Origin of the sequence: Sphingobacterium sp. JB170 (assembly GCF_900163865.1) — a bacterium.
Taxonomy (GTDB): domain Bacteria; phylum Bacteroidota; class Bacteroidia; order Sphingobacteriales; family Sphingobacteriaceae; genus Sphingobacterium.
On sequence record NZ_FUKU01000030.1, the window covers coordinates 173,015 to 230,685 of the forward strand.

The window sequence follows — 57,671 nt, forward strand, 5'->3', positions numbered from 1 at the left end:
ATATGTCGGTGGACGAGAACGACTATATGCTGAAACTGAATGAGGATGGGTTAATGCTTAACTACGAAAATTGGCAGATCCCATCGGATAACGCGCTGAGTTTTGGTACAAATGGTATTAGCGCACAAAATTTCCGATTGTCGAAAGATGGTCAAGAACTATTATTGCAGTCGGCCGACTCGACATTGAACGCACCTTTGGACCTCACATTCACGAATTTCCGTATAGAGACGCTAACAGAAATTTTAAAATCCGAAATGCTTAACGTTGGTGGAGGTATTAATGGAACAGCAACTATATCGCGTATGGAAAGTAGCCCTGTTTTTGTTTCGGATGTAAATATCGAAAAATTCTATTTTGGTACCGATACCGTTGGAAATGTCCTTATCAAAGTAGACAATGTACGCGAAAACACGTTTGCCGCCGACGTGAAGATCGTGGAAAATGGCAACGATGTTCATCTATTGGGTGACTTTAATAGCCCTCCAAATGGGCCGGCGACCTTAAATGCTACGTTATCATTGAACCCCATGAAAATGACAACCATCCAAGCATTCAGTTTGGGGTACTTGGAGAAATCCGCTGGGGACTTAAAGGGTAATTTAACGATTACGGGAACGCTCGATCAGCCCCGTATAAACGGAGACTTAACGTTTGAGGATGCTAAAATAAATGTTGCAATGCTAAATGCCGACATGATGCTTAACAAGCAAGTGATTCATTTTAATAATCAAGGCATCCAGTTCCGCAAGTTCGAGATTAAAGATCTCAAAGGGAATACGGCAAAGCTCAACGGCAGTGTTCGCACGCAATCCTATACAGATTTCGACTTTAATCTAACGCTAAGTACAGACGATTTTGCGGCTGTAAATTCAACCCGCGAAGACAACGATTTATTTTTCGGGCAATTGTACATCACCTCCAACATACGGATAACTGGAAATCTCGACCATCCACGCATCGATGGAAGCATAAAAGCCAACGACAAAACAGACTTCGTACTTATTGTGCCTAATGATGATCCCGGGATTGCACAAAGGGATGGCGTTGTACAGTTTGTTGACCGTAGCGACACCGCCCGAACGAATGCATTTGCACGTCTTGACTCTTTAACAACAGCAACACAACTATCCGGCTACGACATCGCATTGAACCTGACAACAGATCGCGACGCCAAATTCAAAGTTATACTTGACGAAGGCACACAAGATGCATTGAATATTCAAGGGATTGCAGAGTTAAACGCGACGATCGATGCCAGCGACAAAATTACGATGTCAGGTACTTACACCGTAGAACGTGGCGACTACACCTTTTCGTTAGGCCCGATTTCGAAAAAATTTACGTTCCAAAAAGGAAGCACAATCACCTGGAATGGGGATCCCCTTGATGCCCGTTTGGGTATCACAGCTATTTACTCCAATCGATTCTCTACATTAGAGCTCGTTCAGTCACAAATTGGATCGGAAAGTCAAAACCTGTATAAACAGCGCGTACCTTTTGATGTGAAGCTTATACTAACAGGAGAGCTTTTCAAACCAATGATTAATTTTGATATTGATTTAGATGAGAACAACGCTATTGTCTCGCAAGATGTTGTAAGCAAAGTAAATATTGCACTTGCGAACATCCGAGGCGATCAAGCAGAGCTAAATAAACAGGTATTTTCTTTATTGACTTTAGGTCGATTTATGTCGTCCAACCCGTTTGAAAGTCTTGCCGGTGGTGGAGCCGAAGGATTTGCTCGTAGTACGGTAAGTTCCTTCCTGACGAACCAACTCAATAGCATGGCCTCGAACTTGATTCAAGGCGTAGAACTGGATTTCAACTTACAATCCGAAGAAGATTATTTGACCGGTAGCGCCGAAACGCGGACCGACCTTAATGTCGGCATTTCAAAAATGCTATTCGATGACCGCTTAAAAGTAACGATCGGATCAAACTTTGAAGTGGAGGGAAACAGCCGTCCAGGTGAAAATGCGGCAAATATAGCAAGTGATATCTCCTTGGAATATCAACTTTCCAAGGATGGCAGGTACTTCGCCCGCGTTTATAGAAAGAATCAATACCAAGCGACTCTACAAGGGCAGTTCGTAGAAACGGGAATTGGTTTTATTATCAACATGAGCTATGATAAATTCAAGGAGCTGTTCATGAATTCCAAAGCACTCGAACAATATTACGATGTCGATAGTCGTGGATTCCAAAGAAGATTTGATATAGATCGTATGAACGTCGATTCCACTTACCGCGATAGTGTTCGGATTGTGATACGCGATAGTTTGCTACAGAACAGCCCATCGTTCCGAAAACGTTGGGAGCAGCGTCAAAGGGAACGCGAAGAGTTGAAAAAAAATAACGATAGCAGCAGCCGAGGACAAGTGGATTCCACACAAGCAATCGTACCGAAAGAAGAGGAAATTCCGGACAACGAGGACGAGACGGAAAAAGAAAATGGGAATAAGGACTCCAAAGACAAAAGTATTGAACCAAAAAAGATAGAATCGGAAGATGAAAGGAGTAAGGATGAATTATAAGCGAAATAATAGCACGTTTCTTATAGGCTTTGTTCTTTTATTCGCGGTAGCATGTAACCCTACGAAACACCTTACCGAGGACCAAAAACTTTACATGGGAGGAAATGTATCGATTGAAAAAGACTCCATCAGTAAAGAAAATAAAGAACGTTTTGAAGAACACCTAGCATCGTTGTTAACCCCCAAACGAAATAAAAGGTTCCTAGGAATGCCTATTAAATTGGGTTTATACAATATGGGGGGCGGCCCTGACAGTAGCACAGGATGGTTCGACAACTGGTTGAAAAAGCAAGGAGAAAAACCAGTCATTTTGAGCGAGGTTAATCGTGAGTACAATGAAAACATCCTCCGAAATCGAATGGAAAACCTAGGTTTCTTCAATGCATACGTTATCTCTGACACCATCATTGATGGTAAACGTGCAGAAGTAAACTATCAAGCGTTCCCAGGTAGTATATATCGAATTGCGAATTTAAAATTCGAAGTAGACTCGAATAAACAACTTGGTAAAGATATTCTTAGATTCAAAGACAATTCCTTACTTAAAAAAGGAAGCAACTATAATCTCGACGTAATTCTTGATGAACGTGACCGAATCGATAATGATTTAAAAAACAATGGCTATTATTACTTTTCGCCAGACAACCTGTTGGTGGAGGTTGATAGCACGGTAGGAACCAATAAAGTGGACATGTATGTGACAGTAAAACCCGAAACACCCGAACAAGCACGTGAGCCACAGCGCATTGGCGACATATTCATTTACCCCAACTACACCCAAACAGAGCAGGGATTCCGTCGGACAAACCCTGCACGCATGAAACGTTTTCAAGATTATTTTATCATCGATAAAAACAATACATACCGCAAGAAAGTACTGGCGAACCATATTTTCTTTGAACGAGGAGAAATATACAACCGGCATGATCACAACATGACCATTAGCCACTTAGTCAACTTAGACGCATTTAAGTTTGTTAAAAACAACTTTGTTGACCGCAAAGACTCGAGCAACACGATGGACGTTTATTATTATTTAACACCAATGCAACGCAAATCGATCCGTTTTGAGGTCCTCGCAAAAACCGCATCGGTGTATAACGGTACCGAAGCAAACGTCAACTGGACGCTTCGAAATGCATTTAAAGGTTTCGAAACGTTAACGGCGACCGTATTTGGAGGCTATGAAACACAAACAGGTGGAAATGTGAATTTAAATTCAGCGTACATCCGCTACGGTGCAGAAGTGGGCGTGGTTTGGCCGCGGTTACTCTCGCCTTATAAATGGGCGCCATCTCGGCGATTTATTCCGAAAACCTACGCGAAAATAGGCTATGAATTTCTGAACCGACGTCAGGCCTATACACTAAACTCCCTAACATTGAACTACGGCTATAACTGGAAGGAGAACGATCAAAAACAACACGACTTAGCTGTAGCAGAAATCATATACGTGCAACCGCGGAATATTTCCGACGAATATCGTGCGCAGATGGATACCGTACCGACCTTGCGCCATATTGTTGACCCACAATTTTCATTTGGGCCCAATTATAACTATACCTTCACCAATGCCGCAGAACAAGATCGCAAAAACACCTTTTTTGTGAAGGCCGGACTGAACACCTCAGGAAATGTACTCGGGCTTATCCAAGGAGCGAACTATGCGGAAGGCAGTAGAAAGAAGCTTTTTGGAACAGAATATGCACAGTTTGTAAAGGCTGAACTGGACATTCGCCACTACCTGAAACTGTCCTCAAATTCAAGTCTCGCTTCTCGGATTATGTTCGGAGCTAGTCACTCATATGGGAATTCTATTTCACTCCCCTATCTAAAACAGTTCTATTCAGGAGGTCCTAATGGGCTTCGTTCGTTTAGAGCGCGCGCGGTTGGTCCAGGATCCGCTATTCCGGAAAACCTTGGCCGGGATAACTTCTTTGCTGATCAAACCGGCGATTTTAAATTGGAAATCAACACGGAGTATCGGTCCCAAATTACAGGTATGTTTCACTGGGCAGCGTTCATTGACGCGGGTAATATTTGGCTTCAACGAAGCGATCCCAACAAACCAGGTGGCTCGCTGTCCAAAGACTTCTATAAAGAACTCGCGGTCGGTGCTGGTTTAGGTCTACGCGTGGACTTAGATTTCCTTATTGTCCGCGTTGATATGGCGACTCCACTGCGGGTACCTTACCGCCCAGAAGGAGATCGATGGGTCTTCAAATATATTGATATTAGGGATTCTAAATGGCGAGGAGACAACCTCGTGTTTAACCTTGCTATTGGTTATCCATTCTAGATGATCTATCCCCTTCGGGAAAGGAAACTATTTTTGGGGAATTCGGGTAAACCCCTAGTTATTAAGGCTATTTTTTAGTAAATTTAGGCATACTTCAGTTCTTAACAACAAAAACCAATAAAACATGAAAATCACAGTCATAGGCGCTGGCGCCGTAGGTGCAACTACCGCCGATAATTTGGTGAGACGTAACATCGCAGAGGAAATTATTTTATTAGACATCAAAGAGGGTGTTGCCGAAGGGAAAGCACAAGACATGATGCAAACCGCAGCGCTATTAGGTTTTGATTCCAAAGTAAAGGGTGTAACTAATGACTACATTTCTACGGCTGGTTCCTCCGTTGCTGTTATTACCTCTGGTATACCGCGCAAGCCCGGTATGACGCGTGAAGAACTTATAGGAACTAATGCTGGAATTGTAAAATCTGTTGTTGAAAATCTCATTCAACATTCTCCCGATATAATCATTCTTATTGTTTCAAACCCGATGGACACCATGACCTATTTAGCTCTAAAAGCTAGTGGTCTGCCTAAGAATAGAATAATCGGTATGGGTGGCGCATTAGATTCCGCTCGCTTCAAGTATCAGATATCTCAAAAATTTAATGCATCCGCAAACGATCTCAATGCGATCGTAATCGGCGGCCATGGCGACACTACGATGATTCCATTGATCGAGCATGCCACGTGGAACAGTATTCCCGTGCGCGACTTTTTAACTGCAGAAGAAAAGGCGGAAATCGTCAATAAAACGATGGTTGGAGGTGCAACACTTACCGCATTAATCGGTACTTCTGCTTGGTACGCCCCAGGGGCAGCGACCGCAGCTATGGTCGAAAGCATCGTATGCAACCAAAATCGATTATTCACTGCGTCTGTCTTGCTGGAAGGTGAATTCGGCGAACAGGATATTACTATGGGTGTGCCGGTTATCATCAACAGCAAAGGGTGGGACCGTATTGTACCACTTGAACTATCCCAAGAGGAACAGGATTTGTTCAAAAAAAGCACTGAGGCTGTGCGCAAAATGAACGCCGTACTTACCGACAGCAATTTATTTTAGATAACCTTTTGCATGGGTTAAATTCTTATATTTAGCCCATGCAAATTATTCCATTTGAAATTGTCGAATTACAGGGGGACGGTTTCCACGTCTTAATCGACGTAGAACTTTTTGACAAACCGTCGAAAATGGTATTAGACACAGGAGCTTCGAAAACTGTATTTGATAAGCAAACTCTTCTCAATTTCGGAATTCCCGAGTCAACATTTCAAAATACTGACATCCTTTCAGCCGGTCTGGGGACAAATAAGATGCAGAGCTTCGTCCTCGAAATTCCGCACTTCAGAATTGGAAATTGGCAAGTCAAAAATTACGCAACAGCAGTTCTCGATCTAAGCACAATAAATTACGCGTATGAAAAAATGAATATCGCCCCTATTATTGGTGTCTTGGGCGGAGATATCTTACGATTATATAACGCGAAAATAGACTACAGAAAACAGTCCCTCACACTACGAGAACGTCCACTAAAACTTAAATAGCGGACGCTGTATATGCCGCCTAAGATATCCATAGAAAAAGATAGCTATTAAAATACCCGCCACTCCCATAAAATACAAAGTATTCTTGATGCCAAAATATTCGGCTGTCGCACCAACCAATAGTGCACCTATTGGCGCAATCCCTTGAAAGGCCATAACATAATAACCAATCACCCTTGCTCTATAGGCGGTAACAACGTGCGTTTGGATGTACGTATTGATCGATGAATTTTGCATCATCATCGCAAAGGAAACCATTGCCGTAAAAATTAATGCGGGAAAAAGCATGGGTGCAAAAGCGAGCAGCAACAGGCTCAATCCCATTAGAAGGGCTGAAAATAATACCCGATAACGCAAATTTTCTCCACTTTTGAGCCGCGCCATATTAATTGCACCGATCATGGCACCGAAACCAGCCGCGCTCTCGAACCAGGAAAATGTCGATTCATTACCGTTAAAAAGGTCCTTTGCAACTGCGGGTAGCAACGAGGTATAAGGGATTACCAAAAGACTCGAAAATCCCAACACAACGATAATGGACGTAATATGAGGGGATCGTCGCAAGTAGCTAAATCCCTCTTTGAGTGCCGTTATATTATCTTCCTTGGCTAGCTGTGCCTGATCTTCCACAACTTTCATCATCATTAAACAAATGATAACGGGAATAAAACTGATGAAGTTAATTCCGAAACAAACAAACTCTCCATAAGTAGATAGCAAAACACCACCTATTGCCGGTCCTACCATCCGCGCCAAATTAAAAACAGACGAGTTTAACGCAATCGCATTGGGAAGATCCTTTTTATTATCGATCAATGCAATCATGAGAGACTGGCGCCCCAATACATCGAACGCATTTATCACGCCCTGACAAAAACCTAATACCGAAAGTACAAATACCGTTTCCCATTTCATACCGACAACAAGCGTCAATAACCCCGCTTGGATCATCAACCCTATTTGTGTCAGAAATACGAGCTTGTATTTTTTGTGCTTATCGACAAAAGAACCGATAAAAGGCGACAGTATTAATGAGGGCACTAGCGAAACAAATTGTACAAACCCTAACCAAAATACGGACTGTGACATCTCATATACCAGCCAACTAATCGCGACCCGTTGCATCCAAGTCCCGAGAAGAGAAATCGCCTGTCCAATTACATGGAGTCTAAAATTGGGATAGGAAAGCGATCTGAGTATATCCATATAGAAGTCGAAAATGTTTTCTCTAAAACTACCACTTTGATAATAATATAACTATTTTTGTAACCAATATTAGCTTATAAAGTTTGAAAAACTAATTTAAAAACAATAAATCCCCATCAAACATGAAATTTTTTATCGATACCGCGAATTTAGCGCAAATTAAAGAAGCTCACGACTTAGGCGTGCTTGACGGCGTTACAACAAACCCGAGTTTAATGGCTAAAGAAGGAATCACCGGTGAAGCGAATGTAATCAATCATTACAAAGCTATATGCGATATCGTCGATGGCGATGTTAGTGCAGAAGTGATCGCAACTGACTACGAAAACATTATCAAAGAGGGTGAAGCGCTTGCAGCGTTAGATTCAAAGATCGTTGTTAAAGTACCAATGATCAAAGACGGTATTAAAGCGATCCGATACTTCAGTAACAAAGGTATCAAAACCAACTGTACATTAGTATTCTCTTCAGGGCAAGCGCTATTGGCTGCAAAAGCTGGAGCAACGTACGTATCTCCATTCATCGGCAGACTAGACGATATATCAGTAGATGGACTTGGATTGATCGAAGAAATTCGTTTAATATATGATAATTATGATTTCCCGACACAAATCTTAGCCGCGTCTGTTCGACATACAGCGCACCTTTTGGGATGTGCTGAAATAGGTGCAGACGTAATGACTGGACCATTATCCGTTATTTTAGCGCTTTTAAAACACCCATTAACAGATAGTGGACTGGCTCAATTCCTAGCAGATCACGCGAAAGCTGCAGGTAAATAATCGAAATATACATACGCGTACGCCTCTTCCAATCGGCTGGTCGAGGCGTTCTCTTTAAAAACCAATCCGCGCCCAAGATACGTGCCCCCTCCTACAAAGCCGTAACGGTTGATAACCAAGAGAAAATCGCCGCAAACAGAGTATCGGAAAAAATAGTACAATCCAGCTCATCCCGGGCGCTCATAAACCGCGAGTGTCCAGCAGAAAAGATCGGTAAGAAAAACCATAATCGTAGCGCCATGCCCCTCGATACTAAAGACGCCCCCCACCCCTGAAGTACCAAAAACCTCGCAGAACAATCACCCTAAAACTTACGGCTAAATCTGACAAGCGCCACGAAAAACACATAGAAAAACGTGAAAATTGAATCCCCTCGCCGTCGAAAAAGAGCGACTGGACGGCATATAACATCGGGGTAAAATATAAAAAAACTTCCGTAATCCACCTCCGCCAGAAATGCAACTCAAGGCTGCAAGGTCAAAAATAGCATATTTCAATTGCCCAAAAACTTATGTGTAAACCTGTCAAACTCTCCGAAAAACATCGACAAAAACATGAGAATATACATCCCCTTGGCATCGAAAAAGAACGAACGAACGGAAAAACATCGGGGCAATATCCAGAAAATTCCCGTGACTCACCTCTGCCAGAGACGTAACCCAGCACTAAAAAATAACCCTAAAATGCAAGCGGAAAATTCCCAGACATTCCGAAAAAAACACAAACAGCATCCCATGAAACAGAAAGCAAACATCCAAAAACACTACTAATAAAGCGCGCTAACATTGTCGTAAAACCGTACGCACGATAATCAAAAACATATCAGAAAACTAGAAAATCCGCCGGTACACATCGCTACGCTTCGCAATAATTTTTCCCAAAGACCTCGCGTAACAAGCCAAATTCTCACGATTTAGATAGCGAATTTCATCCCAATGAGCGCGAAATCTAGTGCAAAAACAACCACATGGTACGGAAATTCTGACCGCATCCACCCGTAAAACACAATAGAATTGAACGGGAAACACCGCTGAAATAGGCCGATCTACATGTGAAACAAATAAAAAAAACATTCCCACGACCCTCTATTAGTAGCCAAAAAAAGACGAATATACAGTCCCAAACATCCCAAAAAATTCAAAAATATCGGGGATAACCCCATATATTTTCCATATTTGAATGGAATTCAAAAATTATGACCAAAAACCGAAATAACAATAAACAGCTCATAAACAATGTATTACAATTAACTTTCCAAATTAAAATCAAAAATAACAGATTGCGCGATTTGCCCGTACGCATACCGAAGAAAGCGAAATGGATTAATATTTCATCTCTCGGGTAGCCCAATTACACGTACTACACGACCGCCTTCCAGGTAATCAATGTCGTTATCAGCTATATTTTTTGTAATTTTACATCTAACATGACAGAGCAAAAAAAGGAAAAAAGTAGGGATTTCAACCAATTACTTCGAGATAATGGTCTCAAAGTAACCCCGCATAGATTGCGTGTTTTAGACGAACTAACGCATAAAAACGCAGCAGTTTCACAACCAGATCTTGAAAAGACGATCGGTGCTGAGATTGATAGAGTGACCCTTTATCGTATACTTTCGAGCTTCGAAGATCAAGGAATTGTACACAAAATATTTGATTTACAAGGTACCGCTACCTACGCAATTTGCAATTCAGACTGTCGTAAAGATCACCACCAAGATCAACATGTCCACTTCATATGTTCGGTTTGCAACAGCGTATATTGCTTGGACGAAGTTCCATTTCCTTACATTCCACTCCCCAAAAATTTCACCTTACATGCACTCGCATTGAACGCAGTTGGTCTCTGCGAGAACTGCCAAAAAGAAGAGTAACCGACAGAAAATAGTAATTATTTTGAAAACACCTTGTCTCACGCGAAGGTGTTTTTTTTATGTAAAAAACACGCTAAATCTTTACATAAAATAGCATAAATATTTTATCAAAAAAATTTTATCACTTTACATAATAGACACTTAAGCAAACTAAATGATATGAATAGTTAACAATAATAATTTTAGCAAAAATTTAGAAAACGAACTTATTAAAGCAATAGCCACCTCCCATAACGGTAATACACACAATATAAATTTTTGTTTTAGCAATTTATTTTATTAACATCTAATAATCAGTACAATAAATATGCTAAACTAAATTTATAATAAACACACAATAAGAAGCACTATTTTTAAACAAATTCCCCTACTTTTTTTTGTATATTTAGATTATAAATTAACGGTAGCAATAAACAAAGCAGACGGCCACTAAGCGGCAACACCCTATCGTAACGAAACAGTAAAATCAAAGTTTCCAAAACTCCACAACTTGAGACACATGAAACAAAAAAAAGAAAATCAGTACAAGGAAATACTAAGCCAACTCATAGAAGACATATTTGAGCGATCAAACAACCACCCTTTAAACTACAAACAAATAGCAGCAAAACTAAATGTGCGAGACGACAACGCAAAAGAAGCAATAGGAGATATCTTATCCGACGAATCCAAATCCGGCAAATTCACGCAAGTAGACCGCGGAAAATATAAATTGCGCGCGCTCAACGTATACGTCGAAGGTAAGGTCGATATGACCGCTGACGGCTCGGCCTATATCGTCCCGCAAGACGAATTCGAAAACGACATCTACGTTGCTCCAAGAAAACTGAGGCACGCCCTACATAATGACATTGTAAAAGTTCATGTCTACCAACGAAAAAATGGACGCTCGCGAGAAGGGGAAGTGGTCGAAATTATTGAACGCGCAAAAATAAATTTCACCGGCACCATAAAAACCTCGAAAAGTTTCGCATTCTTTTTGGCCGACGATCGTAAAATGTTGCATGACATCTTCATCCCTTCAGAAGACCTCAATGGAGCTCAAGACGGAGAAAAAGTTGTAGTCACAATTACCGACTGGCCGAAAGATGCCAAGAACCCATATGGTAAAGTAAAAAATGTACTTGGTAAAAAAGGCGAGAACGAAACGGAGATGAATGCTATTCTTGCCGACTTTGGATTCCCCCTTAGCTTCCCAAAAGAGGTTGAGCAAGAAGCTAACGCAATCGATGAAAAAATACCAGAGGACGAAATTCAGAAACGTAAAGACTTTCGTCAGACGACCACGTTCACCATCGACCCTTTCGACGCTAAGGATTTTGACGACGCCATCTCGTATCGCGAACTAGAAAATGGAAATATCGAAATCGGCGTTCACATTGCAGACGTATCTTACTACGTTCTCCCCGACACCCAGCTTGACAAAGAAGCATATGACCGAGCGACATCGGTATACCTAGTTGACCGGGTAATACCCATGCTGCCCGAAAGACTATCAAACGGCGTATGCTCACTTCGACCAAACGAAGATAAACTTTGCTTTGCAGCGATCTTCGAAATGGACCATAAAGCGAACGTCGTCGACCAGTGGTTCGGAAGAACGATCATCAACTCGGACCGACGATTCAGCTACGAAGAAGCGCAAGAGATTATCGAAACGAAAACTGGAGACTTCGCTAACGAAATCAACAAACTAAATGAACTCGCTTACATCCTCCGTGAACGTAAATTCAAAAACGGCGCAATAAGCTTCGAGAGCGAAGAAGTGAAATTCCAACTCGATGCAGCAGGTAAACCAATCGGCGTTTACACGAAAATCCGAAAAGACGCGCACAAGCTCATCGAAGATTTCATGCTACTTGCCAACAAAAAAGTAGCGGAGTTTATAGCGAAAAAAGCTAAAGGAAAAAACAAACTAACATTCATCTATCGTTTCCACGACACCCCGAACCCAGAAACCTTAGCAACATTTTCACAATTCGCCTCGCGTTTTGGTCACCGACTTTCGGTAAAGACGGACAAAGAAACCGCCAAATCTTTAAATGCGCTGTTGACAAAAATAGAGGGAAGCCGAGAACAAAACCTACTAACATCTCTCGCGATTCGTTCGATGGCAAAAGCGGTTTACACCACGAAAAACACAAGCCATTACGGACTAGCTTTTGATCATTACACACATTTCACCTCCCCTATCCGTCGTTACCCTGACGTAATGGTACACCGCCTCCTTCAATACTACCTTAATGAAGGAGGAAAGGTCAACAATGAACATTATGAGACCATGGCTGAACACTGTTCCCAAATGGAGAAAAAAGCATCTGAAGCCGAAAGAGCCTCTATCAAGTACAAACAAGCGGAATTCCTCCAAAATCAGATCGGACAAAAATATACTGGGATCATTTCAGGCGTCACCGAATGGGGCATGTATGTAGAGATACAAGAAAACAAATGTGAAGGAATGGTTCGCTTAAGAGATATCACAGATGACTATTATACCTTAGACGAAAAGAACTACACCATCTTCGGCCAGCGCAGTGGTAAGAAATACCAACTAGGGGATGAAGTTGACATTATAGTCAAAAAAGTCGATCTCGAGAAAAGACAAATCGATTTTTCACTCGCTTAAATCATTTTGAATTGCAGGGCCACCAACCCGAAATAGAGCCAAGCACTGGACAACTTAAGATGTGGAAGAGCTTCAAATTCAAAAAATCAAATTGACATTAAAAAAAATAACACACAAGTCTTTATCATTTAATATTTTATACATATCTTTGCGGACTTAAAAATTAGTTATTTTTTACAAAATAAAAAACAAAAACAGGTAAATGCCTACTATTCAACAATTAGTTAGAAAAGGTAGAGTAGCTCTGGTTGACAAGAGTAAGTCACCAGCGTTGGACTCATGTCCACAGCGAAGAGGTGTGTGTACTCGTGTATACACTACTACCCCTAAAAAACCAAACTCAGCAATGCGTAAAGTGGCTCGTGTACGTTTAACAAACGGCAAAGAGGTTAACGCATACATTCCAGGTGAAGGTCACAACCTACAGGAACACTCAATTGTGTTAATCCGTGGTGGTCGTGTTAAAGATTTACCCGGTGTTCGTTACCACATTATTCGTGGTGCATTGGATACTTCTGGTGTTGCAGGTCGTAACCAACGTCGTTCTAAATACGGAACAAAACGTCCTAAACCAGGACAAGCTGCAGCTCCAGCAAAAGGTAAAAAGAAATAATTAAACGGAGGACTAGAAAATGAGAAAATCAAAACCAAAAAAGAGAATCATTTTACCTGACCCAAAGTTTAACGACACTCAGGTAACACGCTTTGTAAACAACATGATGGTAGATGGTAAAAAATCTACAGCATATTCAATTTTTTACGACGCAGTAGAATTAGTAGAGCAAAAAACACAAGAGAGCGGTCTTGATGCATGGAAAAAAGCATTAAACAACGTAATGCCAGCTGTAGAGGTTAAATCTCGCCGTGTAGGTGGTGCCAACTTCCAAGTTCCTATGGAGGTACGCCCAGATCGTAAAATTGCTTTAGGTATGAAGTGGTTAATTTCATTCGCACGCAAACGCGGAGAAAAAAACATGTTCGAGAAATTAGCAGGAGAAATCATTTCAGCTTCTAAAGGTGAGGGTGCTGCTGTTAAAAAGAAAGAAGATACGCATAAGATGGCTGAAGCCAACAAAGCGTTCTCGCATTTCAGATTCTAATCTTGAACTCAAAGAATCAAATATGAATACACCGACCTTAGATAATAGATTTTTCCATTATCATGGTCGGTGTATTTGATTTAAAACATTGCAATATCAATCAGCCAATAGGCAAACTGCAAAATAACATGGCAAAAGATTTAAATTTAGTTAGAAATATTGGTATCGCTGCTCACATCGATGCCGGTAAAACTACAACGACAGAACGTATTTTATTCTATTCTGGAGTAAACCACAAGCTAGGAGAAACGCACGAAGGGTCTGCTACGACGGATTGGATGGCTCAAGAGCAAGAACGTGGTATCACAATTACTTCTGCCGCTGTAACCGTATTCTGGAACTACCGTAACACGAAGTACCAAGTAAACGTTATCGATACGCCTGGTCACGTTGACTTTACCGTAGAGGTAAACCGTTCCCTTCGCGTATTAGACGGATTAGTGTTCTTATTTTCAGCTGTTGACGGTGTTGAACCGCAATCTGAAACAAACTGGCGTTTAGCAGATGGCTACAAAGTCCCTCGTATTGGGTTTGTAAACAAAATGGACCGTTCAGGTGCTGACTTCTTAAAAGTTGTAAAACAAGTAAAAGAAATGTTAGGATCTGACGCTGTTGCCCTTCAATTACCGATCGGTGCTGAAGACGATTTCAAAGGTGTTGTTGATTTAATTAACAACCGCGGTATCATTTGGAATGACGCTGATAAAGGCATGACCTTTACCGAAGTTCCAATTCCAGAGGATATGGCCGACGAAGTTGCTGAATATCGCGAAAAGCTTTTAGAGGCCGTCGCTGGTTATGACGAATCGTTGATGGAGAAATTCTTCGAGGATCCAAATTCATTAACGGAGCGCGAAATCTTAAATGCATTACGTGCAGCTGTTTTAGATAATGCGATCGTACCAATGGTATGTGGATCATCATTTAAAAATAAAGGTGTACAAACCATGCTTGACTTCGTTATGGAGTTACTACCTTCCCCATTAGACGTAGAAGCAGTAGACGGAACCGACCCACGTACAGGTGAACTAATTAAACGTAAGCCATCAGAGTCGGAACCATTCGCAGCATTAGGTTTCAAAATAGCAACCGATCCGTTCGTAGGTCGTTTATGTTTTGTCCGTGCATACTCGGGTGTATTACAAGCAGGTTCATATGTGTTAAATACGCGTTCAGGAAACAAAGAACGTATCTCCCGGATCTTCCAAATGCACGCCAACAAACAAAACCCGATTCCTCAAATCGGAGCAGGTGACATCGGAGCGGTAGTTGGTTTCAAAGATATCAAAACAGGTGATACACTTTGTGATGAAAAATCACCTATCATTCTTGAATCTATGGTTTTCCCTGAGCCTGTTATCGGTTTAGCAATCGAACCTAAAACACAAGCTGACGTTGATAAACTAGGTATTGGTTTAGGTAAACTTGCGGAAGAAGATCCTACATTCGTTGTAAAAACAGACGAAGAAACCGGTCAAACGGTAATTTCAGGTATGGGTGAGCTTCACTTAGACATCTTAATTGACCGTCTAAAACGTGAATTCAAAGTTGAAGTTAATCAAGGTGCTCCTCAGGTGTCGTACAAAGAATCTATCAATGGAACGACAGAACACCGTGAGGTTTACAAGAAACAATCAGGTGGTCGTGGTAAATTCGCAGATATTAAAGTTGTAATCTCTCCAATTGACGAAGATTTCGATACAACAAAATCACCACTACAGTTTGTTAATGAGATCGTCGGTGGTAAAATTCCAAAAGAATATATCCCTTCGGTACAAAAAGGATTTGAAGTATCGCTTAAAAATGGTGTATTAGCCGGATATCCACTTTCTGGAATGAAAGTTCGTTTGATCGATGGTTCATTCCACGCGGTCGATTCAGATTCGCTATCTTTCGAGTTAGCTGCGAAAATGGCATATCGTGAAGCATTACCGAAATGTTCACCAGTGTTGATGGAACCAATCATGAAAATTGAGGTTTTAACACCAGAGGAAAACATGGGTGACGTCATGGGGGATTTAAATCGTCGTCGTGGCCAAATGCAAGGTCTAGACTCTCGTGCGGGTGCGCAAGTTATCAAAGCATTAGTTCCACTTTCAGAAATGTTCGGTTACGTCACGCAATTACGTACTATTACATCAGGCCGTGCAAGTTCTACAATGGAATTTGATCACTTCGCAGAAGCACCACGTAACGTTGCGGAGGAAGTTATCGCCAAATCTAAAGGTAAAGTTAAAGGAATCGAAGAATAATCTTTGATCAAAAATAAACCAGCCTCCTGTTGTGAATAGCTCTAATAGGAGGCTACATAAAAACAAATAAAATGAGCCAAAGAATCAGAATTAAATTGAAATCTTACGATTACAACTTAGTTGACAAATCAGCTGAAAAGATCGTAAAAACGGTAAAACCTACAGGTGCAGTTGTTAGTGGTCCTATTCCATTACCTACTGAGAAAAAGATCTATACGGTATTGCGTTCACCACACGTTAACAAAAAAGCACGCGAGCAATTCCAATTGTGCGCGTACAAGAGATTGTTAGATATTTATTCTTCAAACTCTAAAACTGTTGACGCGTTAATGAAACTTGAATTGCCTTCAGGCGTAGAAGTTGAAATTAAAGTGTGATAGATTTCCTTTTAGAAACCAAGAAAGTCATCTTATTCGTAAGGTGACTTTCTTGTTTTTAACCCTCTTCATATTTTGACAAATCCCATACGCGCGGAATACAATTTATTAATTAATTTCGTCTATGGAAAATATAACAGGGAAATATGCTTTGGTAACTGGCGGAGGTCGTGGCCTAGGTAAAGCAACAGCGCTAGCGCTTGCCGCGGAAGGCGTCAACGTTGCCATAACAGGTCGAAACGTTGAAAACTTAAAAAGGACAGTAGAGGAAATTAAAGAGTTTGGCGTGAAATCCGCTTATAGCGTTTTCGATATAGGAAATTTCCAAGAGGTATCCCCCGCAATTGAAAAATTAAAAACAAGCTTAGGGGAAATTGATATTTTGATCAACAATGCCGGAATAGCTTCCTTTGGATCGGTGGAAGAAATGGATCCTGCAATTTGGACGCAAATCATCCGTACCAACATATTGGGTACTTATTATGTGACCAAAGCAGTCCTCCCCCAATTATTAAAAAAAAATCAAGGTGATATCATCAACGTATCCTCAACAGCCGGAATAAATGGTTCGGCGAGTTCCTCTGCATACAGTGCAAGCAAATTTGCCGTCATCGGATTTTCAGATTCGTTAATGCGAGAAGTACGTAAAAATAATATCCGTGTCTGCACACTTACCCCTAGTACCATTGCCTCTGATATGTCGAAAGATCTTCAGCTAACCGACGGTAATCCCGAAACAGTTTTACAACCCGAAGATTTTGCCGAACTTATTATAGCGAATTTAAAGCTCCCTCGTCGTGCGATGCTAAAATCGGCCTCATTATGGTCAACAAACCCATAATGTTAGCTTAATCCTCCTTGAAATGCGTAAGAGAATCAACTACACGTCCTTATTGCAAAAAAGGTGGCTGATCAATCCGATCAGCCACCTTTCGAAAACATGTCTTGATGCTTACGTCTAAAACTGGTATCCTACACCAAATGATAATACGCGATTCGAGAATTTGTTATCGCTACCATCAGCGGGAGAAAGGTTCGACAAACCTAATCCGTAGCCTGCATTAACGAGGAACCCGTTTGTCAATTTGTAGCCTGCCAAGAAATTTACACCAAAGTCAAATGGTTTCTGATCTTTATCATCTCCGGTAAAATCAAGATCGAATTCTGATTCACTAGAAGATTCCGAGAAACCACCTTTAACCTTTGACTTTCCGCTGATTGAATAGCCAACATACGGCCCAGCACCCAAAAATACCGATCCAGAATATCCCGTAGGGATGTAATACACGGCATTCACTGGAATCTCGATGGCCATTACATTTGTTGTCATCGAACCATCAAAATTATCGCTATCGGCCTTATACTTAGCTCCCTTACCTTGTAACGAAATACCCGGCTGGATGGAGAACTGTGGTGCAACAGGCAAATCCGCGTATCCGGTCACATAAAATGAAGTATTCATTTTTGAATAGTCATCCAAATTCGCCGGGACATTACTATATTTACCTAAATTCACACCAGCTTTCAAACCAAAGCTTGTTTGTGCTTGTGCACCCGCAGCTAGTAAAACTGCCGCACCTAAAGAAAGTAAAATCTTTTTCATATTTATCTATATTTTGTTTTACGTCCTCAGTAGTGCAAGTTTTGAACCAAAATGAAAATAAATTGACCGTAAAGATATTAATGTATTGATTATTAGATGATTAATTTTATAATTCAGCGACCAATAAGAACGAAAATAGCGGCGTAAAATCGGCGGCAGAAATAAAAGAGAATCTTTTTCAACGAAGCTTTGTATATATCAAAAGTAAAGTTTATTTTTGCATTCCCTTAAGGGGAAAAGGGTCGGATGGCCGAGTGGCTAGGCTGAGGTCTGCAAAACCTCCTACAGCGGTTCGAATCCGCTTCCGACCTCGTTTATTGACAATAAAAGATATCATAATGGGAGTTACACGTTTAAAAAGAAAAGATAGAAGAAATAAGACTGTTGCACGTGTTGAAGTACAGTTCTTAAAATTAGGCCGCAACATTGAACTAGGTTCAAAAAGCGAAATGCCGAAGCACAGTCAAATTACGTTGAACAACGAAATTTTGAATAAACTTGCTGCAGAAGCAAAATAAGTTTATACATTATAATACGACATAAAAAAAGAGAACCAATGGTTCTCTTTTTTTATCTATCCTCTTTTTTCAACCGCACGCACAGTGCTTCTACGGCCTTTTTACTAGTTTGAAGAACCGATTCGTCCATTCCCGAAATCATTTCGTTATGGAAGGTCATTTTCGAAGAGACAACTGTTTTCGCCGAGCTATGGATTGATTTTGCTTTCGTATATTCTATAATTGACCTTATATTCGTTTCATTAACGCCGGACCCCGGCATCACTTCAATTCGCTGGGCAGCCTTTTCTACTAATGATTTGATGAGCTCCTTTCCCTGCTCCGCGGTATCCCGTTGTCCGGAGGTAAGAATTCGATCAAACCCTAATGCTATTATATCTTCTAGCGCCCGTATCGGGTCGCTGCATCGATCGAAAGCACGGTGAAAAACGACTGTCATCGGCTTAGCCTGCTCAACCAAGATAGCATTTCGCGTCAGATCAATAGATCCATCGGCATTCAAAACACCAACAACAACACCATCGCAACCCTGCTGTTTACAAAACAAAACATCACTCAATATTTCTTGGAACTCCTCTTCGGTATATAGGAAATCACCTCCACGCGGACGCACCAATACATGCAAACCTATATGCAGCTCTTTACGTGTCAGCATAATTTGGGCGTACGAAGGAGTGGTCCCTCCATTTTCTAAATTCTGACATAGCTCCACTCTGCTTGCTCCCCCCTGTTGCGCCTGAAGAGCTGAGAATAGTGAATTAGCGCAAATTTCCAACTTGATTCCGTCGATACTTTTTTCTTCTATCATCCTATTTCAAATTTGAACATTTTTTTTTTGAATTAATACAATCTAATCTAATTTCGAGACATCTAACTTCATAGAACACATTAAATCAACACTTTATTTTGGTTTTATAAAACTTTTCATCGCATATAAATGTTAAATAATTTCAACACTATAAATGTTAGGATTTACTTTAAATTAATTCGTCATGAATATAGTATCAAAAGAAGTCGAAATTCAAGATAGAATATCAACCGTATACGAAAATCTTATCAGCGAACAAAAGTCAATCTACGTGGCGTTATCACAAAACAAAGGATACAATCAAATGAAAACAGATCTCCACGTTTTAGCGACCTTTTATTCCGATCAGGAATGGGAAACCATAGAAACCGTAGGTCAAGAAAAATTCGTTGAACACGATATTTACTGTTATTTAGTGGATATTATTGAGGATTACAGGGATATCGGCGGGGATTTCCCCGAATACTTAGATATGATTGCTCATCTGGAACAAGTAATGCTAAAGTTTGCCCTACAAGAAAACTATGAAGTCTCGGCCATCATCAAACGATGGCTACAGAAATTTATTGACACGCTTTAGGATCTGCAATGCGTTTTATAATGCGCAATGCTTTGCCATTTTTAAAAATGCATCCGCGCCAGTGGAGCAACATCCTGTTCGACAAAGTCTTTTCGTAAATACTTTTTATAACCGGCGATAGCGATCATCGCCGCATTATCAGTGCAGTATTCAAGCTTTGGAACAAATACGTCCCAGCCATTACGCAGCCCCAATTCTGTTAATTGCCTGCGTAAGCCAGAGTTCGCTGATACTCCTCCAGCAATTGCTATTTGCTTTACCCCCGTCTGCAGGGAGGCACTTGCCAGCTTGTTCAGCAGAATCGTCACTATCCGCTGTTGAACAGAAGCACAAACGTCAGCTAGTCTTTCATTCAGAAAATTAGGGTTTTTCCTTTCTTCAGCCTGAACCATATAAAGGATCGCCGTCTTGAGGCCAGAAAAACTAAAATCAAGACCCGGGATTTGAGGCTCCGGAAGCTTGAATGCAAAGGCATCACCCTGTTTTGCATATTGATCAACAAGCGGACCACCAGGATAAGGCAATTTTAAAATTTTAGCCGTTTTATCGAAAGCTTCCCCCGCCGCATCATCAAGCGTTTTCCCCAAAAGTTCCATCTCGAAAAAATCGTTAACCAAGACAATCTGCGTGTGGCCACCGGATACAGTCAAGCACAGAAAAGGAAATCTCGGTTTAGGCTCCTCAATAAAGTGGGCTAAAATATGTGCCTGCATATGATTAATCTCTATTAAGGGGATTTGACGCGCCAACGCAAAAGATTTTGCAAAGGACGTTCCAACAAGCAATGCACCTAAAAGTCCAGGTCCGCGAGTAAAAGCTACCGCATCAATATCATTTTTGTGTATTTTTGCTTGCTGAATTGCTTGATCGACCGTTGGTATGATATTTTGCAGATGTACGCGTGAGGCGAGCTCCGGAACGACGCCACCATATTTTGCATGAATAGCTTGACTGGCTATAATATTTGATTTAATTTCACCGTCTATACATATAGACGCCGAGGTTTCATCACAAGAAGATTCGATACCTAAGATTACAGCCATTGTGCAAGTTTTTTAATAGATTACAAAAATATCAAAAAAATACTTAAAATAACGTCCATTACACTGCTAAGCATTTTCCTGCTCAGTATTGGTATGGTGCTGGCTCTACGGTTCGCTTCGGTGCAAACCTATGTTTCTAAAAGAGTAGCGGATTATTTAAGTGCACAACTGGATACAGAGGTTACCGTTGAGCGTGTTTATTTAGAACCATTTCATTCGCTCGAACTGCAATCGTTATTAATAAATGATCAACGTGGTCAAAAACTACTTTATATCAAACAACTTTCGGCCAGTATTTCTCTCACAAAAATTCTTTCGAATAGGATCGTCATAAAAAAAATAGACGTTCAACAAGCTTATCTCAATTTTGAAATCTTTGAAGATAGCACGAACGTTGCATTCCTAATAGATTATTTTACAACCAAAGAAAAAAAAGACGAATCCTACTCTGCGAAATTAGCGCTTGAATTACAACAGGTCGAACTATTAAACAATGAAATACATTTTACCGATCATCGCCGAAAACCACGTGAAAATGTCGTTAACTTTAATGAGCTCGCACTAACCCAGATTAGTGGATCTTTCCGCGATATCGCTTATGATGAGCACCACCTAGAGGCAGATATCAAACAGCTAACGTTCAAAGACAAAAGTGGCCTATACCTAAAAGAGTTCACGGCACAGTCGTTCCTATCTAGCAGTATGATGGAATTTACAGGCCTAACCGTAGAAACTAACTACTCTAAAGTGGGCAACTACCTTATGATGCGCTATAACAGCTTTTCAGATTTTGAAAATTTCATTAAGGATGTTAAAGTGGAAGGCACCCTTAGTAACGCCTATATCGATTCTCGTGACATTGCTCTTTTTGCACCTGAAGTGGCTCAGATTAGATTTACTACAGCTATACAACAAGCAACCCTGCTAGGAACAGTCGAACACATTCAAGCAAATGATGTAATACTTCGAACAGGTAGCAGCACACGTTTTAAAGGTGACTTCACAGTCGACGGGTTACCCCGAATCGAAAACACGTTTTTCGACTTCAAGATTACTTCCCTTGAAACATCAGCTGAAGATTTAGAACAATTTATTCCTAAGCTGACGAACAATAAAAGCTTTAAACTCCCGCTGCAAGTTCACCAACTTGGAGACCTCAAGTATCAAGGGAGAGCGAACGGTCTTTACCATCAATTTGTAATTAGTGGAACGGCCGAAACAAAACTTGGAACGGTTGAAACCAAATCGACCATCGGGCTGAAGCCTGCGTTATCCTATGCGGGAACGGTCAAGAGTCAGTCATTCGCCGTTGGAACGATAATTAAAGCCAAGAACATAGATACCACGGGATTCGATATAGATTTTAGAGGTCAAGGTACGCACCGGCAATCATTAGAACTTTGGGCCGCAGGGGAACTTCAAAACATTAATTTCCGTGACTACGCCTACGAGAGTTTGATCTTTGAAGGTAAATTCGCTAACGACGTATTCGTGGTAAACGGTAATCTCGATGATCAATTCGCCGCATTAACATACGACGGGACGGTCGACCTTTCGGGCGCAACTCCTAAATATCTATTTTCCTCCAATATACAGACATTGGACCTCAAAAAACTAAAGTTGTTCGATAGGGACCCAATTCTTATTAGTAACTCAAACATTCAGGGCGAGCTGCACGGAAGCTCGCTAAACTCTTTAAACGGCACCATTAAATCCTCGCAACTACAATTCTCCTCCTCGCGGGGAGCTTTCAAAATGGAATCCTTAATCTTTTCATCAGAAGGCGACGAGCAAAATAAACGCCTTAAGATCGAGTCTGATGTTGTCGATGGCACGATACAGGGACAAATAGACCTTAACACAATTGTCCCGTATTTTCGTTCTTTAGCAATGCGTTATGCGCCAGCGATTAATATTGAATCTAAGCCCTACAATCCGCAAAACTTCGATTTGCAACTGGAGATAAAATCATTCGACCCAATTTCTGCACTGTTCGATCCGAACCTGAGGCTTGATGATGGGGCGAAGCTATCGGCGAATTTTTCTTCCGATAATTATACGGCAACATTTGATGCATTTACGCCAATTGTATCCTACAGAGGCATTGGCCTTAAAAACTTAAAACTTCTTGAGAATGCGGACGACACAAACTTTTCTTTAGATATATCTGCCGACCGGTTAAGCTTCACCGATTCAACCTATATCGATAATATAAAAATTGCCAACGTACTGGCGAACGATAGCCTCAATTTCGAGTTAATACTGTCGGAGGCTGACCGCGAGAACTATGTTAACTTGAATGGTAATATCCACTTTGCGCATAACAAACCTGCGTATATTCGTTTAAAACAATCGGATATCGTTCTAAACCAAGAACATTGGAATGTGAATCACGAGGCAGAGCTTCGAGTTTCAAAAGGTAAGATATACTTAAATAACCTGGTGTTCAAACATGAACGCCAAGAAATAAAAATGGATGGCGTACTATCCGATCAGGATGACGACCTAAATATTTCCTTTCAGGACTTCAACCTTACCTCACTATCAGGGATCACAAAACCCATTGGGATAGACCTGCTCGGTAATTTGAGTGGTGACGTACGTCTAAATTCTGTGTTCGATTCGCCCAACTTTTCTGCGCATATTACGACTACCCCTATCGTCTACAACAATATTCCAGTCGGCAACCTCATTATAAATGCTGACTACGACCCGACGTTCGGAATGATACGAATTGCCTCTGAATTGCGAGACGTGGATGGCGACGGGATAAATTTAACGGGAACGTATGATATCAATAACCAAAAAGACGCCTTAGCAATTCAAGCTAAAGCCCGCGACGTAGATTTAGGTATCGCACAACCATTTCTTCGTTATCTCGTTAGCGACCTTTATGGTACCCTAAGTGGAGAAGTTACCATTAAAGGCTCCCTAAAAAACCCTGTATTTAACGGGTTTTCTCATATCAAAGAAGGTTCTTTTCTAGTGAACTATTTGCAGTCTCGATATGAGATGATTGAACAGCATGCTATCTTAGAGAACAACACCATATATTTGAAAGATTACCAATTTAAAGATGAGCACGGGGCAATCGCGAACTCAAATGGATATATCAACCTAAACAAGTTGTCCGATCCTGAACTGAACATCAAAATTTCCGCAAATAACCTACAAATATTAAACACCAAGCGAAACGATAATGAGGTGTTCTATGGAACCGCATTTGCGAGTGGGAACTTTACCTTTTTAGGCCCTACATCGGCACTTGCAATCAGCATGAATGCGCAATCCGAACCTAACACAACGATAACACTACCATTTAATACTTCGCTTACCGTAAGCGACAGTGACTTTCTTTACTTTATGAATCCCGATTCAGCAGAATTGAGTGCGAAGGCTACTAAGCGTCTATTTAAAGGGCTCACAATGAATATGGACCTCGCCTTCACGCCAGATGCCGAAATAAATTTAGAGAACAACGTGGGCTCTCTTACCGGTGTAGGCAACGGTAACGTTTCGCTGCGCTTATCAAATTTAGGAGACTTGGAAATGTTTGGCGATTATCGGATTGTCAATGGGAAATTCCATTTTACAGCACAGGATTTCTTCAATAAATATTTTGATTTGAAGGAAGGGGGAACAGTACGTTGGGCAGGGAATCCCGCAGAGGCTATCGTCAACCTGAGTGCGAGCTACCAACAACGGACCTCGATTGCACCACTTTACAATGCAGCAGGGAGAACCGAAAATAATGACCGGATCTTAGCTCAGGCCGACATGTTATTAAAAGGTTCCTTATCACAGCCCGAGGTATCGTTTGAGTTGAATTTTCCACAGGATCCTTACGTGAAAGATGAACTTCAGGGATACCTGAGTGACATCAACAACGTAAACCAGCAGGCAATTAGTTTAATAGTACGTCGAAGCTTCACCCCAGCATCCACGCAGGAGTTCGGCCGTGAGGTAAATAACACTTTACTTTCCGCGGGAACCGAAATCGCCTTCAATCAATTAAACAGCATTATTTCGCAGTCTTTAAACATGAATTTTCTAGACTTGAATATTCGCTCTTTTAACGATGCATCCGCATCGCTGCGTTTCTTTGACGATCGGCTTATCTTTACCGGAGGAGTGACAGATCGGAGTAAAACTCAACTAAATGATCTCACTCTATTTTCCGATCAAATTGCGACCGATGCAGAGCTTACTTTCCGTCTTCGTGATGACGGTAACTTAGTTTTGCGAGCCTACAATAGACTTAACACAAGAAACTTTTTATTCACCCCATACAGCGACTACATTAGCGCAGTAGGTTTAGTCTACCGGCAAGAATTCAATTCGCTATCGGATTTCTGGCGAAATATTTGGATATCGAGACGGAAACAAATAGAAGTTGAAAAGGACGAGGCGAGTCCAAATGAACTACCGAAAGCTACGCCCAGCGACACCACACGCCAAGAGCTCGTACCCTTTCCTTGAGCATCTGTGATTAAAGGTATAGTTTTACCAAGTACAACCACTCATCTTTAAGTTCTCCGTGGAACTCTTTTGATTTTGCCTTGCCGTACCAGTATCGTGCATTCCAGACATCCCCTTCCACCCGGTGTAGGTACGCGTGCACCCGGGAGGACTTATCATCCTCCAGGTGATCTATTAAGGTGTGGGCAGCCTGCCAATCTCCCTTCGCGTCGTACCACAACGCTTTCAAGGCAGTGCTTAACGTATCTGCCGGCTTTTGATCTTGTTCTATAGAACGTAAAAACTCCTCGTATTGCATCCTAAGTTGAAATTAGTAAAAAATATGCAAAAGGCAATGGTTTAGGCCATTGCCTTTTTGATTATTTAAATTTACTTGCTAGAGCAGCAAGCTTCTTCGCCATATCGGTTTCTGGCGCTTTACTCCGACGTTCGTTTTTTGTTGCCGGGCGTTTCTCCTGTGTTTTCATGGAAAGACCAATGCGCTTTCTGCGCTCATCAATTTCCGTTACAGTAACGGTTACCTGCTGTTGCACTTTGACCACTTCATTAGGATCTGCTACAAAACGATTCGCTAACTGGCTTAGGTGTATCAGACCATCTTGATGCACCCCAATATCAACAAATGCGCCGAAGTTCGTAATATTCGTTACTATTCCCGGCAATTTCATGCCTACCTTAAGGTCTCCAATACTGTTCACACCGTCGGTAAAAGAAAATTCTTCAAACTGCTCCCGAGGGTCTCGTCCCGGTTTGGATAATTCGGAGAGGATGTCATTCAGCGTTGGAATACCAACATCATCCGTAACATAACGCTCAAGGTCAATTTGCGCACGTAGCTTCTCTTCACTCATTAAATCTTCCACTCTCGCATTTACTTCCCGCGCCATTTTTTCAACTAGAGCGTAACGTTCTGGATGTACCGCCGAGGCATCCAACGGTTGCTCTCCTGCACGTATCCGTAAAAACCCCGCCGCTTGCTCAAAGGCCTTCTCCCCTAGACGAGGCACTTTCTTAAGTTCCTTCCGTGTACGAAACGGCCCATTTGCGACACGGTAATTTACGATTTGTTGAGCCAGGGATGGACCTAAACCTGAAATATAAGAGAGAATTTGCTTGGAGGCAGTGTTTAATTCCACGCCCACAGCATTCACACAGGACACGACGGTGTCGTCCAAGGCTGTTTGTAGCTTGTTCTGATCGACATCGTGTTGGTATTGTCCTACTCCAATCGACTTTGGTTCAAGCTTCACGAGCTCTGCAAGTGGGTCCATCAGTCGCCGTCCAATAGACACGGCACCGCGAACCGTCACATCATAATCAGGAAATTCCTCACGCGCCACTTCGGACGCCGAATATATCGATGCACCCGACTCATTAACCATTACTACAGTAACCCCAAGCTGCATTTTACGCACAAAATCCTCGGTCTCCCGCCCCGCTGTACCGTTCCCTACGGCTATAGCTTCGATATTATATTTCTCAACCAGATGTTTCACCGTCCTTGCTGCTTGATCTGCATTGCCTGCACCCGTGTGTGGGAAAATAGCGGTATGCTCTAACAAGGTCCCTTGCGCATCCAGCACAACAGTTTTACACCCTGTACGAAATCCCGGATCAATCGCCAATAAGCGTTTTTGACCTAATGGCGCCCCCAAAAGAAGTTGACGTATGTTCTCAGCGAATACTTTTATTGCGTCTTGGTCTGCACGTTGTCTTGTGAACACGCGAATCTCAGTCTCCATGGATGGCTTGAGAAGACGTTTATAGCCGTCGTGTAATGCCAACTTCAGCTGATCCGTCGAAGCGTTATTCGCTCTGATATATTGCCGCTCGATTAGCGGAACGATTAACTGTTCATCTACGGTGATATCTAAATATAACAATTCCTCTTTCTCACCCCGTCGCATCGCGAGTACACGATGCGAGGGGGCATCTTTGAGCGACTCAGTCCACTCAAAATAATCAGTATACTTCACCGCTTGCTCTTCTTTTCCGGGGACGACCTTCGCCACAAATTGCCCTTTTTCCAAAAAAATCTTCCGTGCATTAGCACGCACCAGCGAGTCTTCTGCTATTTGCTCAGCAATAATATCTCGAGCGCCGGCGAATGCTTCTTCGACCGTATTAACACCTTTTTCATTATCAATAAAAGCTTCAGCGGCAGCGTCAATATCGCCCTGCTCTTGGTTAAGTAAGATTTCGGCGAGCCCTTGTAGACCCTTTTCGCGTGCTGACGATGCCCGCGTTTTGCGTTTCGGCTTATACGGCAAGTAGATATCCTCTAATAGAGCCATTGTTTCGGCTCCATGAACCTGAGTCTGAAGTTCGGGTGTTAATTTCCCTTGATCGTTAATGGATTTCAAGACAGCTTCCTTTCGTTTGCCAAGATCTCTTAGCTGTTGTACCCTGTCCCGTATACTGGTAACTTGTACCTCATCTAAACTTCCAGTCATCTCTTTACGATAGCGAGATATAAATGGAATTGTTGCTCCTTCGTCGAGCAGTCCAATCGTTGTTTTTACTTGCCGACTACTTACTCCTAATTCCTGCGAAATAATAATTTCGTATGCCATAAAAAATAATGAATATGAAAAAAGAAAGCCGTTGGACATAATGACCAACAGCCTTTTATTTTATAAGTTTAATACGTTTATGCGTTCTTTTTAGGCTCTTCGTCTGCTGGCTCTTGCTGGGCAACAGGTGTAGGTTCTGTGACCGTACTTTCCTCAGAGGAAAAATGGTCATTATACCCATAGGAATAATGCTCTCCACCGGATGAGGGCTGCTGTCCTGGGTTGTGTGTTAATGTATTTTCAGGAGTCGTGAACTGCGGGAGGGAATTCTTGTCCTCCGGCTTTTCTTCGACTTTTTCTGTGTTTTCTACTTCATCAACCGTCGAGGATACTTTATCTTCCGCTTCGGGCTCTACAGGCTTAGTCTCCTGTTTTGGTTCGTCAACGGTTACATCGAGATCCTTTTCAAAATTATTTATTTGATCTGAAATTTCCTGTTTTATCCCTTCAGAAGCATCTTTAAACTCGCGGATTCCACGTCCCAAACCACGCGCTAATTCAGGTAATTTCTTACCTCCAAAAAGCAATAAGATAACGATGACAATAAGCACCATTTCTTGTGTTCCAATATTCAAAAACCCTAATACCATCTCTTTTCTACTTTATTTTGTCTTTTAACGTGACTAAGGTAAGTTTAAATTTACTTTACCTCAAAATTTTTGTTGTAATTATTTAGTAACAAAGTGATCTGCACTGCCCTCAAAGGCGTACATAAAGTCGCACAACGTTTGGTGCCGGATTCACTAAAAGTGCCTTTTGATTTGTTACCTTTGCACGTTCACTATGTTACAAAGTTACTACAAAGAAAATAAGTATTTTTACCTCAGCACTATTGCGCTGGCAGGGCCCGTTATTATTTCGCAATTGGGACAAACCCTCGTGCAGACCGCAGACACCGTAATTGTCGGAAAATTTGTCGGAACCATACCTCTAGCGGCGGTCTCCTTGGTTCACTCGGTATTTCTTGTCGTAATGGTCATTGGGCTTGGTATCTCCTACGGCCTCACTCCTTTAATTGCTAAAGAAAATGGCAGAGGAAATAAAAAGGCCTGTGGAGAGCTACTTTCCAATAGTTTGTGGTTGAATATTTGCACCGCATTTGTACTTTTCGCGCTCGTAAACTACGGTTCAACGTATGCAATGGAACATTTGGACCAAGATCCACGCGTGGTAGAAACCGCTAAACCATACTTGCTGATACTTATGGTATCCATCATGCCTTTAATGATATTTAACACCTTTAAACAATTTGCAGAGGGGTTAGGTTTCACAAAACAGGCTATGAATATTACTATATGGGGGAACTTGCTAAATATTATCTTAGCGATACTTTTCGTAAAAGGCTTCTGGATCATTGAGCCAATGGGCATTATCGGCGTGGGTTATGCGACGTTAATCGATCGTGTGTTGATGATGATCGTCATGTCGGTCTATGTCCTTCGCTCAAAACATTTCGAAGAATACACCCGCGAGTTTAAATGGCTATATATCCGTAAAGTACAAACAATAAGCATCTTTAAAATAGGAGCCCCTGTTGCGATGCAATATGTATTTGAAATCGGCGCTTTTGCTGTTGCAGCAATTATGGCTGGCCAACTCGGCGCATTGGAACAGGCCAGTCATCAGGTAGCGATTACCCTAGCCTCGATGAGCTACATGATGGCTACCGGTATTGCTTCGGCCGCAACGATTAAAATCGGACACAGCTTCGGTAAGAAGAACATCCAACGCGTAGCTCGGTTCGCGAAGATATCCTATGCCCTTGTCTTGGCCTTTATGGTGGTGTGCGCTTTAATATTCATGATTTTTAATAAGCAGCTCCCTCTGCTGTTTAGCGATGATAACCATGTGATCGCTATTTCAGCACAACTACTAATTATTGCAGGATTATTTCAGCTATTCGATGGCACGCAAGTAGTCGGGCTGGGGGTTTTACGCGGGGTGGGGGACGTAAATGTGCCAACAATAATCACATTCATCGCTTACTGGATTATCGGAATCCCGATGGCATATATTATGGGAATTTACTTAGATATTGGCGTTACTGGTATATGGTATGGCCTCACACTGGGGCTATTGAGCTCGTCGTTACTTCTGTATTTGCGCTACCAAAAAATTATCGATAAGCATAAGTCAAAGAACAACATATCCACATAAAAAAAAGACACTAAACAAGATCAAAAACCTTTCTTTAGTGCCTTTACGTCAAATATTGGTTCGACTAAATGATACGGTTAGTATCCCAGTTTTCCAGATAATCTGCTACTCTTTTTAGAAATGTACCGCCCAACGCGCCGTCAATAATACGATGGTCATATGACATCGATAAGTACATCATATGCCGAATCGCAATAACATCACCGTGCTCGGTTTCTAAAACGGCAGGTCGTTTTTTTATCGTGCCCACGGCTAATATTGCCGCCTGGGGCTGATTGATAATCGGTACCCCCATTATATTGCCGAACGCACCGATATTCGTAAATGTAAAAGTTCCCCCTTGTGTGTCGTCAGGCTTCAACTTGTTTTCACGCGAGCGGCCTGCCAAATCGTTGACAGACTTACTCAATCCAACCAAACTCAACTGGTCGGCATTGCGAATCACCGGAACAATTAAATTTCCAGTGGGTAATGCCGCGGCCATACCGATATTAATATCCTTCTTTTTAATAATATAATTTTCATCTATAGACACGTTTATCATGGGAAAATCCTTCAGGGCCTTGCATATTGCTTCGATGAAGATGGGGGTGAAAGTAATATTTTCTCCCTCGCGTTTCTTATACCCTTCTTTCCATTTGTTACGCCAGTTGACAATATTAGTCACGTCGGCTTCAACAAAAGACGCCACATGAGGCGAAGTTTTCACGCTATGCACCATATGATTTGCGATCAGTTTTCGCATACGGTCCATTTCAATAATTTCATCGCCAGGAGCCCTGACAGTCGCCGCTCGTAGGATGTCCTGCCCGCCAGAATTCGCATCCGTAGCGTGCGCCTGTTCCGGTTCGTTTACGGCAGCATGTTGCTCCTCTGCTTCCCTTGCGGTAACTTGCGGATTGCCGGGCATTCTAGCAGGTGTCCTTGCCGCTAAGAAATCAAAAATATCTTGTTTGGTTACCCTGCCCTCGGTTCCTGTACCTGCAATACTATCAAGTTCCTTTTGTGTTAAACCTTCCTGTTGAGCAATATTACGAACTAGAGGGGAATAAAACCGAAGCCCATTGCTTGATGCATTTCCACCCTGCTCCTGCTCGGCGAGCAACTCGGTTCCCGGAATATCGAGGATCACATCTTGTTCATCTTTTTTCTCGCCGGGCTGCGCTATATTGAATTCTTGCGAAGACTCCCCGTCCTGCTCTGGCACATTATCCTTATTTTCAACATTCTGAACAGAATCTTCGCCATGTAGATCTTCACGGCTTGTTGGTTGCTCAGACGCAAGCCCTTGTTCAATTGCTCCTTCAATTTCGATCCACGCAATAACTTCTCCCACTTGAACAACTTGATTGGGCTCAAATAGAATTTTCGCTAATGTTCCAGACACTGGCGCAGGCACTTCAGAGTCAACTTTATCTGTCGCTACCTCGGCCACGGTGTCGTCTTCTTCAACACGCTCACCAATAGCTTTTACCCATTTGGTGATGGTTGCTTCCGACACACTCTCTCCCATTTTTGGTAATACCAATTTATATATTCCCATACACGTTATATTCGTTGAATAAATCACTAAATTAACATTTTATCTACATAATTTCGGTAAACAAAACATAATAATTAAATAAGCGTAAAGTACAAAATATTATTTCGTCACCTCAATTGTTCTGTCTGAAACAATCGCCACAGCATGGTAAGCCCGGCCATTCGAGTACGCTCGATATTTACCGCTCGATCATTCTTGAAATACAAGGTTTTCACGACTATTTCCCGGCACCCAGCTACGGCGATGCACACCATCCCGACTGGCTTATTTTTTGTACCACCTGTTGGTCCCGCTATGCCCGTTGTTGCTACGGCATAATCACTCTTGTATAATTTCTGGGCCCCCGTAGCCATCTCCACGGCCGTTTGCTCGCTAACTGCGCCGAACTGCTGCAACGTTCGTTCATCAACACTTAACACATCGATTTTCGCCGCATTTGAATACACGACAGCTCCACCATAAAACATCGTGCTAGCACCTGCGATCGCGGTTAGACTATTCGAAATTGCTCCCCCCGTGCAGCTTTCCGCTGTAGATAATGAGCAATTTGCCGCGGCAAACTGCTCGACGATCACCTGTTCGAAGGAATCATTTACCCGCGCGACAACATCCGCCCCCACTCGCCGCTCTATTTCGGTTGCAAAATTATTGGTCAATTGCTCGATTTCCTGTTCGTTATCCCCATGCGCGGTAAGACGTAACAAAACAGACCCTAAACGTGGTAAATAGGCTAGTTTAATATACGATGGAAGTCGCTCCTCAATATCAACGATGGACTTTGCTAAATGTGACTCACCGATCCCAACTGTTAGCAGATACGCATTATAAATGAAGCCATTTTTGGCATAATTTGCCAATATTGGTAATACCCTATTTTCCATCAAATATTTCATTTCAAAAGGGACGCCAGGCAAAAATATATAGTATTTACCGCCATCTTCAATCGCCATGCCAGGGGCAGTACCGACATCATTAAATAGAACCGTCGCTTTCGTAAGAACATCCGCCTGCTGCTTATTAATATCAGGCATATTTTCAAAGCCTAGTTTGGAAAACAGCGTATTGACATGCTCCAACACTTGCTGATCCCGTACGATATCCGACTGAAAATAAGATGCAATCGTACTTTTAGTAACATCATCTTTGGTTGGTCCTAATCCGCCCGTGACAAGAATAATATCCGCCCCTGATCGCGCTTGGTCAAGTCCCTGCCGTATAGCCTGGGGCGTATCGGCTATAGATACCACCTGAAATATCGATATATGCAATGCCGTAAGCTGGCTCGCGATCCAACTGGAATTTGTATCGACAATCTGACCATTAAGGATCTCGTCGCCTATGGTAATTATCGCTGCTTTCATGATGAAACTGGTTTATATTTAATACCTATAGTGGCTCTCTCGTTTCGAGAGTTTCAAATCTTGTAATATCGAGGCTTTCGCACGAATGGTAATGTTGTAACTTTTATATTGCCCAAATGGTGTCCAGCCTACCGAAAGGTCCCAACAATGTAGATCCCTGTAAATATTAAAGCGTGTCAATGACAATGCTTTCTGCCTAAAATCGTACCCGGTATTAAACTGCACTTTCCACTTAGGTGTTACATTAAAATCACCATTTAAATTTACCGTTGCGGTAATATTGTTTTGCATTTTACGGTCCGAACTGTTCCAGCTTTTATTGTAATTCATACTAAACGATCCGTTCAGATTCCAAGGTATTTCAAAATCGACGAAGGCATTAGGATCGGTACTTATCCGAGCAAGTGCTTCCGCCTGTTCTTGGCTCATATTGGGCATCTGATTGCGCAAGGAATCAATATTGTTATTTCTACTTTTATTCGCGTTTGGATTCAGGCTATAATCGAATGACATCCCGAAATTCGTCAATCGAGCCAGCTTACCTTCTTGAAGCGCGAATCGATCAATCCGAACACCATTTTCATTAACGACATACGGGTCAAACGTACCGTTGAAATTTAGATTAATCTTATCCTTAAAAAGCGATGTACGCCCCGAAAAGCTTATCGTGGAGAGCTTCAGTGAATCGGCCATAAAATTATAGTTACCGCTGAACGTCAAACCCTGTAGTATTTTAACCTTCCTGAAGCCTTTACCGGTTGTATCGTTGTCATCCCTAACCTTCGCTTCGATGTTGTTATCAATCGAAAAGCCGATACCCATGGATTTACCGGCCGAAGGCGAACCATAAATCCCTCCCTCGAAGATGGAATAGCGTTCCTGCATACCATTATCATTGACGTAATCGCGATAAAACCCATAACTTGGATCCGAGAAGTCCGGCCGGTAATTTAAGTTAATTGACGGCGTAACAACGTGGCGGATGGCTTCTATCTTCCCCATCTTTGGATACATACCGTATATTTTCGTAGATAGACCCGAAGAAACCGAATAATCGTACGCCCGGCGGAAACCCTGCACCGTATCGCGGACAGCAGTAAAACCATTAACCTCATTTTCCAGCTTTTTACGCACAGATTGTAAATACCACCGCTCGGTATAATTTACCGAGGTATTAAACTGAAAATATTTAAACGCGTTTAAGCTGAGTGAGACTGGTATATTGTGTTGAAATCCGTTCGTAAAATCTTTGAGCGATTCCTTCTTAAATAAAAGTGAATCCGCCGTTGTGATAGTATTTCGCCCTTGCAGACTATAACCAACAGTGATACGTTGGTACCACTTCTGCTCGCCCACGCGATCCTTGGAATCGAAGGGGTTGAATGACGCAACATTTAAACTAAACGAAGGCAGCTCCAAGTTCACCTGTCCGGTGGACATATCTTGACTATGCCCCAGGCGGGACGTGAAATTCACCTTCCCATCGGCAAACACTTTTCCATAAGCAATAGAAGAGGACATATTGTTACGCGTCACATCCTCCACGGAGTTTTGCTGATTAAAACCCGTATTGTTAAAATACGAACGCGTACCAAAATTAACCGATGCCGAGAACGATGTCCCTGGATTCGCTTCTTGTCGCTGAGTATGATTCCATGTGACATTAAAATCTTTGTTCGAACCGTAATTTTCGGTTCCTTCCACCCCTGCTTTGGTTGACGCATAGCGAATATTGAACCCTCCGCTATATTTATAATTTACCATATAATTGGTTCGTACACTGGCCTCCCACGATCCTTTGGAATAAAAGCTTCCTCGTAACTCCGAATCCCAATAATCGTTAAACGCCAGATACCAACCGAAGTCTCGAATAGCAAAACCACGTGTAGCGTCTTCTCCGAATGATGGAAATAGAAATCCTGAAGCGCGTTTATTCGTTTTGGGGAAAAACCCAAAAGGTACGGCAATAAATTTGATGGGTATATTCTCTACGACTAAATAGGAAGGCCCTACAATGACGTGATTTTTTGCCAATAAGCCTTTAGTAAATTGTATCCCGAAGTGGGTATGGGGATACGGAAGATTACAGGTACTGTACATTCCGGTGCGCAATGAAAGCTCGTCATACAAATTTTTGCGAACAACTTTCGCCTGTATATACGCACCGTCCTGCTCGGTCATGATGCCGTAGGTGTTCCCCTCCTTAGTTTTATAGTCGTAAAGGAGTGAATCGACCGATTTTGGTGTGTCACCCGGAAAAATTACAACGGGCCGGCCAACATAATCACCATTGTGGTCGACAACACCGCTCGCAAAAAGTTGATTCGTATTCCGATCTAATCGTATATAATCGGCCGAAAGTTCAAAATCCTGGTACTTTACTTTTGCTCCGCTATAAAGGTGTAAAACATTTTCGCTCACCTGATTCCAAGATGAATCGTTAGCCACAATCGTGACCATAGTTTCTAGACCATCCTGATCTTTCATCATCAAGGTGTCCTGTCCCTGGGTTTCTTTTAAATGGTTTTTTGTAGTATCGTTTCCAATTCGCGTGGTATCCACACTGTTACCTATATTCGTTTTAGTTGTATCTAAAACCTGCGCATTAGAAGCCACAACAGCCATGAATAAGAACAAAATGCTACAGAAAAAACAAGATAACGTCTTCAAAGTAAAATACGAATGTTATTTTTGTGTGAATTTAAACTTTCTAATGGCAAAAATAGTCAAAAAACAATTAGAAAGCGTGAACGTGAGGCACGAATAAAAAATAAATTTGACGGTTGTTTCACCAACTATTAAACGAAGTATTTCAACGGATATAACACTGATGGCAAAAAAAATAATTTTCAAAAAACTAAATTTGATTGCGGCGGCATTCTTCACCCTAACCCTTTCGACCGCTTATCAACCCATAACTCCTCCAAAGCAAGAAGGCAAGTCTTCACTTAACCAAGTCCGTACCATTGTGCTCGATGCCGGCCATGGAGGAAAAGATCCTGGTGCACGAGGAAGTAAAACAACTGAAAAAGTCATTGCTCTGCAGGTCGCATTAAAGCTTGGAGAAAAAATAAAAAAGGATCTACCAGGCGTTAAAGTGATTTACACACGTAGTTCGGACGTATTTATTGACTTATATAAAAGACCTGATATTGCTAATAAAGCAAAAGCAGACTTGTTTATATCCATTCACTGTAATTCCGCTAACGGCAGTAAACGTGTACGTGGGCGAAATGGGAAATACTATTCACAAACTGTGCGTCGCCCGACAGTGCGAGGGACCGAAACATTTGTTTTAGGTTTCAACCGTATGGGGAAGCAAGATGTTGCCATACGCGAGAATGCGGCGATATTGTTTGAAGAAAACTACGAAGAAAACTACGGCGGGTTTGACCCAAAAGATCCCTCGTCGATGATCGTATTCCAACTGCTTAAAACACAATATAGAAGAGAAAGCATTCGTTTAGGGTCGTACATGCAAGACGAGTATGTCCGTACTCAACGTAACAATCGTGGTGTACAAGAACTGTCGTTAGCCGTATTGAAAACAGCGGGGATGCCGGCCGTTTTGACCGAAATAGGCTTTATTAGTAGTCCACAAGAGGAAACGTACATGATGTCTAATGCGGGCCAGACTGAAATAGTAACAAGTTTATTTAATGCCATAAAAACATATAAAACTTCCGTGGAGCGGTAAACCCGCAAACTTTTAGTACTTTAGTTTTACACATTACTATTCAGGTCATATTTTGAAAATAACAAACGAAACAAAGGTCGGCATCATCACAATAGTCTCGCTAGCGCTATTATTCATTGGCTATAATTTCTTAAAAGGCAATGATGTATTCAGCAGCGATAACGAGTATTATACAGATTATGATAACGTCGACGGTTTAACAACATCGAAACCTGTTGTTGTAAACGGTTATCAAATTGGACGAGTATCCCGTATGAACTTGTTAAATAATGGTAAGATCCGTACACACTTTAAAATAAAGGACGATTACGAAATCCCCTCAAATACGGTTGCACGTATTGTCAGCGCGGACTTATTAGGAAGCAAAGCAATCGTATTTGAATTAGGTAATAGCACAACCCTTGCAAACGACGGTGACCCTTTACTATCGGATGTACAAGCAAACCTGCTGGAAAAAGTAGAACCACTACAAAAGAAAGTAGAAAATTTAGTTGTAAAGCTCGACTCGGTACTTTCGGCTGTAAACACAGCGCTTGACGACGAGTTTCAACGCGATTTCAAAAGCAGCTTACACAGCATCTCGATATCACTAAACAACATGGAACGCATAACCAGCGATGTGGAGGGGTTGATGGGGTCAGAAAAAATTCGCTTAGCTACAATTATGCAAAATTTAGAATCCATTACGAATAACTTCAAGAACAACAACGACAAGATCAACAATATACTAGCGAACTTAGATAACCTATCGGAAGATCTTTCACAAACGGAAATCAAAGCAACGATCGACAATGCAAATCGTGTCATGAAAGATGTGCAGGCGATTACCTCAAAAATCAACAACGGCGAAGGAAGCATCGGATTATTGCTCAACGACGACAAGCTTTACAACAACCTAAGCAGTGCGTCGGGTGAACTGGATACTTTAATAAATGACGTAAAGGAAAGACCAGGACATTATATCCGGCTGAGTATATTCGGCAAGAAAGACACCAAGTAGTCCTATATCGGATATCTAAAAACTAAAGGTCCCGTGCGTAGCATTAACTTCATACAGGACTTTCCCCCGAAGAACAGGTAGCGCGTACTCCAATAGGATCTCAAGTATGCAAAATTTGCTTATAGCCCTAACAAATACGCCCCGCGGGTAATCTCGCAAACCGCGGCAATGCCTTCCAACAAGAAACAGGGAGCTTTTGTATAGCCCCCTGTTAAATAAATAAAACATCAAATTCCCAGGGTTGGGTTACTTGTTTTGTAAGAGCACACCATTTGACAGCACAATCTGCTGCTCAGGAATATATTCGATGATATTTTCGCTAGAAGGCTCAATGGTCAAGAATGAATTCGCATTCGAAATATGGGTACCAGGGTATTGTCTGTCCAATGTTTTACCGTTTCTGAATAGATCAAATTTCCTATGTCCTTCCCACGCAAGTTCTAGTTGTCGTTCAGCCATAACTACATCTAAGGCGCTCTGCCCATTCAAATTCCCTGTTGTCCATAAGCCTGCGTTGGGAATACCGGCACGTTTACGAATCACATTCACGTCTGCAAGCGCGCCTTCAACATTACCCAACTTAGCATGTGCTTCTGCACGAATTAAATAGATTTCTGCTAAACGAGAGATGACAGGCGACCAAAGGTGAGGCTGCCCTTCTTGCCCGGAGCACTTGGTAATATAGTATTTCAGATACCCATTTCGGTTGTCCAACTTTGAATCAACAAGCACAGTTCGCGTTTTCCCGCCTTTATTAATAAAATATTCGAAGGATCCAGCACCATTTGATTCCTTTGCGAGTTTCTTGGTCGCTCCAGACTCTTGATAGGTATAATCTGTTCCCGACTTTTGAACAACAACACTTTGATATTTGTAATCGTCGTCCACGAAGTAGGCATGCAGCTCATTCGCGTTTGCAACAACCGGATCGATCATAGTGTAACGTACATCTTCGGGATATTTACGCACCGCTTCCAAATAGGATCGCGAAGCATACATCTCGCCCCATCCGGCCCCTTCGATACTAGCGTACATCGATCCTATTGTATACCATCCATCATCTGGATAATCGACATCTTTTACAAACTTGATTGCAAAAATACTCTCTGAATTACTTTCGGGGGTCCCTGTAGAGAGCTGGCTATAATTTGCTGTTGATAACAACAAGAATTTTCCGGAATTTAACACCTTATTGGCATACGCGATAGCCTTCTCATTATCTCCCTTATATAAATACAATCGCGCAAGCAGCGCCTGAGTGGCATATACGTTCCCATAAACATTACCTTTGAACGTATTAAAAAGGCTTTCGGCTTTCAAAAGATCTTGTTCCACCTGATCGTAAACTTCCTTAACAGTATTTCGGGGTAGCACTTCGAAAGGATCATCGGCTAAGTTTAGCGGTACAGCCAAGTTTACTTCTGCACCTTGATTATAAGGTTTGCCGAAAACATTAGTGAGGTAGAAATACATTAAACTTCTCAAGTATAAATTCTCAGCGATGATTTCATCACCCATCTCGCTCTCGCCTTCTACCACACGGTTAATTAAGTGATTGGTACCCGCAATAATTTTATAAGATGTCGACCAGAATGAATTTACCCTATCGTTACTTACAATACGTTGGTAGTTGTAGTTATAGAAAAAGTTATCCGTTGTCGTTCCAGAAAGCGTTACGTTATCGCTCGGATATTCCGTCACACGGTGCCAGTTTTCAACCCAGCTTTTAAGGTTGTGGTAGTTCCCGTTATTCAAGGCCACCAAAGCACCTGGAGTATTATCAATCGACTCATTAGTGAGTGAATCGTAAGGCTTTTTATCCAACGAACACGAGCTCGTTAGCATCGCAATTGCTGCCGAATATATAAAAATTTGTTTCATGTTTTCTATTCTTAAAATGTGAGGTTTAGTCCAAAAATAACACGTTTAGGTGCTGGGTATTGCGCAGTCGCGTCCCCTGTCGTCTTATCGACCGAGTTATCATTACCGACTATCGCACTCTCGGGGTCGAATCCGGAAAATTTCGTAGCGGTCCATAGGTTGTCCGCGGAAAGGAATACACCCAAACCTTTAACTTTTAGTTTTGAGGTAACCGCATCATTAAAGCTATAACCGAGCGTAACGTTCCTCAACCGAAAGAATGAAGCGTCCTCTAGATAGCGCGAAGAAATTTTATTGGAACCACTGTTATTGTTATAAGAGGCAATCGGATGTGATGCATCAGTGTTTTCAGGCGTCCAACGTGACCATCCTTCTTCTAGAACCATTTGGTTATACGACGGGTATGCGCCATCGGCATCGAAGTATTGACGAGCGGCATTAAATGTCGTCGCTCCGGTAATAAATGCAGCGGAGGCAGTCAAAGTGAACCCTTCGTAGGTCATCATGGACGATATTCCTCCTTGCAAGTTAGGCGTACTGTTCCCAACGAACTGCAATGTACCATCGTTGAAATTAGATGTGGTACTAACCTCTCCTGTTTGTGAATCAACAACCTCCCAAAGTGGAGCTCCATTTTCGGGATCCACACCGGCCCATTCGCGCATATACCAGGAATCAATATCCCTCCCTTCAGAGAACCTCCTTGTACCTCCTTTAGGAACATCGGCTCCATCTTTCAGCGAGATAATCTTATTTTTATTGTGAGCCAAATTCACGCCGAGATTCCATTGAAACTTATCATTTCGAATCACATCCCCGTTAAGAGCGAGCTCAAGCCCTCTATTTCGAATGGCACCAATATTGTCCCAATATCCGGTCCAACCTGCAGTGGAGGGAAATTCAACATAATAAAGCAGTCCGTTGGTGTTTTTATTGTACGCATCTATCGTCAAATTAATTCGGTCTAAAAATCTTAATTCGACACCAATGTTCGCATCATTGGAAGTTTCCCAACTTACGTTCGCGTTCTGATATTGACCTAAAATTGCCGCAGGCTCACCATTATATTGCGCATTCAAAGCGTATGTTGAAAATGAGGCATAATAATCATTAGGTACATTACCGATTGTACCATACGATGCGCGAATGCGGAATGTATTTATCACAGGAAAATCAAAAAATTCTTCTTTGTGAATATTCCAAGCTCCGCTTAATGAATAAAAACCACCATATTGCTTCGCAGTTCCGAACCGGGATGATCCGTCCACACGATAAGATACTTGTGCGTTATAACGGTCGTCGTAATTGTACATCGCTTGTACAATTCCAGATTGAATAGAGTAATCGTTTTTCGTACCCGATTTAGACAGTATGTCGGCTGCATTTCCAACAATAACGGAGCCCGGGGCGATCCCTTTCCCAGTCATCCCCATATCCTGATAGGTATAGTCATAGTACTCATAAGCCGCAAAACCAGAAAGGTTGTGCTTACCAAGAGATTGTTGATATTTCAACATCTGATTAAAGAACCGAACAATTCTCTTTGCCGAGCCATTATAAATTGTCCCGTTATTAGCCCGGCCTGAGTTCGACAGCGGATCAGCATATGACATGGACGTACTGTTATAATACGCCAAATTATTGGTGGATTCAAATGTGAAGCGGTCAGATATCTTATACGAAAAATCTAAGTTGGATTGTATATCAAAAGTACGATCTTCTCCATAATTATATTGCAGGTCGTACAAGTAATTCCGTGCATCACGCCCGTACCAGTTGTACAATTGAGAAGTACCTTCAATCGTTGGATTTCTTAGGCTGCCATCGTCATTATACGGCGTATCCCACGGCATGTTCAGCATCATATCATACAATGCGTGTTGTTTGGAATCAGTGGATGTATAAGTTGCATTAATTTTCGGTTTGAAAGTTATCCGATCAGTCAGTTTATGCTCCAAATTTATCCGTCCAGATAAACGATTATAATCATACCCTTTGATCGACCCTTCTTCGTCGTAGTAATTTAAACTCGTAAAAACAGATGTACGATCGGTTTTAGCCATATAACTTGCAGCGAAATCGTTCAACCAACCATGCTGCGTTCCATTGTCAAACCAGTCGTAATCCGTACCAAGTACATCCTCGGTAATCGCATCGGGTATGGTAGATTGGTTGTCAAAGGACTGGTATAAATCCCAAAGTTCGGCAGAGTTCATCAACTTAACATTCCCTCTATTGAACGTACTGGCACCTGAGGATAAATTCACAGAAAACAAACCCTGGCCAGAATCGGTTGCTGATTTAGTCGTTACCACCACAACACCGTTTGTCCCTCTAGACCCGTATTGTGTGGTAGCCGCCGCATCTTTCAATACCGAAATCGAGGCAATATCGTTCGGGTTTATATTTGGTGTTCCATGTGCAATAACGCCGTCGACAACCCATAAAGGTGATGTACCTGAGGATAGCGAATTTCGTCCACGAATACGAATATTCGCTGCAGCACCGGGCTGACCGGAACCCGCAGAAACATCTACGCCGGCAACCTTCCCTTGTAGTAGATTAGAAATGTTCGGTGATTTTTGATCTTTCAGTTGTTTTTGGTCGACGGTCGCAACAGAAGCCGTTACGTTTTCCTTCTTTTGGGAAGAATAACCCGTCACGACGACCTCATCTAACAATTGATCCATCGGTATAAGTGTGACATTTTCCGTACTGGAGGAAACAACAATTTCTTTCCTATCAAAGCCCACCGCACTAAAAACAAGCGTTTGGCCTATCAAAACGTCAATGCCATATATACCATTAGCATCAGTACTGGTCGATGACCCGGGGACTTCCTTTACGGAAACAGTGACTGCGGCTAGTGGCCCATCCGGAGACGTTACTTGACCTTTTATTTGCTGTTGCGTATAGCGCATAAAAATAGCATTTTCCGTTTCTGGTAAACGTGCCGCTGACGCGTAACCGTGAAGTAGGCTTAGTCCCAAAAGCAGATTAAATGAATATTTGAATCTGTTGAGATTTAGCACTGGGGGAGTAAATCTTTTAACAATAATTAATACATTATAAATTGTGAAGCTGTTCGCTCCGTGCAAGTTTAGGCGCCCAAGGTAAAGTATAACAACAATTTAAAAAAAGGAAAATCCTATGAAATCGATTGCGTAAATTGAGGCAAACGATTGCATAACTAACAAAATGTGATCACATGTATCACACTCAATAAATACAACATCAAGAAGGTTATATATAAAAAAAAGGAAACATAGTTGTATAAACAATATCGAAATGATATATTATTTCCGAACAAAAAAAAGCTGGGCAATTGCCCAGCTCAATGAATACTGCGATTCGAAAAATTCTTTACAATGTCTCTTTTAGCCATCCGAAGAATTCGCGTTGCCACACCTGCGCGTTATGCCCGGAAAGCACCCAGTGATTCTCTTCGGGCAAATAAACCAAGCGGCTTTTTATATTTTTGAGTTGCGCCGCTTGAAATGCCGATAGCCCCTGACCGACAGGGACTCTAAAATCTTTTCCTCCTTGGAAAATTAAGATAGGGGTATCCCATTTATCGACATATTTTATCGGGTTAAAGTCCGTATAATTTTTCGAATTATTTGAATCCCAATATGGTCCACCTAAATCATGATTCGCAAAAAACAGTTCTTCCGTAGTTCCGTACCAAGCGGTCATATCAAATAAACCACAGTGTGATATTAAAGTTTTGAATCGCCCCTGATGAACTCCCGCTAACATGAATACGGAATAACCCCCATAACTCGCGCCAACAGCGCCAATTCGATCACTGTCGATATAAGGTTCTTTCGACAGATCGTCGATCGCCGACAGGTAATCTTGTATCGCCTGGCCACCCCAGTCTCCACTAATATCTTCGTTCCATTTAACTCCCCACCCGGGCATGCCTCGGCGGTTCGGCATGATAACGATGTATCCCTGCGACGCCATTAATTGAAAATTCCACCGGTATGAATAACCCTGTGTTGTTGCCGCTTGCGGTCCACCTTGACAAAATAATAATGTGGGGTACTTCTTGTTTTTGTCAAAATCAGGTGGATAGATGACCCACGAAAACAGATCTTCCCCGTCGCTCGCTTTGGTAAACCTACCTTCAACTTTCGTTGGCGCAAGTTTGTTGAATATGTGATCATTTACGTGTGTAACCGGTACAAGGGTTTTCCGCTTGAAGTTAAATGAATAAACCTCAGTTGCGCGTGTCATAGTCGTTGAGGTGACAATTAATCCCCCATCGACTTCACCTACAATTCCTGTGATGTCAAAGTCACCCTCACTCATCTGCCTCACCTTAGCTCCCCGAATAGTAGCGTCAATCTGGAACAACTGAACAGTTCCTTTTGTCGGTGCAGTGAAGTATAATTTTCGACCATTTTTACTCCAGTAGAAGGCCTCCACTGTTCCATCCCACGTCTTGGTTAAATTCACCCGCTGAGTTGCTTTTTTATCAAGCAGGATGATATCATTTTTATCGGCTTCATAGCCTTCGGTCTTCATACTGAGCCAAGCGAGTTTCGTGCCATCCGGACTATATGCTGGGTTGGTATCGTAACCATTCATGCCGACGGTAATGTTGGTAGTATTTTGACTCAAAATATCGTAACGATAGATGTCCGTATTTGTGCTTTGTGCATACTCTTTGCCAAACTTTTTCTTTGACACATATAACACCGACCTACTATCCGGGGCCCAGGTATAATCTTCGGTACCACCAAAAGGAGCCTGCGGCGTATAATAAGGCTCCCCTTCCAATAAATCTTTAGCCTCACCTATTTCCCCATCCTCAAAGCTCGCTAAAAATAAGTGGTTAAATTCGCCTTTATTGAAAGTGTCCCAATGGCGGTAATCTAAGTCGTCATATATATATACATCCGACTTGGCTAAATCTTCATATTTATCTGCGCTATGGTATTTCTTAATGACTACAGCGCGACTAAACAGAATATGTTTACCATTGGGTGAAAATTTCACGTTCTCAAGTCCCCCTTCGAAATCTGTCAACTGAATCGACTCTTGACCATTGATCGGCTTTTTCCACAACTGACCCTCGTAAGTATAGATGACCTCATCCTTGTCAGTGATTTGCACCACTGACTCGCCCCCTTTATCTTTGGTAAATGGTTTGGCTTGCCCCCCTGCAACTGGAATGTGGAATAGGTTTTTCTCCGACGTGTTGTCTTGAATATTATAATTGGACACCCCAAATAGCAATGTCTTTCCATCCCGAGAGATTCCCTCTGCAGAAACGCGTCCTAAAGTCCAAAGTTTTTCGGGTGTCATAATCTCTTTGCCCATTGCATTCAATTTACTTGCTATTAATGATTTTTCGACAACCTTTTCCGGTGCACGCTGTGCAAACAGAGTCGTACTCGTCAAAAGTACACCGGTCAAAACCGATAATTTGTTCATATGTTCAAAATTTAAATCAGTGCAAGTTAAGGAATGTGTCACCGAAATTGAAACCCTTCATGACCAGAAAAACATAAAGCACACGACCTAAAGGGGTCCCACCCCGCACACTTCAACAACGACAAACACCGGTGCCCCGTTGAAATACACGTCTATCAATGCTGGTTCATGAATGCATCATAACAATCGCAATATTAACAAACCAATATATGCCGATACCAGCGTGCCGGTCCCCCGCCGGACACCAACATATCGAAACACTCAATACTCTCCGGCCACTGAAAAGCTCCGAACTAGCCATCTTATTCTGCGGAATTCCCTATCATCAATCGAACGCGCCCGGTCCGAAAAAAAAAAATTCTCCCTTGCTAAAAACCTTTTTCTTTCAAAATACATGAATATAAAACACTTAGGTAATACAAATTTTAGATTCTAATTTTTTTATAAAAAAATTAGAAAAAAGACTTGCGGAATATCAATTAGGTTTATATCTTTGTGCCACAAACAAAGTCCTAATAAACTGCGGAAGTGGCGTAATTGGTAGCCGCACCAGACTTAGGATCTGGCGCCGCGAGGCGTGGGGGTTCGAGTCCCTTCTTCCGCACTTGAAGTCCTCCCGAACTTAATCACTCGGGAGGATTTTTTTTTGTAAATTGCGTTAAAGCTAAACGAGAGTATGAATATTTCACACCAAAAAGTTGACGATGTCAACGCGAACATTAAGGTTGAACTAACACCAGAGGACTACAATCCTTCGGTTGACAAAGCCATTAAAGAACAAGCAAAAAAAGCTAAATTACCCGGCTTCCGTCCAGGCATGGTTCCACAAGGACATATCAGACGTACCTTTGGCAAATCTATTTTACTTGACGAAATCAACAAACTAGTTAACGATAAGATTGCTGAATACATTGGTGAGAACAAATTGGAAGTTTTAGGCCAACCACTTCCTACTGAAAGTGATGCCGACACAAACTACAACTGGGACTATAAAGATACCTTCGAATTCGACTACGAAATAGGGTTAGCACCCGAGTTTGACATTCCTTTTAACAAAGAGACGGCATTCACAGCGTATGACATAAAAGCAGACGATGTAACTTTAGAAGAACGCATCAAAAACTTACGTCGCAGCTACGGTAAAATGACCAACCCAGAAGTATCGCAGGAAGGTGACGTTCTATACGCGGAATTAAAACAAGAAAAAGAAGAAGGTATCGAAAAAACAGCGTCCGTACGTACGGACATCATCCAGGATGCTAAAACTAAAAAGGCGTTAACTGGACTTAAAATCGACGATGTTGCTAAAATCGATGTAAAGAAATCATTTAACGCTGATGATCTTGCTCGTTTGTTAGGTATAACAGAAGAAGAAGTTAATAATTTAGACGTGACCAAGTTTGAACTTACCGTTAAGAACATCAACCGTCTAGAAGAATCGGAACTTAATCAAGAATTTTTCGATAAATTATTCCCTGCAGGCGAAGTAACAAAAGAAGAAGAATTCAAAGCTAAAGTGAAAGAAGAAGTTGAAAACTTATTCAAACAAAATTCTGATCAAAAACTTCGTAACGATATATATGCTTATGGGATGGATAATGTGGATGCTAAGTTCCCGGAATCTTTCCTAAAAAAATGGTTGAAAGCAACAAACCCTAACATCTCCGCAGAAGAGTTAGAAGAAGGTTTTGCAGATTTCGTTAGCAATCTTAAATGGACAATTGTCGAGAATCGTATTGTTACCGCGAATGAGTTGGAAGTTAAGTATGATGAGGTGATTGAGCTTGCTAAGTCGCGTATCTATCAACAAATCAAAATGTACAACATCAATGAAGAGCCGACGGATGAACAATTGAATCAATTCGCTATTCAAATGTTACAAGATCGAGAACAAGCAAATCGTTTATTCGAAGAATCAAAAGCACTTAAGGTTTTCGATTATTTAAAGGAAAATATCACATTGAACCAACAAGAGATCAATTTCGATGAGTTCGAAAAGCTTGAAAAATAAGTTTTTCTTCAATATAGATGATTAGAGGCCGCCCTGTGCGGCCTCTAATTTTTACCAAAATTAAATCCTGACAACCTTTAAAAGCGCACGTTGTAGCCGATCGAAATCCTGCCCGAAGGAAATTGCCTATCGAAATCTTCATATTGCTCTTCGGCAAAATTACCTTGTAAGGCAAAGTAACCGGTAGACAGCTGTACAGAAAAGTTTTTAATAATGCGCAAGCTAGCCTCCATTGTAGCTGCATGGAGTAGATAATAGGAATCATTCCCACTAATTGTATAAAACACCCCCCCATTATATTCACCGGTAATCAACAAGCGATTCAATACGCTTAGTTCCCCTCGAAAACGATAACTCGCTCCTGAACCATAATTATAGTTTCGACTCGCTCCATATAACAAATAAGGGTCAGGAACCGCCGCTAGTAAAATTGCTCCGACACCCAAACTCAAATTTAACCGATTCCGCTTGCGATAGCGGAATTCTGAATTCCAGTTATAGTTCAAACTCTGTGCACCATAAAAGAAAGCATCGTTATTATAAAAATCATAATTAGCACTCAACACGCCGTAATGGCGGCCACGCTTATTTGATAAAAAACGATTTCCGTAGAGCAGTGCGTGGACATTTACCGCGTTGATAAAGCTGCTATCCCCTTTACCTAGCTCTAAGTTAACATAGAACTGATCGAATGGCTTCTGTTTATGTTCTAGCCCTGAACTATACCAAAGTCTCAGACGTCCATAAAATCCATTTTTCCCTTCATTGATAATATCTCCTTCTTTGGCATCAAATCGACGAACACCCATATTTACTTCCGCCCAGACGGTAGATGAATCTATCTTATTATATGCATCTACTTTACCCCATTTATTGTCCAATAATCGGTTTAATCCGTTTACTGGATTCACAAAAAAAGCACCTATCTCATTCGGGACGCGCTTGTTTGCCGAACGTGCACCCCGGCCAAGGATATGTCGCGCGAGTCGATGTGTCATCTCTCCCAACAAAATCCCGCCATACGTCGTATTTACAAGATCATTAATCGCAGGATGCTGTGTCTCACCTGCTGTTTCCCAAATATAACTACCAGCCAAAGTTGCAAGACTCGATTCATAAAAATTATATCCATTGCTTCGAAACGAATTAAAATAAATTTGTCCGTGATAGGGATGGTCAATTTGGTTGGTTGTAAATTGATTATCATCCCAATCCCATGCGGAAATTCGTTGATGATCAACGAAATTTCCAATCGAAATATAAGAATAAGGATCCTTGGTTATAAAACGATTAAAAAGAGCAGGAATGGCTTGGCCCAAAAACCATTCTGAGCTCGCCCTCCAAAATATTTTCTCACGAATGGGCTTATCTTTACTCCCCGTATAGGATACGGGAGGGCTAATCTTATCCCAACCACTCGAGGTTGTATCCAACAAGTTAAATGTTGTGTCAGTCTCATCTTCCAACAAAAAATGTTGCCCTTTGCTTTGAAAGTAAAGGGCCAAAATGACTAAAAGAACAAAAACTCTTCTCTCCATAAAAATAAGTACTTCCTTCTCGTCCCTGTTATTCTTATTCGACCGGTGTCATCGTAAACTACCGTAGATACTCATTTAAAAGAACCGGACTCGATAAATAATCGTAATAAAAAACACCTCCATTTTCACCCACCAAAGGATAATCTTTCCACGACTTGACTTCACCAACGCCCCCCCTCCCGAGTACGTTCGAAAATATTCAAAGCATTCGTCTGATGGTCGAGCCTAAGAAATTCTTTAACCGCGGCACTCTTCGCTAAACCGGCAATTATCGTTGTTAACATAATACAATGGCTAATATAGCGAGTCTTCGCTATTGTAACCAGAATAACTGTCCGATTTAGTTCGCGTACCGCAGGTAATTTCGTTATCTCTGTTTAGAGCAACGTTTAAAATACCGTCTTCTGTAGCCGATGTTATCGACCAATGTTCACCCCCAGATGCTGCTAACCGCTTAACACCAATGTGCGCGGTCGTAAACCCATTCTCTATTGGCGGTTAAGAAATCATAATCATCTGGAATACTTACTACCCCGTCTGGGCGTACGTAGCCGACCTCCTCGGATTTAACATTGACAAAGCTATATAGATCCACATGAACATCGTCGGGTCCGTTTTCAAACAGCAAAGAATGATACAATAATTTCCGTTTACGGTCGATTGCGGTGTGAGCGACTTGCGCTGCACATGAGGAATCATCACTTACGTGAATCCCCTTGGGCATACCAACCATTACCCATTTTTCTATTTCTTGTTTCTCCATTAATTCACCGAAATAATGGTATTCTGCAGCAATAATGGTTTCGTCACGCTCATTTCGAGCACTCTGGAATAAATGATCTTTTGTTACAATTAAATACAGCGCATTCTTTTGGGCTGAGCTCGAAAGAGATAGCGTGAACACAACGGTAGATAAGAAAACGTGTAACTTCATACGATTAGCTGAGATATTAAATCAATGTAAGTTAACTGTCTTTGTTGAGATAATCCAGTAAATGACTATTTTTAAGCGTAAACAAATACGTCGAATTATGAAAAAACTTATCTTATTGTCTATCTCTTGCTTGCTCATGCAATTCTCCTTAGGTCAATCCAGCATTCAAGGAGCATACCTGTGTAATGAAGGTGAGATCACACGACTATGGCTCTTTATCGATGGATATTGCTCGCTAACCGAGTACCAACAGGATAAATATATATCTACGAAAGGAGGACCGTTTACCTATTCGGATGGTAAGCTTGATCTCCAAATAGAATACAGTGATCTCAGCAGTAATTTAGTCGGCACAGCAGTCCATATCCCCTTGAAGGTGGTAAATGGAGATTTAGTAGATGAGTCAGGAATTGTATGGAAAGCAGCGGATGGTAAATCGCAAAAGCTAGAGGGTAGTTGGCGTATCACTGGGAGACAGGACCAGGGCAAGATGTCCGAAATCCCTCGCGGCAATCGGAAGACCATTAAGCTGTTAGTTGGAGGTTACTTTCAATGGATAGCCATCAATCCTTTAGAAAAAGGTTTCTACGGTACCGGTGGAGGAAATTATGTGTTCGAAGATGGAAAATACACCGAACATATTTTATTTTTCTCACGCGATAATTCCCGCGTCGGAGCGGAACTAAATTTCAATGGTGAAATAAAAAATGGAAAATGGAACCATAGTGGACTAAGTTCCAAAGGAGATCCGATATCTGAAATATGGACCCGAGAAAAGTAAAAATAACCAAAAACAAAAGAATCCTATGGGTAAATTTTACTGCGAAGACAATTGACCATTTGCAACGAACCATGCCGCGCATCTTCGCTAGAATAAAAATTAATTGCAACTAGCATATCACAATTATTGGGGTATCCAAACTTTTTTTAATGGATACCCTTTCTCTCGAGGGTTGTTATCTATGATTCGGCAAATAAGTCAGAACTTAAGTACCGGTCACCACGATCGCAAACGATAAATACAATTACACCTTCCTGAATCTCACTAGCTACTTTTAGTGCAGCGTGAAATGCGCCGCCGGTGCTCATTCCCGCAAAAACGCCCTCTTTACGCACCAATTCCCGTGTCCGTCGAACAGCATCGAACTGGTCAATATCAATCACCCTATCTACCCGTGAATCGTCATAAATTTTCGGAAGATATTCTTTCGGCCATCGTCGTATACCCGGAATTGAGGAATCTTCGGTCGGCTGACATCCCACAATTTGAATTTGCGCATTTTGCTCTTTTAGAAAAATAGAACAACCCATTATCGTACCCGTTGTTCCCATGGCGCTTACGAAATGCGTAATTTTACCGTCAGTCCCTTTCCAAATCTCTGGACCCGTGGTTTGGATATGTGCCCGGTAATTATCAGGGTTAGAAAACTGGTTTAAAATATAATATTCGCCAGTTTCTGCTTTCTCTTCGGCATAATCGCGACAAATTTCCATTGTGTCAAGAAGCGTTACTTTGGCACCGAATGCTTGCATGGTGAGCATCCGTTCACGTGTCGATGTAGAGGGCATCACTAGCTCCAAACTGAGACCGTAAAGACTCGCAATCATCGCTAGGGCAATCCCGGTATTACCCGAGGTCGCTTCAATAAGTTTCGTACTTTTATTTATATCACCGCGTTCTAATGCCGCACGTATCATATTCAATGCAGCTCGATCCTTGACAGAGCCAGCCGGGTTGTTTCCCTCTAATTTTGCATATATTTTTACATTCGGGTTGTCGTGAAAGCTCTTTATTTCCACGAGGGGAGTATTCCCGATCGTACTCATTAAATCACTCATTGTTCAGTAGGTTTAGTATCGATAAATTTTGAGTTCGGCTGGTGATAAACGGTGGTATAGGGATCAATACTTGACGTTAGCCAAACATTACCACCAACGACTGAATGATGCCCGACAACAGTCTGGCCACCTAAGATCGTTGCGCCCGCATAAATGATCACATGATCTTCAATGATTGGGTGGCGTTGTGTGTTTGCTAAGTTTTTCTCAACACTCAATGCTCCTAGCGTCACACCCTGATAAAGCTTCACGTGTTCACCAATGATACAGGTCTCCCCTATGACGATACCCGTACCGTGATCAATATGTAGATAATTTCCAATTTTCGCACCGGGATGAATGTCAATACCAGTTTTAGAATGCGCATGTTCAGTCAAAATCCGCGGAATTAAGGGGACGCCCGAGGTCCAAAGAACATTAGCTACACGATAAACACAAATAGCCATAAAACCGGGATAGGTACGAATAACCTCGCGCATACTTTGTGCCGCTGGATCCCCGTCCATAATCGCTTGCGCATCGCTTAACATTACTTGATAGACGGTGGGTAAAGTCTGAAAAAAACAGGTTGCGATCCGCTTATTGTCGCAATGAGAGCACGCTTTTGTGTTTTGAAGAAGCTCCACAAGCTCCTCTTCCGACTCTTCAAAAGCCTTTTGGACGTCAGCTACGTCTTGAAAACCAGCGGACGCTCGCTCGGGAAATAACAAATGAAGGACATGGGTCGCCCACTCGGCTATTCTCGTATTGCTTGGCATATTCTGCGCTTGCTGCTGTTGCTGAAATATATGCCTGTAAAAATTCTCCATTATTTGTAATTGTCGTATCTGTCCAAATTTAAGATTCATTTATTATAATCTATATTTTCTATAGAACTAATTTATCAAATAGTTCAGACAACGTATCTTCTGCCGAAATACACATGCCAGGGTGCGTGACTGAACATTGAATTATCGTGCTTCGGTTTGCAGTAAGCCAACGAAAACGCTCCGCTTGCTCTAACTGCGCCAACTTCCCAGCCCGTTTATCTCCATTACAAATTAGAGCGAACGAGTGGAGATGGCTCTCAATTAATTTTAAATCGACTTCTGGGTCTAGTGCTCTACATTTATCAGCATCCACAAAAATCCTTACGGCAGAAAAACGTTGCCTTCGACAATACAATGCGACCCCTACATTCACAAATTCTTCTCTTTCTACCCGCGGAACCACACGAACTACCGCATATTCATATACTGTTCTTTCGCTCATTTAAAATTTGTTCTATAAAATTTTTTGAATTGGCGACTCTTCCTTTAAGAAATGTAACATATACTTCTCTCGCCTGATCGGCCGTTAAATCTCGCTCGTCATCCACGAGCCATTCATCCGGAATTATACTTAATACATTTTCTAAATTTTTGTCATTAAAAAAATCGCGAAACTCAGCATCTACCTGTTCCACGAGCGATGCATTCTTTAAAAGCACGTGATCTTTAATCTGCGGAAAAGGTTTCATCATTTGCTCTTCCCAGTTATCCCAAGAATGATGAAAATAAAGTGATGCGCCATGATCAATGAGCCAAAGTTCTTTGTGCCACATCAGCATGTTGGTATTACGCACTGTACGATCCACATTCATTAGTAGCGCATCGAGCCATACAATCTTTGAGGCTTCAAGCTCCCCGATCGTATCTACATTGGCATCGAAAGTAATAGCTCCGCGTAAAAAATGAACACCGAGGTTTTTTCCTACAGAAAACCGCAATAAATCTTGAATCTCCTCGTCGGGCTCCATTCGTGCGAATGATTCATCCAGATCCGCAAAAACCATTTCAGGCATTCGCAATCCTAAAAAACGAGCCAACTCTCCCCCAATAATTTCCGCTACAAGCGCCTTTCTTCCCTGACCGGCACCACGAAATTTTATGACGTAGTCAAACCCATCGTCCGCATCAACTAATGCCGGAAGTGAGCCTCCTTCTCGAAAGGGTTGTACGTATCGAATGATCTGCACCTCACGTATTTCTGGTTTTTCAATTTTCATGTACTATTTTATAAATTATGGTCGAAAAATCGCTTCAATCGTCCGTTTTTCCGTCTAAAAGTAGAGATTTTAGTAAAAATTTAGCTCCTCTAAATGTCAGAAAACAACATTGACCTTTTTATAACCGGCACGATCATTTAGCAGAATCAGGCTTTTTGCTCTGTACACTTAACCTCCGACTCAAAATTAAACAATAATTTTACAGAAGTTAACTTTCCAACAACGCCCATGCCTAGCCAAGTAACATATTCTGTTTATATTTGTTGGAAACGAAATACACGACACCACAATATATGGATACAACAGCCCAATACAATACCGTCATTAGTTACTGCAAAGATCTTTTTTTAAAGAAGGCAAAAGATTATGGTACGGCCTGGCGAATAATGCGTGTATCCTCCATCACCGATCAACTGTACATCAAAGCACAGCGCATCCGTACCTTAGAAGAAAAAAAAGTATCTAAAGTCGGGGAAGGGATTTTAGATGAGTATGTGGCGATAGTCAATTATAGTATAATGGCTATGATACAACTTGAACTTCCTGAAGATAGTCCGGAAAACCTTCCTTATCATACTGTTGAAAACTTATATGATCAAATGGTGAACGAAACACGCGACTTAATGTTTGCAAAAAACCACGACTATGGAGAAGCATGGCGTGAAATGCGTATTTCCTCATTAACAGACTTAATATTAATGAAACTCCATCGTGTCAAACAAATTGAAGATAATAATGGACAGACATTGGTTTCCGAAGGCTTGAAGGCGAATTATCAAGACATGTTAAATTACGCGGTATTCGCGCTTATAAAATTAGATGTAGCTGAAAAAGATTAACAACATGGAAACAAATTTCAACCCAACACAAAAAAGAAAATTAAACACCATTGATCTCATTTTAGGTTTCAGTCGATTGTTTGTGGGATTTCTTTTTATTTTTTCGGGCTTTATAAAAGCAAACGATCCAACCGGTTTTGGTTATAAATTGGAAGAATATTTTTTGGTATTCAATTTAGACAGTCTCAACAATTACAGCACTTGGATCGCTATCGTAATTTGTGGATTAGAAATTATATTAGGGGCATTTTTACTCTTAGGAGTATACAAGCGTAAGGTCGCACTTGGCTTGCTGGTACTAATTATATTTTTCACGTTCTTAACCTTCTATTCTGCCTTTTTCGAGGTTGTATCTTCCTGCGGCTGTTTTGGTGATGCCATTCCACTTACACCATGGCAATCATTTATAAAAGATCTGATACTCTTAGCTTTTATTCTTGTCATTTTTAAATACAAAAACAGGATACAGCCCATTATCCCACAAGGTACCACACGAAAATTAGTGGTACTCCTTCTCGTCATCGTTTCATTCGGAACGGGGATTTACACGGTAAATTTCCTGCCATTTATCGATTTCCTACCTTACAAAGAAGGAAGTAGTATTCCAGAACAAATGATATTACCAGAGGGCGAACAAGGTGATGTATTTGAATACATCTATAAATTAAAAAACAAGAAGACTGGTGAAGTGAAAAAGGTCACCGATAAAGAGTATATGAATGGGCTTTGGGAAGACGATAATTTGGAGGTTGTAGGCGAACCAGAATCTAAATTGGTAAAGAAAGGGTATGAAATACCGATTCCCGATCTTTATATCTCCGACGCTGACGGTAACGAAGTAACTGACGAAATCGTTAGCAATCCGTATTATAATTTCATCGTAGTGAGCACCTACATCAACAAACTCTCACTTACCGATATAATTGCACTAGACCGGATAAACACAACCGTTCGCGATCTGTCGACGGACAACAATTTAAGAGCGATACTTTTAACGGCGAGTTCGGCACAAATAGCAAACGGATTAAATGAAGAAATGGACCTAGTATTGGAGATTTTCTATGCCGATGCGATTCCTTTGAAAAGTATGGTGCGTTCAAACCCGGGTGTGCTACTACTTCGAAACGGTGTGGTGATAAAAAAATGGTCAAAGCTAAGCTTTCCTTCGAAAGCAGAAATTGAAAAATATATCGTAAAATAATGGACAAACCAATATTTCTGATTGGATTTATGGGTAGCGGTAAAACCACATTAGGTAAAAAACTCGCTAGACAACTTCATAAAAGATTTATCGATCTAGACGAAAAGATTGTGCAGGTCATCGGCATGTCGATTCCCGAGTATTTCAACACATTCGGGGAAAACGAATTTCGATTATTGGAAAGTAGAATACTAAAGGAACAAAACGAAAGCGACACGGTGATCTCAACAGGTGGAGGTAGCCCGTGTTATTTCGATAATATGGCATGGATACGAAACAACGGAGTTGCATTGTACCTCCATTTAACTCCCAAGGCACTATATGCCAGGCTACAGCAATCAAATATAGAAAGTCGTCCGGCATTAGGCGGACTAAAAGGAAAAGAACTTTTAGCGTTTATCGAAAATAAGCTAAACGAACGTGCGCCCTACTATCAACAGGCGCATATCCATATTGATCAAATTAATACGCCGATCGAAATCGTATGCCAATCGATAGAAAGCTATGAAGCGAACATTTAGCCTTCTGATAGTCATATTTGCAATTACGACAGTGACTGCAACAAGTTGCTTCAAGATCAAATCAACGGGCGAACAACCAAGTTCGAATAATACGGAAGAAGGCCGTTTTAATCTGTCAAGTACGGATGATCTATACAAGTTTTTAACCTACTCGGAACGGCGCGTACCGTTGATTAGCGCACATCGAGGCGGCCCCACGGAAAGCTACCCTGAAAACGCGATTGAAACATTTCAACATATCGCAACAAAAATGCCTGTCATCATCGAGTGCGATATTGCTTTAACCAGAGATTCAGCATTGGTATTAATGCATGATGAAACACTTGAAAGGACAACCACGGGGAAAGGAAAAGTTAACGAGCACTCACTGGCAGAAATTAAAAAACTACACCTTGAGGACAATGACGGCACTCTTACACCATTCCGGGTCCCAACTCTTGAAGAAGCTTTAGACTGGGGGGTAGGGAAAGTGATTTTCACGCTCGACGTCAAAAAAAATGTTCCTTATAACTTAGTGATTAATGAAGTGAGAAACGCTGGTGCCGAAGCACACGCAATCATCATCACCTACAGTACCGGGCAAGCTGCAATTGTACACAACTTAGCTCCTGAACTTATGATTTCCGCCTCAATAAAAACCGTGGAAGACTTGGTTCGTTTAAGTGATCGCAAAATCCCTGACACGCGCATCGTAGCGTTTATCGGTACACGTAAACCTAATAAAAAATTGACATCCTTTCTGCATGAACATGGCATCCTTTGTATATTGGGAACAATTGGAAACTTAGACCGCTTAGCGACGCATAGAGGAGATCAAGTCTACGCCGATTATCTAGAAAGTGGAGCCGATATACTTAGCACCAATCGCCCTATACAAGCGGCGAAAGTACTAAATTATTATATCGGAAAACGAAATCTTTCCTCCCCGTATATCAATTAACTCTTCAGCAATACAGGTAAATACTTTCCTCGCAAATACCGAAGTCCCGACGTGGGTTTCACCTCATGACAAATAGTTTCGACTTTACCATATTATTCTACGTACGCATATTCAAGATGTATAATAAAATTATACGCCTTTCATATTTTTAGTAGCTAAAGAGCCACAAATATAGCTCGTAAATCAAACTTTTTTCAAACGTTGTTGTTCTTTCTATAATCAATAAAGAAAAATCATGAAGAAATTTACAATTTTATTAGCACTAATTTTAGGCTATACCTTCAGTAGTCAGGCACAACGTATCGAAACTACACCCCAAACCTCTGCAAATGTCGGTTTAGAACCTATTAAAAGGGGAAATTGGATGATTGGTGGATCGTTGGGTAATATTGGCTACAGTTTTGAAGGAGAAGCTTTTAACATCCAAATACAACCTCGGGCGGGATATTTCGTTAGTGACGGGCTAGCAATTGGCGCTCAAGCTAATTTAGGGTTCACCGCTGTAAAAGACATGGACAACGAATGGGGATATGGGAT

The 57,671-nt window shown here is 41.6% G+C and carries 44 protein-coding genes and 2 tRNA genes (2 of these 46 running past the window's edge); 27 read left to right on the forward strand and 19 right to left on the reverse strand.

The genetic code is table 11. The annotated features are described in order from the left end of the window. From FM107_RS09840 to FM107_RS09855, 4 genes are all read left to right on the forward strand, one after another. Nucleotides 1–2,537: the end of a translocation/assembly module TamB domain-containing protein gene (locus FM107_RS09840; RefSeq protein WP_256959456.1), read on the forward strand. Its footprint begins 2,704 nt before the window's first position; 2,537 of the gene's 5,241 nt are visible here — the last part of the coding sequence; its start codon lies beyond the left edge, outside the window; it ends in the stop codon at nucleotides 2,535–2,537. Next, a complete protein-coding gene (locus FM107_RS09845) occupies nucleotides 2,512–4,836 on the forward strand; it encodes a BamA/TamA family outer membrane protein (RefSeq protein ID WP_086948332.1) in 2,325 nt (774 codons plus the stop codon). The genes FM107_RS09840 and FM107_RS09845 overlap by 26 nt, the downstream gene beginning before the upstream one ends. Before the next feature lie 124 nt (nucleotides 4,837–4,960). Further along, nucleotides 4,961–5,899, forward strand: coding sequence for a malate dehydrogenase (locus FM107_RS09850; RefSeq protein ID WP_086948333.1), 939 nt, complete (start codon nucleotides 4,961–4,963; stop codon nucleotides 5,897–5,899). A 38-nt stretch (nucleotides 5,900–5,937) separates the two neighbouring features. Continuing rightward, entirely contained in the window at nucleotides 5,938–6,381 is a 444-nt protein-coding gene (locus FM107_RS09855; RefSeq protein WP_086948334.1) for a retropepsin-like aspartic protease, read from the forward strand. Here FM107_RS09855 and FM107_RS09860 read toward each other — a convergent pair. Continuing rightward, entirely contained in the window at nucleotides 6,367–7,587 is a 1,221-nt protein-coding gene (locus FM107_RS09860; protein WP_086948335.1) for an MFS transporter, read from the reverse strand. The genes FM107_RS09855 and FM107_RS09860 overlap by 15 nt on opposite strands. Before the next feature lie 122 nt (nucleotides 7,588–7,709). On the opposite strand from FM107_RS09860, the gene fsa reads away from it, so the two are divergent. The 8 genes from fsa to FM107_RS09900 all read left to right on the forward strand — a co-directional run bounded on the left by fsa (nucleotide 7,710) and on the right by FM107_RS09900 (nucleotide 17,438). Further along, nucleotides 7,710–8,369, forward strand: a complete 660-nt coding sequence (gene fsa, locus FM107_RS09865; RefSeq protein WP_086948336.1) for a fructose-6-phosphate aldolase — start codon at nucleotides 7,710–7,712, stop codon at nucleotides 8,367–8,369. Between the two features lie 1,426 nt (nucleotides 8,370–9,795). Continuing rightward, complete coding sequence (locus FM107_RS09870) at nucleotides 9,796–10,242, forward strand: Fur family transcriptional regulator (RefSeq protein ID WP_086948337.1); 447 nt, start codon at nucleotides 9,796–9,798, stop codon at nucleotides 10,240–10,242. Nucleotides 10,243–10,741: 499 nt separating this feature from the next. After that, the gene (gene rnr / locus FM107_RS09875) at nucleotides 10,742–12,868 is read left to right on the forward strand and encodes a ribonuclease R (RefSeq protein WP_086948338.1); all 2,127 of its coding nucleotides are present in this window, start codon (nucleotides 10,742–10,744) and stop codon (nucleotides 12,866–12,868) included. Between the two features lie 202 nt (nucleotides 12,869–13,070). Further along, nucleotides 13,071–13,481: a 30S ribosomal protein S12 gene (gene rpsL / locus FM107_RS09880; protein ID WP_086948339.1), complete on the forward strand. Its 411-nt coding sequence runs from the start codon at nucleotides 13,071–13,073 to the stop codon at nucleotides 13,479–13,481. Between the two features lie 19 nt (nucleotides 13,482–13,500). Next, nucleotides 13,501–13,968 (forward strand): 30S ribosomal protein S7, encoded by a 468-nt coding sequence (rpsG, locus tag FM107_RS09885; RefSeq protein WP_086948340.1) that lies wholly within the window; start codon nucleotides 13,501–13,503, stop codon nucleotides 13,966–13,968. Between the two features lie 128 nt (nucleotides 13,969–14,096). Next, on the forward strand, nucleotides 14,097–16,220 hold the full coding sequence (gene fusA, locus FM107_RS09890) for an elongation factor G (protein WP_086948396.1): 2,124 nt from the start codon (nucleotides 14,097–14,099) through the stop codon (nucleotides 16,218–16,220). A gap of 71 nt (nucleotides 16,221–16,291) precedes the next feature. Further along, nucleotides 16,292–16,597 (forward strand): 30S ribosomal protein S10, encoded by a 306-nt coding sequence (gene rpsJ, locus FM107_RS09895; RefSeq protein WP_002993539.1) that lies wholly within the window; start codon nucleotides 16,292–16,294, stop codon nucleotides 16,595–16,597. 124 nt (nucleotides 16,598–16,721) lie between these two features. Further along, entirely contained in the window at nucleotides 16,722–17,438 is a 717-nt protein-coding gene (locus tag FM107_RS09900) for a 3-ketoacyl-ACP reductase (RefSeq protein ID WP_086948341.1), read from the forward strand. Between the two features lie 117 nt (nucleotides 17,439–17,555). Here FM107_RS09900 and FM107_RS09905 read toward each other — a convergent pair whose 3' ends face one another. Continuing rightward, nucleotides 17,556–18,200 carry a porin family protein gene (locus tag FM107_RS09905; protein ID WP_086948342.1) on the reverse strand — a complete coding sequence of 215 codons (645 nt, stop codon included), beginning with the start codon at nucleotides 18,198–18,200 and terminating at the stop codon, nucleotides 17,556–17,558. Nucleotides 18,201–18,440: 240 nt separating this feature from the next. Here FM107_RS09905 and FM107_RS09910 point away from each other — a divergent pair. Together FM107_RS09910 and FM107_RS09915 are read left to right on the forward strand one after the other, a co-directional pair. Then, nucleotides 18,441–18,511, forward strand: a tRNA-Cys gene (locus FM107_RS09910). 27 nt (nucleotides 18,512–18,538) lie between these two features. Then, on the forward strand, nucleotides 18,539–18,718 hold the full coding sequence (locus FM107_RS09915) for a spore protein (RefSeq protein WP_086948343.1): 180 nt from the start codon (nucleotides 18,539–18,541) through the stop codon (nucleotides 18,716–18,718). Nucleotides 18,719–18,770: 52 nt separating this feature from the next. On the opposite strand, the gene FM107_RS09920 is transcribed toward FM107_RS09915, so the two are convergent. Continuing rightward, nucleotides 18,771–19,526, reverse strand: coding sequence for a copper homeostasis protein CutC (locus FM107_RS09920; RefSeq protein ID WP_086948344.1), 756 nt, complete (start codon nucleotides 19,524–19,526; stop codon nucleotides 18,771–18,773). A gap of 184 nt (nucleotides 19,527–19,710) precedes the next feature. Here FM107_RS09920 and FM107_RS09925 point away from each other — a divergent pair, with 184 nt between their 5' ends. Continuing rightward, complete coding sequence (locus FM107_RS09925; RefSeq protein ID WP_086948345.1) at nucleotides 19,711–20,106, forward strand: hypothetical protein; 396 nt, start codon at nucleotides 19,711–19,713, stop codon at nucleotides 20,104–20,106. A gap of 41 nt (nucleotides 20,107–20,147) precedes the next feature. Here FM107_RS09925 and tsaD read toward each other — a convergent pair whose 3' ends face one another. Further along, a complete protein-coding gene (gene tsaD / locus FM107_RS09930) occupies nucleotides 20,148–21,149 on the reverse strand; it encodes a tRNA (adenosine(37)-N6)-threonylcarbamoyltransferase complex transferase subunit TsaD (protein ID WP_086948346.1) in 1,002 nt (333 codons plus the stop codon). Nucleotides 21,150–21,242: 93 nt separating this feature from the next. On the opposite strand from tsaD, the gene FM107_RS09935 reads away from it, so the two are divergent. Then, a complete protein-coding gene (locus FM107_RS09935; protein ID WP_086948347.1) occupies nucleotides 21,243–25,628 on the forward strand; it encodes a translocation/assembly module TamB domain-containing protein in 4,386 nt (1,461 codons plus the stop codon). 10 nt (nucleotides 25,629–25,638) lie between these two features. Here FM107_RS09935 and FM107_RS09940 read toward each other — a convergent pair whose 3' ends face one another. From FM107_RS09940 to FM107_RS20100, 3 genes are all read right to left on the reverse strand, one after another. Next, entirely contained in the window at nucleotides 25,639–25,926 is a 288-nt protein-coding gene (locus tag FM107_RS09940) for a hypothetical protein (protein ID WP_086948348.1), read from the reverse strand. A 61-nt stretch (nucleotides 25,927–25,987) separates the two neighbouring features. Continuing rightward, entirely contained in the window at nucleotides 25,988–28,201 is a 2,214-nt protein-coding gene (locus FM107_RS09945; protein ID WP_086948349.1) for a Tex family protein, read from the reverse strand. A 77-nt stretch (nucleotides 28,202–28,278) separates the two neighbouring features. Further along, nucleotides 28,279–28,791: a twin-arginine translocase TatA/TatE family subunit gene (locus tag FM107_RS20100; protein WP_086948350.1), complete on the reverse strand. Its 513-nt coding sequence runs from the start codon at nucleotides 28,789–28,791 to the stop codon at nucleotides 28,279–28,281. 193 nt (nucleotides 28,792–28,984) lie between these two features. Here FM107_RS20100 and FM107_RS09955 point away from each other — a divergent pair, with 193 nt between their 5' ends. Continuing rightward, nucleotides 28,985–30,358 (forward strand): MATE family efflux transporter, encoded by a 1,374-nt coding sequence (locus FM107_RS09955; RefSeq protein ID WP_086948351.1) that lies wholly within the window; start codon nucleotides 28,985–28,987, stop codon nucleotides 30,356–30,358. A 64-nt stretch (nucleotides 30,359–30,422) separates the two neighbouring features. Here FM107_RS09955 and FM107_RS09960 read toward each other — a convergent pair whose 3' ends face one another. The 3 genes from FM107_RS09960 to FM107_RS09970 all read right to left on the reverse strand — a co-directional run bounded on the left by FM107_RS09960 (nucleotide 30,423) and on the right by FM107_RS09970 (nucleotide 35,887). Next, nucleotides 30,423–31,901 (reverse strand): dihydrolipoamide acetyltransferase family protein, encoded by a 1,479-nt coding sequence (locus FM107_RS09960; RefSeq protein ID WP_086948352.1) that lies wholly within the window; start codon nucleotides 31,899–31,901, stop codon nucleotides 30,423–30,425. 107 nt (nucleotides 31,902–32,008) lie between these two features. Beyond that, the gene (locus tag FM107_RS09965) at nucleotides 32,009–33,262 is read right to left on the reverse strand and encodes a competence/damage-inducible protein A (RefSeq protein ID WP_086948353.1); all 1,254 of its coding nucleotides are present in this window, start codon (nucleotides 33,260–33,262) and stop codon (nucleotides 32,009–32,011) included. Between the two features lie 18 nt (nucleotides 33,263–33,280). Further along, a complete protein-coding gene (locus tag FM107_RS09970; RefSeq protein ID WP_256959458.1) occupies nucleotides 33,281–35,887 on the reverse strand; it encodes a putative LPS assembly protein LptD in 2,607 nt (868 codons plus the stop codon). 205 nt (nucleotides 35,888–36,092) lie between these two features. Between FM107_RS09970 and FM107_RS09975 the strand changes: the two genes are divergently transcribed. Together FM107_RS09975 and FM107_RS09980 are read left to right on the forward strand one after the other, a co-directional pair. Then, nucleotides 36,093–36,959: an N-acetylmuramoyl-L-alanine amidase gene (locus FM107_RS09975; RefSeq protein WP_086948354.1), complete on the forward strand. Its 867-nt coding sequence runs from the start codon at nucleotides 36,093–36,095 to the stop codon at nucleotides 36,957–36,959. A gap of 52 nt (nucleotides 36,960–37,011) precedes the next feature. Next, nucleotides 37,012–37,959: an MlaD family protein gene (locus FM107_RS09980; protein ID WP_086948355.1), complete on the forward strand. Its 948-nt coding sequence runs from the start codon at nucleotides 37,012–37,014 to the stop codon at nucleotides 37,957–37,959. Nucleotides 37,960–38,205: 246 nt separating this feature from the next. Here FM107_RS09980 and FM107_RS09985 read toward each other — a convergent pair whose 3' ends face one another. The 3 genes from FM107_RS09985 to FM107_RS09995 form a co-directional block, all read right to left on the reverse strand. After that, nucleotides 38,206–39,840, reverse strand: a complete 1,635-nt coding sequence (locus FM107_RS09985; RefSeq protein ID WP_086948356.1) for a RagB/SusD family nutrient uptake outer membrane protein — start codon at nucleotides 39,838–39,840, stop codon at nucleotides 38,206–38,208. A gap of 11 nt (nucleotides 39,841–39,851) precedes the next feature. Next, nucleotides 39,852–42,830, reverse strand: a complete 2,979-nt coding sequence (locus FM107_RS09990; RefSeq protein ID WP_143559469.1) for a SusC/RagA family TonB-linked outer membrane protein — start codon at nucleotides 42,828–42,830, stop codon at nucleotides 39,852–39,854. Nucleotides 42,831–43,203: 373 nt separating this feature from the next. Beyond that, on the reverse strand, nucleotides 43,204–45,285 hold the full coding sequence (locus FM107_RS09995; protein WP_086948358.1) for a S9 family peptidase: 2,082 nt from the start codon (nucleotides 45,283–45,285) through the stop codon (nucleotides 43,204–43,206). A 522-nt stretch (nucleotides 45,286–45,807) separates the two neighbouring features. On the opposite strand from FM107_RS09995, the gene FM107_RS10000 reads away from it, so the two are divergent. Together FM107_RS10000 and FM107_RS10005 are read left to right on the forward strand one after the other, a co-directional pair. Further along, nucleotides 45,808–45,889, forward strand: a tRNA-Leu gene (locus tag FM107_RS10000). A gap of 72 nt (nucleotides 45,890–45,961) precedes the next feature. Continuing rightward, entirely contained in the window at nucleotides 45,962–47,296 is a 1,335-nt protein-coding gene (locus FM107_RS10005; RefSeq protein WP_086948359.1) for a trigger factor, read from the forward strand. Between the two features lie 77 nt (nucleotides 47,297–47,373). Here the strand turns inward: FM107_RS10005 and FM107_RS10010 are convergent, their stop codons facing one another. Then, entirely contained in the window at nucleotides 47,374–48,834 is a 1,461-nt protein-coding gene (locus tag FM107_RS10010) for a DUF3943 domain-containing protein (RefSeq protein ID WP_086948360.1), read from the reverse strand. A gap of 454 nt (nucleotides 48,835–49,288) precedes the next feature. Continuing rightward, entirely contained in the window at nucleotides 49,289–49,768 is a 480-nt protein-coding gene (locus tag FM107_RS10015) for a hypothetical protein (RefSeq protein WP_086948361.1), read from the reverse strand. A 97-nt stretch (nucleotides 49,769–49,865) separates the two neighbouring features. On the opposite strand from FM107_RS10015, the gene FM107_RS10020 reads away from it, so the two are divergent. Then, nucleotides 49,866–50,549 (forward strand): hypothetical protein, encoded by a 684-nt coding sequence (locus tag FM107_RS10020; protein WP_086948398.1) that lies wholly within the window; start codon nucleotides 49,866–49,868, stop codon nucleotides 50,547–50,549. A 179-nt stretch (nucleotides 50,550–50,728) separates the two neighbouring features. Here the strand turns inward: FM107_RS10020 and cysM are convergent, their stop codons facing one another. From cysM to FM107_RS10040, 4 genes are read right to left on the reverse strand one after another with little or no spacing between them, the layout of a single operon-like run. Then, on the reverse strand, nucleotides 50,729–51,607 hold the full coding sequence (cysM, locus tag FM107_RS10025) for a cysteine synthase CysM (RefSeq protein WP_086948362.1): 879 nt from the start codon (nucleotides 51,605–51,607) through the stop codon (nucleotides 50,729–50,731). Beyond that, entirely contained in the window at nucleotides 51,604–52,455 is an 852-nt protein-coding gene (locus FM107_RS10030; RefSeq protein ID WP_179204452.1) for a serine O-acetyltransferase, read from the reverse strand. The genes cysM and FM107_RS10030 overlap by 4 nt, the downstream gene beginning before the upstream one ends. Before the next feature lie 19 nt (nucleotides 52,456–52,474). Continuing rightward, entirely contained in the window at nucleotides 52,475–52,858 is a 384-nt protein-coding gene (locus FM107_RS10035; protein WP_086948363.1) for a DUF3037 domain-containing protein, read from the reverse strand. After that, a complete protein-coding gene (locus tag FM107_RS10040; protein WP_086948364.1) occupies nucleotides 52,836–53,633 on the reverse strand; it encodes a HipA family kinase in 798 nt (265 codons plus the stop codon). Before FM107_RS10040 ends, FM107_RS10035 begins: the two co-directional genes overlap by 23 nt. A 293-nt stretch (nucleotides 53,634–53,926) precedes the next feature. Between FM107_RS10040 and FM107_RS10045 the strand changes: the two genes are divergently transcribed. The 5 genes from FM107_RS10045 to FM107_RS10065 form a co-directional block, all read left to right on the forward strand. Further along, nucleotides 53,927–54,472: a DUF1599 domain-containing protein gene (locus FM107_RS10045; RefSeq protein WP_086948365.1), complete on the forward strand. Its 546-nt coding sequence runs from the start codon at nucleotides 53,927–53,929 to the stop codon at nucleotides 54,470–54,472. Nucleotides 54,473–54,476: 4 nt separating this feature from the next. Next, a complete protein-coding gene (locus FM107_RS10050) occupies nucleotides 54,477–55,673 on the forward strand; it encodes a BT_3928 family protein (protein WP_086948366.1) in 1,197 nt (398 codons plus the stop codon). Beyond that, complete coding sequence (locus tag FM107_RS10055) at nucleotides 55,673–56,194, forward strand: shikimate kinase (protein ID WP_086948367.1); 522 nt, start codon at nucleotides 55,673–55,675, stop codon at nucleotides 56,192–56,194. The genes FM107_RS10050 and FM107_RS10055 overlap by 1 nt, the downstream gene beginning before the upstream one ends. Beyond that, nucleotides 56,178–57,134 carry a glycerophosphodiester phosphodiesterase family protein gene (locus FM107_RS10060; protein ID WP_086948368.1) on the forward strand — a complete coding sequence of 319 codons (957 nt, stop codon included), beginning with the start codon at nucleotides 56,178–56,180 and terminating at the stop codon, nucleotides 57,132–57,134. Before FM107_RS10055 ends, FM107_RS10060 begins: the two co-directional genes overlap by 17 nt. A gap of 235 nt (nucleotides 57,135–57,369) precedes the next feature. Beyond that, a protein-coding gene (locus FM107_RS10065; protein ID WP_086948369.1) for a hypothetical protein crosses the window boundary here: on the forward strand, nucleotides 57,370–57,671 show its 5' portion. Its footprint extends 277 nt past the window's final position; only the first 302 of its 579 coding nucleotides appear in the window; it begins with the start codon at nucleotides 57,370–57,372; the stop codon falls past the right edge of the window.

Excerpts from the sequence above, each read along its gene's own strand:
- FM107_RS09845 (WP_086948332.1), top strand. The coding sequence starts at position 2,512 with ATGAAAGGAGTAAGGATGAATTATAAGCGAAATAATAGCACGTTTCTT.
- FM107_RS09850 (WP_086948333.1), top strand. The coding sequence starts at position 4,961 with ATGAAAATCACAGTCATAGGCGCTGGCGCCGTAGGTGCAACTACCGCC.
- FM107_RS09855 (WP_086948334.1), top strand. The coding sequence starts at position 5,938 with ATGCAAATTATTCCATTTGAAATTGTCGAATTACAGGGGGACGGTTTC.
- FM107_RS09860 (WP_086948335.1), bottom strand. The coding sequence starts at position 7,587 with ATGGATATACTCAGATCGCTTTCCTATCCCAATTTTAGACTCCATGTA.
- fsa (WP_086948336.1), top strand. The coding sequence starts at position 7,710 with ATGAAATTTTTTATCGATACCGCGAATTTAGCGCAAATTAAAGAAGCT.
- FM107_RS09870 (WP_086948337.1), top strand. The coding sequence starts at position 9,796 with ATGACAGAGCAAAAAAAGGAAAAAAGTAGGGATTTCAACCAATTACTT.
- rnr (WP_086948338.1), top strand. The coding sequence starts at position 10,742 with ATGAAACAAAAAAAAGAAAATCAGTACAAGGAAATACTAAGCCAACTC.
- rpsL (WP_086948339.1), top strand. The coding sequence starts at position 13,071 with ATGCCTACTATTCAACAATTAGTTAGAAAAGGTAGAGTAGCTCTGGTT.
- rpsG (WP_086948340.1), top strand. The coding sequence starts at position 13,501 with ATGAGAAAATCAAAACCAAAAAAGAGAATCATTTTACCTGACCCAAAG.
- fusA (WP_086948396.1), top strand. The coding sequence starts at position 14,097 with ATGGCAAAAGATTTAAATTTAGTTAGAAATATTGGTATCGCTGCTCAC.
- rpsJ (WP_002993539.1), top strand. The coding sequence starts at position 16,292 with ATGAGCCAAAGAATCAGAATTAAATTGAAATCTTACGATTACAACTTA.
- FM107_RS09900 (WP_086948341.1), top strand. The coding sequence starts at position 16,722 with ATGGAAAATATAACAGGGAAATATGCTTTGGTAACTGGCGGAGGTCGT.
- FM107_RS09905 (WP_086948342.1), bottom strand. The coding sequence starts at position 18,200 with ATGAAAAAGATTTTACTTTCTTTAGGTGCGGCAGTTTTACTAGCTGCG.
- FM107_RS09915 (WP_086948343.1), top strand. The coding sequence starts at position 18,539 with ATGGGAGTTACACGTTTAAAAAGAAAAGATAGAAGAAATAAGACTGTT.
- FM107_RS09920 (WP_086948344.1), bottom strand. The coding sequence starts at position 19,526 with ATGATAGAAGAAAAAAGTATCGACGGAATCAAGTTGGAAATTTGCGCT.
- FM107_RS09925 (WP_086948345.1), top strand. The coding sequence starts at position 19,711 with ATGAATATAGTATCAAAAGAAGTCGAAATTCAAGATAGAATATCAACC.
- tsaD (WP_086948346.1), bottom strand. The coding sequence starts at position 21,149 with ATGGCTGTAATCTTAGGTATCGAATCTTCTTGTGATGAAACCTCGGCG.
- FM107_RS09935 (WP_086948347.1), top strand. The coding sequence starts at position 21,243 with ATGGTGCTGGCTCTACGGTTCGCTTCGGTGCAAACCTATGTTTCTAAA.
- FM107_RS09940 (WP_086948348.1), bottom strand. The coding sequence starts at position 25,926 with ATGCAATACGAGGAGTTTTTACGTTCTATAGAACAAGATCAAAAGCCG.
- FM107_RS09945 (WP_086948349.1), bottom strand. The coding sequence starts at position 28,201 with ATGGCATACGAAATTATTATTTCGCAGGAATTAGGAGTAAGTAGTCGG.
- FM107_RS20100 (WP_086948350.1), bottom strand. The coding sequence starts at position 28,791 with ATGGTATTAGGGTTTTTGAATATTGGAACACAAGAAATGGTGCTTATT.
- FM107_RS09955 (WP_086948351.1), top strand. The coding sequence starts at position 28,985 with ATGTTACAAAGTTACTACAAAGAAAATAAGTATTTTTACCTCAGCACT.
- FM107_RS09960 (WP_086948352.1), bottom strand. The coding sequence starts at position 31,901 with ATGGGAATATATAAATTGGTATTACCAAAAATGGGAGAGAGTGTGTCG.
- FM107_RS09965 (WP_086948353.1), bottom strand. The coding sequence starts at position 33,262 with ATGAAAGCAGCGATAATTACCATAGGCGACGAGATCCTTAATGGTCAG.
- FM107_RS09970 (WP_256959458.1), bottom strand. The coding sequence starts at position 35,887 with ATGGCTGTTGTGGCTTCTAATGCGCAGGTTTTAGATACAACTAAAACG.
- FM107_RS09975 (WP_086948354.1), top strand. The coding sequence starts at position 36,093 with ATGGCAAAAAAAATAATTTTCAAAAAACTAAATTTGATTGCGGCGGCA.
- FM107_RS09985 (WP_086948356.1), bottom strand. The coding sequence starts at position 39,840 with ATGAAACAAATTTTTATATATTCGGCAGCAATTGCGATGCTAACGAGC.
- FM107_RS09995 (WP_086948358.1), bottom strand. The coding sequence starts at position 45,285 with ATGAACAAATTATCGGTTTTGACCGGTGTACTTTTGACGAGTACGACT.
- FM107_RS10005 (WP_086948359.1), top strand. The coding sequence starts at position 45,962 with ATGAATATTTCACACCAAAAAGTTGACGATGTCAACGCGAACATTAAG.
- FM107_RS10010 (WP_086948360.1), bottom strand. The coding sequence starts at position 48,834 with ATGGAGAGAAGAGTTTTTGTTCTTTTAGTCATTTTGGCCCTTTACTTT.
- FM107_RS10015 (WP_086948361.1), bottom strand. The coding sequence starts at position 49,768 with ATGAAGTTACACGTTTTCTTATCTACCGTTGTGTTCACGCTATCTCTT.
- FM107_RS10020 (WP_086948398.1), top strand. The coding sequence starts at position 49,866 with ATGAAAAAACTTATCTTATTGTCTATCTCTTGCTTGCTCATGCAATTC.
- cysM (WP_086948362.1), bottom strand. The coding sequence starts at position 51,607 with ATGAGTGATTTAATGAGTACGATCGGGAATACTCCCCTCGTGGAAATA.
- FM107_RS10030 (WP_179204452.1), bottom strand. The coding sequence starts at position 52,455 with ATGAATCTTAAATTTGGACAGATACGACAATTACAAATAATGGAGAAT.
- FM107_RS10035 (WP_086948363.1), bottom strand. The coding sequence starts at position 52,858 with ATGAGCGAAAGAACAGTATATGAATATGCGGTAGTTCGTGTGGTTCCG.
- FM107_RS10040 (WP_086948364.1), bottom strand. The coding sequence starts at position 53,633 with ATGAAAATTGAAAAACCAGAAATACGTGAGGTGCAGATCATTCGATAC.
- FM107_RS10045 (WP_086948365.1), top strand. The coding sequence starts at position 53,927 with ATGGATACAACAGCCCAATACAATACCGTCATTAGTTACTGCAAAGAT.
- FM107_RS10050 (WP_086948366.1), top strand. The coding sequence starts at position 54,477 with ATGGAAACAAATTTCAACCCAACACAAAAAAGAAAATTAAACACCATT.
- FM107_RS10055 (WP_086948367.1), top strand. The coding sequence starts at position 55,673 with ATGGACAAACCAATATTTCTGATTGGATTTATGGGTAGCGGTAAAACC.
- FM107_RS10060 (WP_086948368.1), top strand. The coding sequence starts at position 56,178 with ATGAAGCGAACATTTAGCCTTCTGATAGTCATATTTGCAATTACGACA.